This is a genomic window from Sphingobacterium paramultivorum (assembly GCF_014109745.1).
Classification (GTDB): domain Bacteria; phylum Bacteroidota; class Bacteroidia; order Sphingobacteriales; family Sphingobacteriaceae; genus Sphingobacterium; species Sphingobacterium paramultivorum.
In genome coordinates, this window is the sequence record NZ_CP058555.1 from 5,477,649 (window position 1) to 5,535,319 (window position 57,671).

Sequence of the window (57,671 nt, forward strand, 5' to 3'; positions counted from 1 at the left end):
GTGTTTTCGATCAATATAACGAAAAAGATTTGCGAAAAAAAGAATGGTTTTTAAGCGGACCTATGGTTAAGTTTGTGGACGGTAAAATTGTGCAAGGTTCGGAGGAATACAAAGGAGAACAGCTTGTTTTTGTTGATTATATTCGAAGGGCTAAGACTGGAGGTACGTCTTCTACAATGAGCGATGGAGAAGAGAATAGTGGTATCAGATTTAATAAATATAAGCTTGGTAACTCTGTAGAGGGTACTGTCAACGGTGTTAAAATACCTGCGAATGCAAATTACAACAATACGGATTGGAACGTCTATCGTCTAAGCTGGATTTATTTTGCGAAAGCCGAAGCATTGATGCGAAAAAATGGAGGACGCCCTTCACAAGAAGCTGTCGATTTGATTAATAGTTGTAAAAAGAGAGCCTTTTCTGATACAGACTGGAGTGAAGCAAAGTATACCACCAGCACACTGACACTTGACGAGCTCTTGGCAGAGCGAGGACGTGAATTTATTTTTGAAGGATTTAGAAGGGAGGATTTAATCCGCTTCGGCAAATTTCATACAGCAACTTGGTGGGATCATAAACCTTCTTCTGACAGCAAAACAGTGTATCCAATACCTCAGCAACAGATATCGATGAATCCCAATTTAAAACAAAACCCTGGTTATTAATGTTCAGGAATAGTAGATGCCGACAGGGGTGTCTACTATTCTTTTACCTAAAACACATGAAAAGATATTTTACGTTGTTTCTCTTGAACTTTATTGGTGCAACCTTATTTGCACAAAAAAATAATTTTCAAAACTATGCTATCCAAACTTTAGATAGCATCTATAGCAAGTTTGGAAATACCAAGAATCAGCTCTTGGCTGAAAAATATCCATTTGACGAAAACTTTAAAGCCGATTATCTGGATAATAATCAACAGGCAGCGCAGCATAAGAAATATGCTTACCTCTGGCCTTTCTCGGGTAGTTTCTCGGCTGTAAATGCCTTGATGGAATTGCCAAAAACAAAAAAGGCATTTCAGTTCATACTCGACAAAAAAGTCCTGATGGGGTTACAGGAATATAGGGATGAAAGTAGGTCGCCTATTGGCTATGCTTCTTATTTAAATACAGCTCCTCCCTCGGATCGTTTTTATGACGATAATATCTGGTTGGGTATCGATTTTACAGATAGCTATATCCATACAAAAAAAACAAATTACCTGACTTCGGCCAAAGAGATCTGGAATTTTGTAAAGAGTGGGGAGGATGATAAATTAGGCGGTGGCGTTTATTGGTGTGAACAGAAAAAGGAATCTAAAAATACGTGTTCGAATGCACCAGCAAGTGTATTTGCACTTAAGTTATTTATGGCAACCAATGATAGGTACTATCTGCAAGAAGGGGAGCGTCTTTATGAATGGACAAAAAGAAATCTTCAGGATCCCGAAGATAAGTTATATTGGGACAATATGCAGCTCAATGGAAACATTGGAAAAGCTAAGTTTTCGTACAACGCCGGACAAATGTTACAGGCGGCTACATTGCTTTATAAGTTAACGAAAAATAAACGGTACCTCGAGGATGCACAACAGCTGGCTGAGGCATGTTTAGGCTATTTTTTCGAAACGAAGGAGAAATTGGATTTTCCAAAATTGAAAAATAGCAATTTGTGGTTTCATGCTGTTATGATGCGTGGTTACATAGAGCTCGCTGTAGTGAATGGCGACCAAAAGTACCTCACAGTGTTTGTGAAGAATCTTGAATTTGCCTGGCAGCATATGCGCGATAAAGAAGGATTATTTAGTGCAGACTGGACCCTGAAAGATCAACATAAATCGAAATGGCTGCTCGATCAATGTGCTTTTGTCGAAATGTATGCACGGTTGGCAAAAGCTGGGTATTAAAATCGATGTAAAACGGTATAAGGTTAAGACGCTGAAAATAACTTTTCGGCGTCTTTTTTTGTTCTGTAACATATTGGTTAGAGAGATTAAATAATGTTTACTTAACATAATAGACGCTGTAAAATTTCTATTTTTGAGGTAGGTCAACTTATTACCAGCGTGACTTGTAAAATATGATCGATAAACCTTGATCTAGCATGTGAACGATTCATTGGATAGGCGGGAACATCAGGTTATTTATTCTGGATACAAGAAAGCTTGAGGAGGTTGCGTACTGATTGAATACCAAGTTATTTTATTATGAAACCATCATGATTTATTCAATCACATTAGGGAATGAATAAATCTGATAGCTTCATCGCAATTGAAAAAAAAAATTATACAGATGAAAATTAAAAATCTATTATTACCATTGATCGTACTGGGGCTATCCACAAGTGCGGTATCGGCACAGAGCAAAAAGATCAAACACGTTGTTTTAGTTGGTTTTGACGGTTTTGGAGCTTATGCTTTACCAAAAGCGGAAATGCCAAATCTTAAAAAGATGATGCAGGAGGGGACATATAGTACACATGTACGTACCGTATTACCTTCCTCTAGTGCTGTAAACTGGGCTTCCATGATTATGGGCGCTGGTCCTACCGCGCATGGATATACAGAATGGGATAGCAAGACACCCGAAATCCCTTCTACAACCAAAACAGCAAACGGAATGTTTCCTTCCTTATTTAATGCTGTTGCCAGCAAAAATCCCAAGGCACAGTTTGCTGTGGTACATAGCTGGCCGGGTATAGGCTATTTGATCGACAACAAAGTCGTGCAAAAGGTCATTAACACCAAGGATGATGATGAAGCGGCTTTGAATACCACCGTGGATATCATAAAAAAGGAGAAACCGACGATTACTTTTGTGCATTTCGACCAACCTGATGGTGTAGGCCATAATATCGGGCACAATACACCGGAATACTATGCTGAACTAAAACAGGTCGACAGACGTATTGGTACCTTACAGCAAGCTGTAAAAGATGCAGGAATTGCAGACGAAACAATTTTTGTTATTGCTGCGGATCACGGCGGTACCGGAAAAGGACACGGTGGTAAATCGCTGGCCGAGGTGGAGATTCCCTGGGTAATGACCGGACCTGGTGTGCCAAAAGGGAAAGAAATCAAGGAAACTTTGATGATTTATGATATCGCGCCTACGTTAACATGGTTGCTTGGTGCACCGCTTGATGCCGCTTGGCGCGGACAGGCGATCAAAGCATTCCAACAATAGTCGTTGCCCGTCAAACAAAAAGCCCCAAAGAATTTTCTTTGGGGCTTTTTGTTTGACGAACCGTCAATATTATATATCTACGACCACATCCATTTTGAAGTCATCATCTTTTAGATGGACAATTTCCGTTGCTTTTTCGTAGTTAGTTGATTTCTTAGAGAAGAAGTCATGTTGTGTCGTTTCAGTATTCAAACCATTCAATACGATTGGGTTGACTTGTTTTACTTCGAAGATCGGATCAAAGCCCAAATTCATCAATGCTTTGTTGGCATTGTAACGAACATATTCTTTTACCTCTGCAGTTAAGCCAACTTCAGTATAGATCTCTTCTGTATATTTCAGCTCATTTTCATACAAATTGTAAAGCAAGGCCAAGAAACGAGCTTTTACCTGATCTTGATTTTTTAATTTTTTGAATTGATCTTGGGCTATTAATCCAACGAATACACCATGAATTGATTCGTCTGCGATAATTTTCTTAATGATATCGGCAGAAGCAACCATTTCACCTTGGCCACATAACCATAACGGCAAGAAGAATCCAGAATAGAATAAGAATGACTCCAATAATACGGATGCAGCCATCGCCATATAAATCTCTTCGTCCGAAGCATCTTCTTTATCGATCGCACGGTAGTAGCCATCAATCGTTTCTGCTTTGTATTGAAGATATTTATTTTGTTGAACCCATTCGAAAATGTCGTTTATTTCGGCGGTTGTAGAAACTGTCGTGAAAATAGTGGAATACGATTTTGCGTGGATAGCTTCCATCATACACATATACGACAATACAGCTTTATTCTGTAATGTATCGATATGATCGATGATTTTAGGCATACCAGTATGGCTTTGAAGGGTATCCAATAGGGTTAATCCTCCTAAAGCTTTTTTATACGCATCTTTCATTTCTGGACTGATACGTTTCCAGCTATCGATATCTTTTGAAGGAATGTATTCCGTATCGATCCAGAATTGACGGATATTTTGTTCCCAGAACATCAATACATAATCGTTCTCAGGGGTATTCCAGTTGACAGCTTTATATGTTTTACTCATTTTTAGTTTAAAGTATTAGGCATTTATTATCACGTATTTGGATTGTTGATTTTAGATAAGCCAAAAGCCGCCAATGGCGTAGGCAACTTTTGACTTTCTCCCATTATATATCCAAATACTAAAATCTCAAAATTAAGCTGAACAAGAGACACATTCGTCGATGGTCGATTTTCTTGTCCGTGTATAATAAAGGGATTTCAATCCCAATTTATGTGCATAGATATAATATCTAGACAAATCTCTTGTCGAATCCTTTGAGTTTGTATGCAAAATTGTAGACACACCCTGATCAATATGGCGTTGGATAACCGAGATCAATTTTAAGACCTTGAATTGATCCATATCATAAGCCGATTTGAAATAGAAATAATTATCGTTTGTCAAGTATGGCATTGGATAGTAAGTTGTACTATCTCCATACTCACGTACCTCAATGATATCTACGATTGGCATAACTGATGCGGTTGCATTCATGATATACGAAGTCGATTGATTTGGAGCAATAGCCAAACGGTAAGCATGGTAAATACCATGTTCTTTGATTTTTGCTTTTAATTCCAACCAATCTTCTACTGTTGGAATATGTATTCCTTCAAATAACTCCGTTACCTTAGCTGTTTTAGGTATGTAATCGCGGTTTATGTAATTGTTGAAATACGTGCCATCGGCATAGGCTGATTTTTCAAATCCAACAAATGTTTTACCACGTTCTTTGGCAATTTCCATCGATGCTTCCAATGAATAATAGTTCATCATCATAAAGAAGGTATTGGCAAAATCCAGCGCCTCGTTAGATTCATACATGATGAAGCTTTTTGCAAGGTAACCATGGAGGTTCATTGCACCAAGCCCTACAGAATGTAACTCACGGTTTGCTTTTGCAATAGATGGAACCATATCGATATTGGTCACGTCTGTAACGACAGTCAAAGCACGCATAGCCGTTTTTACGGTCTCTTTGATACGTTTGTTGTCCATTACAGTCGCAATATTTAAGGAGCCTAAGTTACAGGAGATACCATAACGGATCGTATCCTGTTTGCCATAGATCTCAATATCGGATACTTGAGATACTTGCATGATTTCAGTACACAAGTTCGAGAATTTCACTTGACCGATTTCATTCAATGCATGGGCACGGTTGGTGTTCTCTTTGAAGAAAATATAAGGATATCCTGATTCTTTTTGTGTCTGTGCAATTTTAACTAAAAGGTGACGGGCATTGATTTTTTTCTTTTTCACGTTTGGATTCGTGATCAATTCGTCGTACATCTTGTCCATATCCATCTCATCCAAGAATTGTCCATACTCTTGCATCACCGTATGTGGGTAGATCAAATAGCAAGGTTCATCTTTTTCTGCCAATTCCATGAATTTATCAGGAACGATGATACCGATCGACAATGATTTGATACGTACTTTTTCGTCAACGTTGATTTTTTTACAATCTAAAAATTCTTCGATGTCAGAGTGGAAAATATTGAGGTATACTGCACCAGCACCCGGACGTTGTCCCAACTGGTTAGCATATGAAAATGTATCTTCCATAATCTTCATGATTGGAAGTACACCGCCGGCACGGCCTTCAACACCTTTGATAGCTTCTCCGCGAGCACGGATTTTAGAGATATTGAACGATACACCACCACCGATAGAAGACAATTTCATTGCGGAATCAACAGCATAACCGATACCATTTAAGTTGTCGCCGATTTCATCCAAGAAACAAGATACCAATTCACCCGAGCGTTTCTTTCCTGCATTTAAGAATGTAGGTGTCGCTGGCTGATATTCTTGATTGATCATGATTTCTGCGTACTCAATTGCTTTTTGAACACCCTCTTCTCTTGCCAAGAATAAGGAAACAGCAACTACACGGTCTTCATAACGCTCTAAAAACTTCTCGCCAGAGTCATCACGTAAAGCGTAGCTCTGGAAGAATTTGAATGCCGCCATAAAAGATTCGAAACGGAATTTCTTCGCATACACATAGTTGAATACCGTTTCCATTTCTTCAAATGTAAACCATTGGTAAAAGTCAATATAATAGTTGTTTTCTACCAAATAGTCTATTTTTTCTTTTAATGTATAAAAGAACACTGTGTTCTTATTTACATATTCCAAGAAATATGCACGAACCGCTTCCTTATCTTTATGTAAGCTGAATTCGTCATCATGCTTAATCATGATTTCATTATTAAGCAATATCCAGTTTTTTGCTACTTCGTTTGCTACCATCGCAAAAGTTCTTTAAGATGTCAATAAATTGATTAATATCTTCCATTGTTCCGGACAGTTCAAATTTGAACGCCAGTGGAATGTCGAAATCCTGTGAAATGCGATCAGCTGCTAGACCAAAATTCGGTCCCCAGTTGCGGTTGCCGCTGGAAGTAACAGAATAGATATTTTTAGCTTCGCGTTTCATGAATTCTTTTGTGTTTTCGGGCACCTGTCCAAAATTTGTGGTGAAAGTGACCAAATGACCAGGGTCTTTTACCGTTAAATCGGCGGTGATCTTATGAATTTGCCAACCCGTTATCTGAGCTACTTTATCCATAAAACGTTGTACGTTCCCCGTTCTAGAATCATAATAAATGTGTATCATGTCACTGTTTCATTTTAATGATACGCTGAATTTATTAAAGTGCAATGGCAGCCAATTCCTCTGGTTTAAAGCCAATGATACGGTGTTGAATCTCTTCATTTTCCAACACAATTACCGTAGGAACTGTGCGGATTTTGAATCTTGCGGCCAAGTCTGGTTCATCAAAAGGATTAACCGTTTCATATTGGATACCTTTTTGATCCAAATAAGCCGATACTTGTGCACAAGGAGCACAATCGTTTTTCTCAAATTTGATAATTCTTGCCATGTTTACTTGTTTATTTTTTTATTCCAATCTTTATAGAAAAACTCGGTACGGAGTTAATGGTATCAATTTTAATTGGGGAGACCAGATTTAAGGTGCATCTGGCCATTTAAAATAGACAATTCATCAAAAAGAAAAGTCTGTGTTTCGATACTTAAAAACTTCGTTGAGTTGCCAATTCTTTCATTAGCTTAACAAATATCTTATATTTTCTTTCGATGCGGTAGTTTGACTTTTCCACATTTTGGGTAAAAGTTTGTCAGAGAATGCGTTTGCTGCAGATTAGTGTTTGTAAGTTGTTGATTATCTTAGTTTTGAAAATGTGGATAACTTTAAATTAGTAAATTTTACCACTATTTTACAAATGATTTAAGTTTAATTTTAGTGTCATAAAAAAGCTACAAAGCTTGCTTTTTTATGAAAATTTTATTACTTTATTTTGCCCTAATTTGAAAAATAAATTTATGAAGAAACTATTCTATGGTCTCTTGCTTCTAGCGTCGCTACAGACGCAAGCGCAGGAAAACATTACCTTTCAAAAACCCTCTACAGAAATTTTGGCCTTAGCCGATTATGTGCGCCCCCCTCAAATAAAGATTTCAAGCGATAGAAATTGGATGTTATTTACGTTCCGGCCTACATATAAAAGCCTGGCAGACTTAGGCCAGGAAGAAATGAAACTGGCTGGATTGCGGATTAATCCTAAAACGAACATGGAAAGCTCGACAATCTTTTTCGATAAGATTGCCTTGAAAAAAATAGGACAAAATATGGAATTTTCCGACTTCACGGGGATGCCCGAAAAAGCGGCGATGGCCAATTTTGTGTTCTCTCCAGACAATAAGCGTTTGGCATTTAGCAATACAAATGAAAGTGGAACGGCCTTATTTGTCATTGATCTTGCAACGCGAAATGTCAAACAGTTGACAGCTTACAATTTGAATGGAACATTGACAGCACCATTTCAGTGGCTGAGAAATTCTTCCGGTTTACTGATTACAAGCCTGCCAAAGGATAGGGCTGCACTGTTGGATCCTTCAAAAGATTTGCCGACGGGACCTATTGTCTCAACAAGTGATGGGAAGGTGTCCCAATTGAGGACATACCAAGACCTGCTTAAAAATCCGCAGGATGAAGTGAATTTTGAAACATTGGTGCAATCCAACCTTGAACTTGTAGATCTGGACGGCAAGATTTCTTCCTTTAAAGATAAAGCCATTTATACGGGGATCAGTTTCTCGCCGGATGGTGAGTATGTGATGATCACGACGATCGCAAAACCTTATTCCTACGTAGTTCCGGTCTCGTCTTTTCCACAGCAGGTTCGTATATATGATCGATCGGGCAAGGAAATAGCGCTGGTGAATGAGACAGCCTTGACAGAGGTAATGCCCAAAGGTTTTTCGTCGACACGATCGGGAAAACGTGCCTGGCATTGGCGGAGTGATCAGCCAGCTACGTTGGCTTATGTAGAAGCCTTGGATGGCGGGGATGCGAACAAACCTGCGGAGTTTCGTGATGCCTTATATACTTTATCTTACCCTTACAATGGTGCGGGAAAGCTTATTTTTAAAATCAAAGACCGTTATGCTGGTGTAACATGGGGGAATGATAAATATGCATTGATCAATTCGCAGTGGTATGATACGAGAAATGCAAAAACTTTTGTGGTGAATCCTTCCTCGGGAGAATCTAAACTATTGCATGACCGGAACAGTCAGGACGTCTATAATGATCCGGGAGATGTGTATATGGAAAAAAATAGTTTAGGCACTTATTCGATGTATATAGATAAGGATAAAGCGTTGTTTGTAGGTAAGGGTTTTACTAAAAATGGTGAGTTTCCTTTTGTGGATGAGCTTGATCTGCATTCATTGAAGAAAAAACGCATCTACACTGCTCCAGCATCTGAACTGCAGGAACGTATCACCCAACTAGTGAACCCTAAAACTGGTGATCTGTTGATTTCGCTTCAGTCGGCATCGATTTATCCGAATTATTTCATGAAAAATATGAAATCGGGAAAACAGGTGACACTCACCACGTTGGAAAACCCGTTTAAGTCTTTGGAAAAAGTTCATAAAGAGATTTTAAAGTACAAGCGCAATGATGGAGTCGAACTTTCCGGAACATTATATTTACCTGCCGGTTATGATTTTACGAAGAAAGAGAAGTTGCCTCTGCTAATGTGGGCTTATCCACGGGAATATAAGGACAAGAATACAGCCGGACAAAGTACGGCGAATCCGAAGGAGTTTACCTTCCCAAGTTATGGATCTTTTATCTACTGGGTATCGAAGGGGTATGCTGTATTGGATAATGCGGCCTTCCCTATTGTTGGAGAGAGAACAAAAGAACCTAATGATACCTTTATTGAACAACTTGTGGCAAATGCCGAAGCTGCAATTGATGCGGTAGATCATTTGGGTTATATCGATCGGAAAAAAGTTGCTGTGGGTGGGCATTCCTATGGTGCGTTTATGACAGCACATCTGTTGTCCAATTCAAAATTGTTTGCCGCAGGAATAGCGCGTTCTGGAGCATACAATCGGACCTTAACACCATTTGGTTTTCAGAGTGAACAACGTAACTTCTGGGATGATCCAGCATTGTATATGACGATGTCTCCATTTGTGAGTGCTGATCGGATGAAAACCCCACTTTTGTTGATTCATGGCGGAGCCGATAATAATCCCGGAACATTCACCCTGCAGACAGAACGCTATTTCCAGGCCCTGAAAAACTTGGGGGCACCTGTGCGAATGGTTATTTTACCACGTGAAGCGCATGGTTATGTTGCCAAGGAAAATATCTTCCACTTACTTTGGGAACAGGATCAATTTTTGGAAAAATACCTTAAAAAATAAGGTGAAAATCAAAACGAATATAAAAGGTTGCCGTAAAAGGCAACCTTTTTTGTTGCTCAAGTTTCGCTTAGATGGATCGATATGCTTCACTTGATCTGCGTTAACCTGATTTGGATACCCCGAAGTTAGGGCTCAACTTTGGCAGGCTCCTGTTGGCCGGCCGGCAAATGTGCTGAAGTACCAATGGATTATACATATTATTTTTTTAAGTTTGGGTAATTTACTGGAGGGGAAAATCCAATTATGAGACCTGATATATTTAGAGAGAAATCGCCATTATCTTCCGATGACTGCTTTGTGGTCTTCGATCGGAGAAAATCTTCTTTTACGTTTCCTGTACATATTCACCCAGAATATGAGCTCAATTATGTTGAGGGGGCAGTGGGGGCACAACGTATCATTGGCAACTCGATAGAGTCTATTGGCGAGCGGGATCTGGTACTCATTGCAAGTCCTGAGCTTGAACACGCTTGGAAAGATGGCGATTGCCAATCGAATGATATTCATGAGATCACGATTCAGTTTCACCCTTCGTTAATTGAACAGTATCTGGATAAAAAGCAGTTTGCAAGTATACAGCAGTTATTATCCAAAGCTTCACGTGGTGTAGTTTTTGGTAAAGAAACAGTAGATCGGGTATTACCGCTGTTACGCATACTGACTTTGGAAAGGGATGGATTCTATTCGGTTATGAAACTTTTGGTGTTGCTGTACGAATTGTCCAAGGGTGAAGATATCCGTGTATTATCTACTGCGACCAATACAGTGCTGAGCAATAGCGAATTGATGATGGGACGATTGCAGGAATATATCGTTACCCATGTAAATAGAGAATTGAGCCTTCCTATGGTTGCCGCGGTGATGAACATGAGCAAATCAACATTTTCCCGTTTTCTGAAATCGACTACAGGGATGAATTTTACCGATTATCTGCTCGATTTTCGGATCAATATGGCTGTGCGACTACTAAAAGAAGAGACCTTGATTGCCGATATTGTCGAACAATGTGGCTTTAACAGCGTTTCGTATTTCTATCGTGTATTTAAAAAGAAAAAGGACCTCACTCCCGTCGAGTATAGAAATAGTCTCCGCAAGCAACAGATGATCATCTAATTTTTTCTTTTTCCATTTCTCTTTTTTAGATAAACGAAAGATCTATATACGTCTATCTAAATAAAGTCAACTATTCTGTGAATATGGGGGCGTTTCAACGCTATTTAATTATTGATTACCCCTGTTCCTCTTGCTAGATAATTCAATACAAGTGAGTCTAAAGTTCAATAAAGCGACCTTTCTTTGTTTTTAATGTACTGTTTTTTAATTATTTACGGTATTGTTCTGTTGCCTCATTTTTTTTCCTATTTTATTGTCATTTCTATTTTGCGCAATCGTTTGTGTTGACATTTTTGTGTTTTTCCCAGGAGAAATATGAATGAAAAGTACAATACAAATGAGTTGATCTTGCTATTTACGGCTTCTCCTTTTCTCTAATTTCGTCAAACAAACCGATATAAGAATACCAATTAAGTATAGACATATTATACAAACCATCTATTTATTGTAAACCTTAAATACACACAATATGAGAAAAACAGCTTTACTACTCTTACTTTCCACTTATGGGAGCTTAGCCTTTGCACAGCAATCCCAAAAGGTGAGGGGCAAAGTCCTCGATGCGGATAATAAGCCAGTGGCAGGAGCTACGGTCAATATCAAGGGCAGCGCCAGCGGAACGAAAACAGATGCCGATGGTTCTTTTACACTTGATGTTGCGAAAGGCAAAACCTTAAAAATTACCTACGTGGGGATGAAGGAGCAAGAGGTGCTTGTCAATGATGAATCAATCTATAGTGTTGTACTTCAGTCGGGTACGGAATTAGATGAAGTTGTGGTGATCGGCTATGGTACGGTGAAAAAAAGTGATTTGACTGGTGCAGTGGCATCCGTGACGGGCAAGGATCTACAATCTAATTTAGCTAAAAGTGCTTCAGGAGCATTGCAAGGTCGTATTGCTGGTGTGAGTGTGTCAAACGCAGGTGGAAGTCCAGGTTCTGGTATGAGTATTAATATTCGTGGGCTAAGTTCGCTAGGTAATAATGCGCCGCTTTATGTAATAGATGGTGTATTCGGGGATATCAATATAGTTGATCCAAATGATATTGCCTCATTGGAAGTATTGAAAGATGCGTCAGCAGCTGCGATCTATGGGTCAAGGGCAGCAAATGGTGTCGTTATCATTACGACTAAAGGTGGTAAAAGGTCCTCTCCGGCAACTCTTGGGATAAATGCTTATACAGGTATTCAGAGTCTTCCAAAAAAAATGGATTTGATGGATGGACCACAATGGAAAAAATTCCAAAAAGATAATGGCTATTTACCTACTCAAGCAGAAAGCTTCAATGCGAATACAGATTGGCAGGATGAGGTATTTGACACTGCTCCAGTGAATAAGGTGAATTTGGATATTGCTGGTGGAGGAGAGCGGTCTACCTATAATGTGTCTGCAGGTTATTTGGATCAGCGAGGGATTTTGAAGACAACCGGGTATAAAGCTTTCAATATACGGACAAAGAATACGTTTAGTTTTTTCAATGACCATGTTCGTGTGGGGAACACATTTTTGATGAAATCAGGCGACCGTAAATTTTCTGATCTAACAATTACAGATATTTTACGTCAAAATGCGCTGCTTCCCGTATATGATTCAAGTGTTAGAGGAGGATATGCTACTTATGCTCCTTGGATGAAGAATCTCGAAAACCCAGTTGGTTATTTAAATCTATACAATAAACATGTCTATCAAACGGATTTCATGTTGAATGGTTACGCCGAGGTAGACTTGTTCCTGAAAGGTTTAAAATATAAATTAAATATGGGGGTGAATAGGACAACCGGAAGAAATTATAATAAAAATGATGCTTATACCTATGGCGCAGATTTACGTAAATCTTCTTTAAGTGAAAGTGCCTTTTTTAATAACCAATGGCTTGTTGAAAATACCTTACATTATGATAATACTTTCGACAAACATACTATTTCAGTTTTGGCAGGATATTCAGCACAAGAGAATACCAATAGAGGATTTGGAGCCAGTCGAAACAGCCTTCCTTTAGGAACGGATGCGATTGATGCAGCTTCTCCGGCAGAACAGACAACTTCAGGAAGTTTAAATGAGTCCGCGTTGATATCTCAATTTGGTCGTTTCATGTACAGCTATGATAGCCGCTATTTGTTGACGGCTTCATTGCGTCGTGATGGTTCTTCTAAATTCGCTGATGGTGCGAGATACGGTGTATTCCCTTCTGTTGCAGTAGGCTGGAATGTCATGAATGAAAAGTTCTTTGAATCGGCAAAAGGTACAATGAATGAACTTAAGCTGCGTGCTAGTTATGGTCGATTAGGTAATCAGGAGATTCCAAATTATACCACTCAGAGCATCACTTCATATGGTATAAACTATATCCAAGGAGGGGTTTGGTGGCAAGGTGCCAGCACTGGTATTAATTGGGTTTCTCCTCGAAATCTAACTTGGGAAGAAACAGCTACCAGCAATATTGGGGTTGATATGGCATTTATGCAAAATAAGTTGAATATCAGTGCTGATTATTATGTTCGTGAAACCAAAGATATTCTATTGGGGATCAATCAACCGCCGTCAGCTGGCTTAAAGGGAGCGCCTACATTGAATGCAGGAACGATTAGAAATAACGGATTTGAACTTTTAGCAACCTATAAAAATTCAATCGGAAATGTAAATTATAACATTGGTGTCAATGCTTCAAAGGTAAAAAATGAAGTGAAAGCCGTAACGGTTGGAAATGTACAGGAATTTGGTGGATATAACCCACAGGGCGAAGGGACAATCACCTGGGCTAAAGTTGGCTATCCAATTGGTGGTTTCTGGGTGATAAAAACCGATGGCCTTTTCCAATCTGATGCTGAAGCTCAGGCTTACAAATCTGCAAATGGAACGACAATCCAGCCAAATGCTAAAGGAGGAGATATAAAATTTGTGGATTATAACAACGATGGAAGAATAGACAACAATGACCGTCAATATGTAGGAAGTCCATTTCCAACATTAGCTTATGGGATCCGTGGTGGGTTAGATTATAAAGGCGTCGATTTTGCGTTTTTCTTTGATGGAATGTATGGCAACAAAATTTACAACTATACCAGAGCCCGTATGGAACAGACTAATGAAGTGAACAATCACTCGAGTAGTCTATTGGATTCGTGGACACCGAGCAATACAGATACGGATATTCCACGCTACAGCAGAGAGGATCAAAATGACAATAAACGCAGAGTGAGTGACCGCTGGATGGAAAGCGGTGCATTTTTCCGTCTTAAGACGATAGAATTGGGCTACACATTGCCATCACAATGGTTGAGCAAAGCGACATTGAAAAATGGAAGGATATTTTTGGCGGCGGACAACTTGTTTACCGTCACAAAATACAAAGGTTATACTCCGGATTTAGGGCAAAATAATGGCGATAATGGAACCCCTTCGGGCGTATTGACAGCGGGTACAGACCATGGTCGTTTTCCATTAGCAAGAACTATTATGTTTGGTATTCAGGCTAATTTTTAACGGCAAAGCCAATTTTTAGATCATAAATTTTATTTCTTAAATACGATATAGATGAAATCTTCAATAAAAAAATATACGACTGCAGCGACATTTCTTCTGTTATTGGGAAGTTGTAAGTCAGACTTTTTAGATCGAGTTAATCCTAATCTTCCTGTAGAGGAAACTTATTGGGCTCTTGAATCTGATGCTCAGGCGGCAATGCCTACAATTTATTCGCCGATACGTTCCCAAATGTCAGGATACTATGGTGCGTATGGCGGTTATCAAACAATGAATCGAGCGGATGATATGTGGTTCCTAACCGGAGAAGAACCTTTTACGTGGGAGTATGTTAATTTTTTAAACTCTCCAGGTACTGCAGAAAGTGATTTTGGTAGTTTATATACGGGGATTAATAGAGCCAATGTGTTTTTAAAGAATGTTCCTCGGGTTTCCATGGACGAAGGCAGAAAGAATGAGCTGATAGGTGAAGCGAGTTTCTTACGCGGTATGTATTATTTTCTATTAGCAGCTAATTATGGTGATGTACCATTGCGTTTGCTCCCTGCAGGAGATGATCCAGATGGTGTCAACAAAGCATCTTCTCCAGAAGCTGATGTATGGAAACAAGTTATTGCAGATTTTAAAGTCGCCAAAAATTATCTTCCTGTAACACGACCAGCTGCTGAGGCAGGGCGCGTGACTAAGGGGGCAGCGGTGGCCTATTTAGGTAAGGCTCTTGTTTATACTAAACAATATTCGGAAGCAGAGACAGAACTGAAAGCACTGTTGAGCGCCCCTTATACATACGATCTAGTTGCGGACTTTGATGATAATTTTAAAGAAACAACTAAATTAAATAAAGAGTCTGTGTGGGAATTGGTTTATGATAGTCGATTTGGTGGTGATGGAAACTGGGGCGTTGATTGTGCATCCTGTGCGATGGGATTTGTACTACCCAATTTCGCAGGGCCAGATGGTACTGGAGCTTGGTTCAAGTTAATGCCTGGGGCAGCTGTTGTTCGCGATTTTACCAGTGAAGAAAGACCGATTGGTGCAGATACAAAATTTGACAAAAGAATGTACACAAGTTTCTTTTGGAAATATTCAGACTATGAAACTGGCCTGACTGACGGAGCTTGGTTTGGTAACTTGTCATTTGACAAACTTTGGGATAATGCAAGTGCAAAAAGGCAACGTGGCGAGCCCGTTTTTCCGGCGGTTAATGGAAAACAAGGCCGTTTCTTAATCAAAAAGTATACTAATTTCTATAAAAATGTCGCTGGCGCCAATAGTATGTATGATGCATCAAATAGAAATAACAATCTTCGGGTATTTCGTTTTGCAGAAGTACTTTTGCTACATGCAGAAGCATGTGCTAAAAACGGAAATTTGGGTGGTGCAACATCTAGTTTAAAACGCATCAGAGATAGAGCAGGATTAGCCAATAAAACTTGGGCAAATGCTGATGCATTAATGAAGGAAATTATCAAGCAAAATGAACTGGAGTTTTTCTTCGAAGGACATCGTTTCTTTGACTTGAAACGTTGGTATACTCCTACAGAAATGAAGCAGGTTTTTGTGGATAATAAAAAACAAGGAGCCAATAATTTCCAACCCAAACATTATTATTTACCTATTCCTGAAGGGGAAATCAATACCAATACCAAGATTCAACAACATCCATTGTGGCGATAGGTCACTATAGTACTTCCGACAAGGTCGGAAGACAAATAAAAATTTATTCTCGATTCCACAGTTGAGTGTTAGTTTTTTCCGGTAGGGGAGTAGATGCCTCTGCCGGAATACTTTTTGAAATTTCTTTTAAACAATAATATGTATGATTGCAGTACAACGGATGGGTAGATTTTTCACTACTTTGATTTTGCCACTTATATGCTTTGTTCTGTTATTTTTTTCCTGTAAGAAAGATCGGGAAACAACGAATGAATTATCTTCCAAGCTGGCATTGACATCCAAAATTGATGCTGGAGAATTGTTGCTTGATGTCAATCAGCATACACTAGAGTATGTTTTCAACTTTGAGAAGGGAGCCGTAAATGTCCCCGTAAAAGATATTCTCAAGATAACTTCTGATCTGGCACATTGGCGTACAAAACTCTCCTTTAGCGACGGGTCGGAGGTGGAGGTACCTACCAAAGGTACTTCGCTCGATTTTATTGTTGAAAATATTAAACTCGATCCTTCGGGTTATAATCCACTGTCGGCCATGGTAAATGTATGGTTACCGACCTATGGTCGAGTACGGGTGACTGTGCATGGTAAGCATGGCAAATTGGGTGCCATTACGCATTTATGTAACGATGATACACCACGTCAAAACGTACCGATATTAGGCTTATATGCCGATTATGATAATGTGGTCGATCTTGCTTTTACTGACCGGGAAGGCAACGAGCGCGGTAGCACAACGATACATATTGTCACACAAGCTATAACAGTACAAGACTTTCCCCAATGGAAGATTGTCAAGGGGCAAACCGAGAAAATGGAGCCTGGGATCAATTTGGTGAGTTATCCTGGTCAGAGTGAATTAGATACTTCTTTACCTTATATGATTGATAACGAGGGGGAATTGCGTTGGTTGTTGCTGTTGAAAAAATCGCCTGATTTACAGAAGTTTTCCGGATCGATAGGCCTTAAGCGGACCAAAAAAGGGACCTTTATTTCCGGTGATCAGTCGCAACAACGTGTTGTTGAAATTGATCTCTTTGGAAACTTGGTCAATCAATGGGATCTAGCAAAACTTGGCTATGGATTTCACCATGAGGTTAGTGAAGCTGCCAATGGTAATTTCTTGATCAATGTAACCAAAGTTGCGGCACGTTTAAATAATGGCGAACCGCGTATTAACGACTTTATCATCGAATTGAATCCACAAACAGGTGTCTTAGTTAATGAATGGGATCTTGCCAAGCAACTGGATACAACGCGTTATATCAAGCCCGATGGTATTACGCCACCGGCCTTCTCGCAGAGTCCAAATAATTGGGCACATAATAATTCAATTACAGAAATTGGCGAAGATTTATTGGCCACGGCACGTTATCAGGGGATTTTCAGTTTTAATCATTCGGGAGTGACGCAATGGATTATATCGCCCCATAAAAATTGGGGAGCCAAATATCAGACCTTGTTGCTTAAGCCAATTGCCGAAGATGGCACTGCAATTACAGACCCAGCAGTGATCAATGGAGATGCTGCGGTTGCAGGTTTTGATTGGCCTTGGGGGCCACATACACCTGTCGCGTTGAGTAAGGATCGTATTTTGGTTTTTGACAATGGGTATAACCGGCAATGGAAATCAAATTTTGCTCCCGGGGTGAAAAGCTTTAGCAGGGTAGTGGAATATAAGGTTGACCTGACCAATAGAACGGTACAGCAAGTATGGTCTTATGGAAAAGATCGTGGCACGCAAGGCTTTTCACAGGCCATATCGGGCGTACAATATTTGGGGCAAACTGGACATGTTTTATTTTGTCCGGGTATGGGGGTAGCAACTTCTATTGGTTTGGGCGGACGTGTTGTGGAGATTGATCCGAAAACAAAAGAAGTGATATTTGATCTTGAGGTCGCTACTGGTAGCGGTACGGCATTCCATCGTGTGACCCGTATGCCGCTTTATCCCGAAAACTTGTAAAGTAACTATTTTTTTGAACTGAACTAAATTTATGGCCGAATCATTTGAACGTCAGCAAGCTTATATTATCGAATCACAACGCTTATTATTGGAGAGAACTAATGTTGAACTGTCTAATCCAGGAAAAATTGTTAAGCGTTATTTATATCCTGTTGTTACCAAAGAACATATCCCGTTGACCTGGCGTTACGATTTTAATCCCTTGACAAACCCGCTTTTTCTAGAGCGAATCACCTTCAATTCAACAATGAATGCGGGGGCACTCTATTGGCAAGGAAAGTATCTGTTGTTTGTTCGGGTTGAAGGGGCTGACCGGAAATCATTTTTTGCGATAGCAGAAAGTGAAAATGGGGTGGATAATTTTCGTTTTTGGGATCAGCCATTGGTACTTCCAGATTTGGATAAAGAGGAAACAAATGTATATGATATCCGGCTGACTGCTCATGAAGACGGTTGGGTGTATGGTATTTTTTGCAGTGAAAAACGCGATGCAGCAGCTGCTCCGGGGGATCTCTCCAGTGCCGTTGCTTCTGCAGGGATCATTCGATCAAAAGATTTGAAGCACTGGGAGCGTTTACCCAATCTGAAAGCGAGCAGTCAACAGCGAAATGTCGTATTGCACCCCGAATTTGTACAGGGGAAATATGCCCTCTATACACGGCCACAAGATGATTTTATCCTAGCAAAACGTGGTGGCGGAATTGGATGGTCATTGATTGATGATATTAAAAATGCCATTGTTGTTGAAGAACAAATTATCAACAAACGTTTTTATCATACGATTAAAGAGCTGAAAAATGGTGAGGGCCCTGCGCCTTTAAAAACGGAGAAAGGCTGGCTACACCTTGCCCATGGCGTAAGGGGGACGGCAGCAGGGTTACGTTATGTGCTCTACCTTTATCTCACCAGTCTGGATGATCCAAGCCAATTGATCGCCGAGCCTGCGGGTTATCTGATGGCTCCGGAGGGAGAAGAACGGATCGGTGATGTTTCCAATGTGTTGTTTTCTAACGGTTGGATCATGAATCCCAATGGCATGGTTTATATCTACTATGCATCGAGTGATACACGAATGCATGTTGCCGTATCCTCGGTTGACCGGCTTTTGGATTATTGTCTAAATACAGCATCCGACGGTTTGCGCTCGGCAACCTCGGTTGACAATGTCCTCCAGCTTATTGGTCGCAATGCGCTATATGTTATGGAATCTGGAATTTGTTCCCGAAACGGTGTGAAACGGGCCTGATAATAGGATGTGAAAATTGAAAGCCGGTCTCCTATTCTAGATCGGATAGCCCGGCTTGTTGTTAGTTATAAAGGCTTATTGTTAGTTATAAAATCGATATTTAGGAGTATATAAATGAAAGATCTGATCAAGTTTTATGGAGTGATTGCTTTACTCTTGCTGTGTTTGACAGTGAAATCTCAGGCCGATCAACCGCTAAAGATAATATCTTATAATATCTGGAATGGATTTGAGCATACGAAAGCAAGATCGGATAAATTTGTCCATTGGATGGAACGACAGCAACCGGATATTGTTGCTTTGGAAGAACTGGTCGATTTCAAACAGGCCGATCTTCAACAGCTGGCCGAATCCTACGGACACCACTACAGCGTCTTACTCAAGGAGAAGGGCTATCCAGTAGGGATTACATCTCGCTACCCGATTACCCTGATCAAAGCCCAGGTGGATGAGTTTTGGCATGGTATGTTGCATGTTAAAATTAAAGATATTGACATTATAGTCACACATCTCAGCCCTTTTTCCTGGAAGTATCGATTAAAAGAAGCACAGCAGATTGTGGATTATATCAAAAGTAATTCCTTGAATAACTGTATGATCATGGGGGACCTCAATGCTTATTCTCCATTGGATGCAATTTGGCTGGAACACAAAGCACAACTGAGAAAGAATTTATCGAATTGGGATCAAGCGCATCCAGAATATGGCAATATGCGTGGCCAGCGTTTTGACTATAGTGTGCTGTCGACTTTTATTGCTGCAGGTTTTGATGATTGTATCGGACGTACTGTATTTCCAGAAAATAAGCGGGTCAGTTTTCCTACAGCAACACTATATGGCTGGAATTGGGGCGACAGCCGATTAGCTGAAGTGTCGGAAAGGCTAGATTATATCTTATTGTCGGAGCGATTGTCGCCTTTGGTTCAGAAGGTCGAAGTGCACAATGGTCCTGATCTCGAAGGAATATCAGATCATTACCCAGTTTCGGTCGTGATTGGCCAATTGGAGAAGTAGAAATATAATTGTAGATTGCGGTTGACCACGAGAAGAATATTCATGGAACTTTCCGTAATAGATATAGTGATCATTGTCTGTTATTTGCTGACGATGATTGTCATTGGCCTGATTCTTAAAAAGCGAGCTTCTAAGGATCTCGACTCTTATTTCTTGGGAGGGAAGTCACTTCCTTACTATATGCTTGGTATTTCTGATGCATCGGGGATGTTCGATATTTCGGGCACAATGTGGATGGTTTATCTTGCCTTTGTCTATGGCCTCAAGAGTATGTGGATTCCTTGGTTATGGCCTGTCTTTAATCAGATTTTCCTGATGGTTTACCTTTCGATATGGCTGCGGCGTTCAAATGTTTTGACGGGAGCTGAATGGATCCGAACCCGTTTTGGGCATGGTAAGGGTGCAGATGGAGCTTACACCATTGTCATTCTATACGCTATTGTAGCAGTATTGGGTTTTCTATGTTACGGCTTTATCGGAATCGGTAAATTTATGGAGGTATTCTTCCCCTGGGAACAGCTTTCGCGGTTCATTCCCTTAACTATTGACCCGATGTATGTTCCCCAATTATACGGCATGTTTTTTACTGCTATCACGACATTTTATGTCATGCTTGGCGGCATGCATAGTATCGTTTGGGCAGATATGGTGAAGTTCGCTATCATGATTGTATCCGGCATTGCAATCGCAGTGATTGCAATGCAGCAGGTAAGTCCTGAATTGTTGGCCGCCAATACACCTGAGGGATGGGACTCTCCCTTCTTTGGCTGGCATTTGGATATGGACTGGAGTAACGTACTCCCTTCTATTATGGATAGAATAGCCGATGATCAATACAACCTGTTTACCATATTTGTGATGATGATGCTTTTCAAAGGTATTTTCATGAGTATGGCTGGGCCCGCGGCAAACTATGATATGCAAAAGATTCTTGCTTGTAGGTCACCAAAAGAGGCCGCATTAATGAGCGGTTCGGTATCTGTTATCTTGCTGATCCCGCGTTATCTGATGATCATGGGTTTTACGGTGTTAGCGCTTGTGTTCTTTCGGGATGAGTTTACAGCAATGGGAAGCCATATGGATTTCGAGATCATCTTACCCAAAGCAATTAGTCGTTTTGGGAAGGTTGGATTGACAGGTTTACTATTGGCGGGACTTCTGGCTGCTTTTATGTCTTCTTTTGCTTCAACGATAAATGCGGCGCAAGCGTATTTGGTCAATGATGTCTTGCTGAAATTTTTTTATCGTTCGGCTTCGCCTAAAAAACAGATTCGTTTGAGTTATATTGTTTCTGTTTCTGTGGTTGTCTGTAGCACGATCATCGGATTATATGTCCAAAACATCAATTCGGTGCTGCAGTGGATCGTTTCGGCACTCTATGGTGGATATATCGCCGCGAATGTGCTTAAGTGGCATTGGTGGCGATTTAATGGGACGGGATTTTTTTGGGGAATGTTGACCGGTATATTCGGCGCAATTATTCTGCCTCAGTTTTTCCCACATACTTTGCCGCTTTATTATTTCCCCTTTTTGTTTGTCCTATCGTTATTAGGTTGCTTACTTGGAACTTGGTTATCTAAGCCAACTGAGGAATCTGTGTTGGTTGATTTTTATGTTCGTGTTCGCCCATGGGGCTTTTGGGGGCCAATTCACCAAAAAGCATTGCAGAAATACCCTGATCTTAAAAGAAACGATCACTTTAAGCGTGATTTATTTAATGTTGGGGTGGGGATTGTATGGCAATGTTGTTTGACATTGATCCCGATGTATATTGTTATTCAACAGGGAAAGGGCTTATTGACCAGTGTACTGATATTGGGTATTACCACACTGATTCTTAAAAAGAACTGGTATGACAAGATGTGCCGCGATGAGGCTGAATACGATGCTTTTATGATAAAATACGGAATGAATAAAGCGGATTGATAAGTAATTAAGTTCTTAAAATGGGGCTGAAAGAAGCGAAGAATCATGTAATCGGACGGCCCGTTGTTTGATTAAAAAATCGTTCACTCGTACCGTACCGATTACATTGATAATGCGTTTTTAATTTAGTTGCTCGCTTTCACCGTAAATGGAACGACATACTGTCCCCACTCCAAAGAAATAGTTCCTTGTGGAGTCGCATTGATCTTAAATTGTTCCTGTGAATTGCTTGCTGTGGCATTGCTAACAGAAACACGTAGGGCATCTTCGTTGGCATCATATTTTGTTCCCCACTGATTCCACACTTTATTAAACATAATTGTTGTTTCGTGTTCTCCAGGGATACTGTAAAGACCATATTTTCCAGCGGTTAATTTCTTGCCTTCAACCAATACATCTTTATTAAATTCGATGGTGGTCGCTTCATTCGCTCCAGTACGCCATACAATGCCGATAGGGGCGATATCAACACCAAGCTGACGGCCTTTCAAAGAAGGGCGGCTATAATTAATGTCGATCGTGACACCATCGGTGGTGGTTACTTTGGTGTTGTCTGGAGGACTCGGGCGTTTACTTTTGTCGGTCTGGGCAAAGGTAAGTTGACCTATTAAGGTCAGGATTGTTAAAATTAGTACTCTCATTTTTCGTATATTATTGATTAAACAATTAAACTTAGATAAATTACTTTTTATATGCAATATGCCTTCGGCCAAATAAGATAATTTATCGATCTCTCCTCAGCTATTGAATATCTTTTAATAAAGGAAATATAAGATTTTTTAAGTTATGGAATTATTAGTTTTTTTTGAAGACTTGGGGTGAGGTATTTTGGTTATATAAACGAGAAAAGCCAGGATATGAATCACTGGCTTTTTCCGTTTATACCTATTATTTAAACAAGATATTCAAATAGTGTCTGGTCTTTGTTGATTTCAATGACATCAAACTTATATTCTTTCATGCGTTCAATCAATGTTTCGTAATCCTCAGGCTTGTTGAGCTCAATGCCGACTAGCGCTGGACCTCTTTCGCGTTCTGTTTTTTTGATAAACTCAAAACGGGTAATATCATCCTTAGGCCCCAATACTTCAGAAACGAAGAGTTTTAATGCACCTGGGCGTTGTGGGAAACGAACGATAAAATAATGTTTGTATCCTTCGTAAAGCAGAGACAATTCTTTGATTTCACTCATGCGGTCTATATCGTTGTTTCCACCGGATATGATGCAGACGACTTTCTTGCCTTTAATTTCATCTTTGTGAAATTCAAGAGCAGCTACCGATAAAGCACCCGCGGGCTCAACGACAATTGCATCCTTATTATACAGCTCTAGGATACATGTACAGATCTTTCCTTCAGGAATAGAGCGTGTATCATCCAACAATTGTTTCGCAATTTCAAATGTCGTTGCACCGATTTTTTTAACGGCGGCTCCATCAACAAATTTGTTGATATGCTCGAGCTCGATCGGTGCGCCATGTGTCAAGGCCGCTTGCATAGAAGGAGCTCCTTCGGGTTCAACACCATAACATTTGATCGCTTTGTTTTTACTCTTCAGGTAATAGCTCGCTCCCGCGGCAAGTCCACCCCCACCAATTGGGATAAATATGGCATCCATATCGGGAAGATCTTGTAAAGCCTCAACGGCTACAGTACCCTGTCCTTCCACAACTTTGAGATCATCAAATGGCGGGATGAAAGTCATACCATGCTCTTCTGTGTAAGCCAGCGCCGCTTTTTGACAGTCATCAAAAGTGTCTCCTGTCAAGATAATCTCTACATTACCGTTACCCCACATTTCCGTTTGTGAGATCTTTTGGCGTGGTGTAGGACCCGGCATAAATATCACGCCTTGGATGTCGAGTTTATTGCAGGAGAAAGCAACGCCCTGGGCATGGTTGCCCGCACTCGCACATACAACGCCGCGTTGTCGCTCTTCCGCTGTTAAGGAAATAATTTTATTGTAGGCACCGCGTAATTTATAGGAACGTACGACTTGTAAATCTTCCCGTTTTAGATAGACTTCGGCACCATATTTTTCGGATAGATGCCGATTATATTGAAGCGGTGTTCTGTTGACCACAGACTTGATGCGGTCAAGTGTAGCTTCTGAATTGATGTTTAAGGTTGATAGATTCATTGTTAGATGATTGCCTAGTTAAGGTAGCAAATAAAACGCAGATATTCGCTGTTATATGAGAGATTCTACCTATACAGTGTTTAAATTTAGTTGATTTTGAATGGAAGATCGTCTGAATACATGCTAAAATAATAATCAGCTATGTGTCATTTGTATCCTTTAAAAAAAATGTATTTATGATAAAAAAAGGCTGCATCTGCAGCCTTCCTTTTTTATATTTTTTCCTGGATGAGGCTTTTTAGGTCATCATCACAAATATTTTTCTTTTCGTCGGCTAAAACCAAGAAGCGTTGATAGCAATCTGCTAAATCATCTTTTTCAAGATGGAAGCCTAAACGCTCCAAATGGTGTTTAAGGGCGTGTCTTCCTGAACGTGCAGTTAAGATAATATCAGCTTCAATCAAACCAACATCTTCTGGTCTGATGATCTCATAGTTTTCGCGGTGTTTTAGGAAACCATCTTGGTGAATACCCGAACTATGCGCGAAGGCATTACGGCCAACGATCGCTTTATTCGGTTGGACAGGCATGTTCATCATTTCACTTACCTTGCGCGATAAGTACGTAAACATGCGGCTATCGATGTTTGATGTTAAGCTTCCAAACGACTGGTTGTGCACCTTAAGGATCATGGCTACTTCTTCAAGCGACGTGTTTCCGGCACGTTCGCCGATACCGTTGATCGTACATTCTACCTGGCGGGCTCCATTTTGTATGGCAGCGATAGAATTTGCTGTTGCAAGTCCTAGGTCATTGTGACAATGTGCCGAAATAATTGCCTGATCGATATTGCGTACATTTTCCTTTAGGTAGTTGATTTTTGAACCATATTGGTCCGGTAAACAATAACCGTTTGTATCAGGGATGTTGACCACCGTAGCACCAGCCGCAATCACCGACTCAACCATTTTAGCTAGAAATTCCAAGTCTGCGCGACCAGCATCTTCTGCATAAAACTCGACATCTTCTACATAGGATTTGGCATGTTTTACAGCCGCAACAGCACGTTCTAAAATTTCTTCTCTTGTGCTGTTGAATTTATATTTGATATGCATGTCCGAAGAACCAATACCGGTATGGATACGTGGGCGTTTGGCATATTTTAATGCTTCGGCAGCTACGTCAATATCGTTTTGATTGGCACGGGTCAATGCACATATAATAACATCGTTCACCGCTTTAGATAATTCTACCACCGATTGAAAATCACCAGGGCTAGACACTGGGAAACCGGCTTCGATAATATCTACCCCTAGTTTTTCCAAGTCTTTAGCAATCTCAATTTTCTCTGGAGTAGTTAATTGGCAGCCTGGTACCTGTTCGCCATCACGTAAGGTGGTGTCGAAAATGTAAAGATGATTAGGATCGTGTAACATAATTTCTTAATTCAAAAGATTTACAAATTAAAAAGGGTATACTATTTAATAAACTCCAATACTTTTTCACCCATTTCCTGAGTACCTAAGATTTTTGAAGCTTCAGTGCTGCTGTTGGCAATATCACCGGTTCTCCAACCAGCTTTTAATGTTTCAGCAACAGCATTGGTAACAGCTTTAGCTTCATCCTGTAGACCAAAGCTAATATCAAGCATCAAGGCTGCAGATAAAATTGAAGCAAGTGGATTTGCTTTATTTTGACCAGCAATATCGTGTGCTGAGCCGTGGATAGGTTCGAAGAAGCCTGTGCCATCACCTACGGAAGCAGAAGCCAACATACCCATTGAGCCTGCGATCTGTGACGCTTCGTCTGTCAAGATATCACCAAAAAGATTAGCTGTCAATACCACATCGAATTTCTTCGGATTTTTAACCAATTGCATGGCTGCATTATCGATAAACATATGCTCGGTTTCAACATCCGGATATTCTTTTGCGATTTCCTGTACAACTTCCCTCCACAGGCGGGATGTTTCTAATACATTGGCTTTATCAACAGAGCATAATCTTTTGTTACGTGTGCGTGCTGCATCATAAGCTTTACGTGCGATACGTTCAACCTCGTAACGATGGTAGTTCATCAGATCTGACGCAAAGGTGTTGTCCTCATTGCGGTTTTTTTCACCAAAATACACATCACCTGTCAATTCACGGAAGAAAAGGATATCTGTACCTTGAAGAATTTCAGGCTTTAAACTCGAAGCATCCAATAACTCGTCGAATAAAAGGATTGGACGAAGATTTGCATAAAGACCTAGTTCTTTACGGATTTTCAACAAGCCTTGTTCAGGTCTTACTTTAGCAGAAGGATCATTATCATACTTGATATGGCCAATGGCGCCGAAAAGGATCGCATCAGAAGCTTTTGCTTTCGCTAATGTTTCATCAGGAAGAGGGTTGCCCGTAGCTTCAATTGCAGTATGGCCCATGATAGCTTCATCAAAGCTGAATTCATGACCATAATTTTCACCGATTTTTTCTAAAACTTTTTTACCCCAAGTTGTTACTTCTTGGCCGATGCCATCTCCAGGTATGATTAAAATATTTTTCTTCATTGTATTTTTAGTATTGAGCTATCAGAGATATGTATATTGAAACTTTGGAAGATAGGCCTAAGACCTATTGAATTGTCTTTATTTTTGACTTTTGATTTCCGGTGTTTTGCCGATATCTTGATTCTCTTTTTATTTTTTTGTTCTTGTTTTCGAATTAATTGAAGTTTTCCACATTTTTTATGTTGATAAAGCTTCTTTTTTGTGGATAACTTCGAATACAGCCTTTACTTCTCCTTTTTCCAACACGATTTTATTGTCAATGCACGTTGGTAGTTGTGTCTGGAAGTGCCCTACATAAATGAGCGTCTGGCCACTTTTACTGAGGTCATCAATGACATCGTTGAAATACTGGGTCTGCTCTTTGTCTAAACCTTGACAAGGTTCGTCCAAAATCAGCAATTCTGGATGCTTCACGATCGTGCGAGCCAATAGGACCAAACGTTGTTGGCCTAATGGTAACGACCCCAAGGTTTTGTGTTTAACCTCTTTAAGGTCAAAAAAATGGAGAATTTGCTCGAGCTTTTGCTGTTGTTCAAATCCTAATCGTTGGTATAGGCTCATGGAATCAAAAAATCCAGAAGCAATAGTCTGCCCAACGTTGGCATTCATATCATAATACCAATGCAATTCTGGCGATATAATACCCAAATGTTCTTTGATATCCCAAATGCTTTCTCCAGATCCTCTTTTTTTGCCAAAAAGATGGATGTCGTTGGCATAGGCCTGTGGATGATCGCCGTTGATTAAACTGAGCAACGTGGATTTTCCTGAACCATTATGCCCTTGTAGCAACCATTTTTCGCCGGCTTTTACTTCCCAGTCAATATTCTTTAAGACCTGTTTTTCGCCGTATGAAATATTGATCTTGTTCATTTTTACCATGATCGGAGAAGTTACTTCAGGGGCTCGTTGCAGAAAATAGGGGAGTGCCTTTCTTGTGCGGGGCAATCCTCTGGATAGCTCATTGCTATTTTGGCGAATAACAATCTTACCATGCTGAATCTCCGCAAAACGATTGATACAGTCTGGTTGTTCGTCATCATTACTTATCAACAAAAAGGTGACACCCTTATCCGCTAGCTGATCGAAAATCTGATTGAGATCTTCCCGAGACTGTGCATCTAGTCCTGTATAAGGCTGGTCGATAATGAGCACCTGCGGTTGAAGCCACAAGGCCTTGATCAATTGCAGTCTTTTGTGTTCGCCACTCGAAAGTTCAATCAACTGCTGATCTTTGAAATTTTCGAATCCAAAAATGTTCAGGTAAGAACGCACGTTTTCAAAAGAAAGCTGTTCTTCTTGCGCAAAATGTTTCAACTCAGCAAAAACCGTTAATGTATCGTTTTTTGCAAATTTGTTGTAGCGCTGTTGGTAATAGAAATTGCGATCGCCTTCAAGATTGGTAAACTGAAACCAATTGGAAACGTAGTGAATTTTTGCCGGCAGTGGGCTCGTTGGATCAAGGTGGAATGTGATCTCGCCTTCATACTTCAATTGCCCGGAAATCGCTTTTGCAAGTGTGGTTTTTCCTGTACCGCTCGGACCGCCTAAGATCCATTGCTCGCCAGGAAAAATTTGCCAATTTAAGTCTTGCAGTACGGTATCTTTACCGTACTGAATGGTTAAATTGGCAATATGGACGACAGGATCTACCATTGTCTGTTCGCTTCAAATGCTTCGATTGAATCTTTCTTGTTAAGGATAAAATCAATGTCATCATATCCATTGATCAAACATGATTTTTTGTATGGATTGATTTCAAACTCAAATTGATCACCTGTCTCTGTCAACATGACTGTTTGTTTTTCAAGATCAACGATAATCGCTGTTGTCGGATTTTGGTGCACCAATTCGAAAATTTTTGCCAAAAATTCTTCGGATACCTGAATCGGTAATACACCATTGTTAAGGGCATTTCCTTTGAATATATCGGCAAAGAATGAGCTGATGACCACATCAAAACCATAGTCTTGAATAGCCCATGCGGCATGTTCGCGGCTTGAACCACAACCAAAGTTCTTACCGGCAACCAATATTTTCCCTGTATAGGTCGGGTTGTTCAATACAAAGTCAGTTTTGGGCTGATTGTCTGTATCAAAACGCCAGTCGCGGAATAAATTATCACCAAAACCTTCGCGCGTAGTTGCTTTTAGAAAGCGTGCGGGAATAATTTGATCGGTATCAATATTTTCGATAGGTAGAGGGACTACCTGTGACGTTAAAGTTTCAAATTTTTTCATTTTTTTCTGCTTAGATCAACTCTCTTACATCTGTTACTTTACCTGTTACTGCCGCAGCTGCTGCTGTCAAAGGAGATACCAGCATGGTGCGGGCATTCGGTCCCTGACGCCCTTCGAAATTTCTATTTGAAGTCGAAACACAATATTTACCAGCAGGGATTTTATCTTCGTTCATACCTAAACATGCCGAACATCCTGGTTCACGTAACTGGAATCCTGCCGCTTCAAATATTTTATCCAAGCCTTCTTCTTTAGCCTGTTTTTCTACTTGTTTTGAGCCCGGTACAATCCATACTTCAACGTCTTGTGCTTTTTGCTTGCCTTTAACGAACGAAGCTACTTCACGTAAATCTTCAATACGGGAATTGGTACAACTTCCGATGAAAACATAATCAACACGGTTGCCTAAGACCGTTGAATCATCTTTAAAACCCATGTAATCCAATGCTTTTTGGTACGATGGTCTTTCTGATTCCGGTTGTGCGATAGTTGCTGGGATATGCTCCGCGATACCCATACCCATGCCAGGGTTGGTGCCATAAGTAATCATTGGCGCAATGTCTGCAGCATCAAAAGTCAACACTTTATCAAAGATGGCATCTTCGTCAGAATATAATGTTTTCCAGTACGCTAAGGCTTGATCCCATTCCTCACCTTTTGGTGCGAATTCACGGCCTTCTACATAGTCGAAAGTGATCTGATCCGGAGCAATTAAGCCTCCGCGTGCACCCATTTCAATACTCATGTTACAAATGGTCATACGTGCTTCCATGCTTAATGAACGGATTGCTGAACCAGCATATTCAATAAAGTAACCTGTACCGCCCGCGGCAGAGATTTTGGAGATGATATATAGGATGATATCTTTTGCCCCAACACCTTTTTGAAGGGTACCGTTAACTTCAATTTTCATTGTTTTTGGCTTCGACTGCAATAAACATTGTGTTGCGAAGACCTGTTCAACCTGAGAGGTCCCAATACCAAAAGCAATAGCTCCAAAAGCACCATGTGTTGAGGTATGACTATCGCCACAGACCATCGTTTTACCTGGTAGGGTGATACCCAGCTCCGGACCAATAACGTGTACAATCCCTTGGTATGGATGCCCCAAGCCATATAATTCAATACCAAATTCAGCACAATTTTTGGTGAGCATATCAACTTGATAACGGGATAGCTCTTCTTTGATCGGTAAATGTTGATTGAGTGTCGGTACGTTGTGGTCGGCAGTAGCTACCGTTTGCTTTGGACGAAAAACTGGGATTCCTCTTTTACGCAAGCCATCGAAAGCTTGAGGTGAAGTAACTTCATGAATCAAGTGGGTGTCGATATAAATAATATCCGGAAACCCTTCTTCACGCTTGACGACGTGAGCATCCCAAATCTTTTCTACTAATGTTTTTGACATTTTTTAATCTCTCTTATGTTATTTTTATATGAACCAAGGTGATATTGTAAATGTCTCAATATCACCTTGATTTCAATATACTAAATTACGAAATATTCATGATTTTTGGAGCATGTATAATTTCGTATGGACTTTTAAACAGTTTTGATCGCTTTCATTGCAGTCATCGCTTTACGCAATTTGCGACCAACGATTTCTACAGGGTGATCGCGTAGAATTTCATTGATGACAACCAATTGTGCGTTATCAACTGCAGCATCTTTGTTGTCGTTAAAGTTTTTACCGACTAAATCCGTATCAACAGTTTTCATGAAGTCTGCCAACAAAGGTTTACAAGCTTGGTCGAATAGGTAACAACCGTATTCTGCTGTATCAGAGATAACACGGTTCATTTCGAACAACTTCTTACGAGCGATTGTGTTAGCGATCAATGGTGTTTCGTGCAATGATTCGTAGTATGCTGATTCTGGTTTGATACCTGCTTCAACCATTGTTTCGAATGCCAACTCAACACCTGCGCGGATGAAAGCAACCATCAGTGTATAGTTGTCGAAGTACTCTTGTTCGTTGATTTTAACATCACCAGCAGGTGTTTTTTCGAATGCAGTTTCACCTGTTTCGGCTCTCCATTTCAATAAATTTGCATCACCATTTGCCCAATCTTCCATCATGGTCTTGCTAAAGTGACCTGACATGATATCATCTTGGTGTTTTTGGAATAAAGGACGCATAATATCCTTCAATTCTTCTGAGATCTCAAATGCTTTTACTTTTGCGGGATTGCTCAAACGGTCCATCATTCCGCTCACACCACCATGTTTCAAGGCTTCCGTAATCACTTCTACACCGTATTGTACCAATTTGGATGCGTAACCAGCTTCGATGCCTTTCTCGATCATTTTGTCGAAAGACAAGATCGATCCTGTTTGCAACAATCCACAAAGAATCGTTTGCTCACCCATCAAATCTGATTTTACCTCAGCTACGAATGAAGATTTCAATACACCAGCCTTGTGTCCACCTGTTCCTACACAGTACGCTTTTGCTTCAGCCCAGCCTTTTCCTTGTGGATCATTTTCCGGGTGAACAGCGATCAAGGTAGGAACACCAAAACCACGAAGGTATTCTGCACGAACCTCAGAACCTGGACATTTTGGAGCAACCATGATGACAGTAATATCTTTACGGATCTGCATACCTTCTTCAACGATGTTGAAACCGTGTGAATACGATAACGTAGCGCCTTCTTTCATCAACGGCATTACAGCGTTGATTACTGAAGTATGTTGTTTATCTGGAGTCAAGTTGATAACTAAATCCGCAGATGGGATCAATTCTTCGTAAGTGCCTACGTTAAAGTTGTTGTCCGTAGCGTTTTTCCAAGAATCTCTTTTTTGTTCAATAGCTTCTTTACGCAAAGCATAAGAAACGTCCAGTCCGCTATCTCTTAAGTTTAAACCTTGGTTCAAGCCTTGCGCACCACATCCTACGATTACGATTTTTTTACCTTTTAAAGCATTTACACCATCCGTGAATTCGGTGTTGTCCATGAATTCAGCGTGACTTAATTGTTCTAACTGCTCTCTAAGCGGTAAGGTGTTGAAATAATTTGCCATTGTTTTACTTTCTTTCTGTTATGGGTTGTTGATTATTTATTTTAATTATTGTACTAATCTGCGTTGAGCCATTGCGTAACCGAAATGAACGTTATCGTGTCCTGATGTCAGGGCTATAACTTCTTCAATGGTATCCATTGGATAGCCATAGGTTGCTGTTGAAAACGAGGTGATTTCTCCGAAAACACCGTTTTCATAGTCAGCAGCAATTTGCTCAATACTGCGGATTGCAATTTCTTTCAATTCATCAACCTCTGCTTGTTCAACAAAGCGGGTTGGCTTGGTATCTTTTTTATAATCTTCGTTATAGTTCACCCAAGTCGTATCGGCCTTGATTCCTGTACGGACATAAACCAAGGTCTGTGTACTGACGACAATGTGGGCAAAATTCCAGATAATATTGTTGTTAAATCCCGCGGGAATTTTGTTAAGCTGTTCAATGGAAAGACCGTCAAGTAATTCAATGAATTTTTGACGTGACTTTAAGATAAATTTAAATGTCTCTTGCATAATACTATTAAAGCTTACATCGTAAATACGTCATCTCTTTTGTCGAGATACTCGTTTTCTACAATTTCTATCGATGGTTCCTTGGCTTCAAACTGAACCAATTTGGAATGGAAACCTGCACTATCTTTAATGATGGCGATACGTGCGCCACGGACAAATTCGATCAAACCATATTTGGTCAATTCTTCTGTCAACTTATCGATCTCCTCGCGGTGACCTGCAGTTTCAAAGACGATATAGTCGTTGCGGATCACAACAACATTGGCGCCATATTGACGTAATAAGCGTTCTACATATACCTTTTCATTGACAACATCCGCAGGCACTTTATACAGCGCCTGTTCTTGCCAGATCACTTCATCATTAGTGTTGTAATAGGCCTTGAGGATATCAATCTGTTTTTCCAGTTGACGACAAAGCTTACGCAGAACATCTTCAGCCTCCGTGATTACGATGGTAAAACGATGTATTCCTTCTACTTCAGAAGGAGAAGTATTCAAGCTTTCAATATTGATTTTTCTTCTTGAAAAAATTGTTGAGATCCGACCGATAAGACCGATAGAATTCTCTGTATATAGGGTGATGGTATATTCTTGTTTTTCCATGTTAAATTCTACTTTAAACGTATCTCAGATACCGATGTTCCTTGTGCAACCATTGGAAATACATTGTTTTCCTTACCTACCATCACTTCCAATAGATATGCTCCGTCGTGATCAATCATGGTTTTCAGGGCATTACGCAGGTCTTTACGTTCCGAAATTTTCTGACCGTCGATGTAATAGCCTTTCGCTACTGCAACAAAGTCAGGACTCGTGATATTCACGAATGAATAACGTCTGTCGTGGAACAATTGCTGCCACTGGCGTACCATGCCCAAGAATTCATTATTGAGGATCATGATTTTGACTTTTGCGCCAAATTGCATAATCGTTCCGAGCTCCTGGATCGTCATTTGTATACCACCATCACCGATGATTGCTACGACAGTTTTCTCTGGAGCGCCGTACCAGGCACCGATTGCTGCCGGAAGACCAAAGCCCATCGTTCCTAAGCCCCCTGAGGTTACATTCGATTTGCTGTTGTTGAATTTAGCATAGCGACAAGTTACCATTTGGTGTTGACCGACGTCCGTTGTAATGATTGCATCACCACCTGTCAATTCATTCAATACGTTGATCACTTCACCCATGGTCATGATATCAGTTTGAGGATGAAGCTCATTTTGGATGACTTCTTTGATTTCTTCTTTTTCAAGTTCACGGAATTGTGCAAGCCAAGCGGAGTGATCCACGGCCGTTACCAATTCTGTAAGCATCGGAAGAGTTTCTTTACAGTCGCCCCATACAGGTACGGTTGTCTGTACGTTTTTGTCAATCTCTGCCGGGTCTATATCCAAATGGATTACTTTTGCCTGTTTGGCATATTTGTCCAAACGACCTGTTACACGGTCATCGAAACGCATACCGATAGCAATTAAAACATCACATTCGTTTGTCATCACGTTTGGCGCATAGTTACCATGCATTCCGAGCATTCCTACATGGAGTTTGTGATCCGTTGGAAGTGCACTTAACCCCATTACGGTCGCTGCCGATGGAATTCCTGTCTTCTCGATAAAAGCTTTGAACTCTTCTTCTGCTTTCCCCAAGATGATGCCTTGTCCAAAAAGGACAAACGGTTTTTTTGCATTGTTGATTAACTCGGCTGCCTGCTCAACATATTCTTTACGAACTTGTGGTGCAGGTCTATAGCTACGAACGTGGTTGCATTTTTCGTAACCGAAGTAATCGAACAATTGTAGCTGTGCATTTTTAGTGATATCGATCAATACCGGTCCTGGACGACCTGTGCTGGCAATATAAAATGCTTTTGCGAGTGCAGCTGGAATTTCAGTTGCGTCGGTGACTTGGTAGTTCCATTTTGTGACTGGTGCCGTGATATTGATGACATCTGTTTCCTGAAAAGCATCTGTTCCCAATAGTGAAGCAAAGACCTGACCTGTGACACAGACGATAGGGTTACTATCGATCATGGCATCAGCCAGTCCAGTAACTAGGTTTGTTGCTCCAGGACCACTTGTCGCAAAGACGACGCCTGTACGACCTGAAGTTCTTGCATAACCTTGCGCCGCGTGGATTCCACCTTGTTCATGGCGCACTAAAATATGCTTCAGACGATCCGTATAATCATAAAGGGCATCATAGATCGGCATAATTGCGCCTCCAGGATAACCAAATACGGTATCAACTCCTTCGCTCAATAAGGCCTCCAATACAGCTTTCGATCCCGAAATTTGTGTCGGAGTTTGCTGCGCTGTAGCGGCCTTATTTTCTGTTATTTCCAGTGTACTCATTACGTTGATTTTTTTTATTGTTGATTATTCAGTCTTTTTAGTATTTAGATATTAGATCTGAGACATTAAGCGTCGATTGTTTAGGTCTCTATTTGCTTAATGTCTCTGTTTTTTATTTTCTACTGATCCGTTACACAGCCTTCTGAGGCATCGGCAACAGTTTTAGCGTATTTGTATAAAACTCCTTTGTTAACTTTTAACGCTGGTTGTACCCAAGCGGCACGGCGTTGCGCGATCTCTTCATCGGAAAGCAGTACATTGATACTGTTATTCACCGCATCGATCTCGATAATGTCATCATCATTGACAAGACCGATCAATCCGCCTTTGTAAGATTCTGGTGTGATATGTCCTACGACAAAACCATGTGTTCCACCTGAGAAACGGCCATCGGTGATTAAAGCAACAGATTTACCTAGACCCGCGCCGATTATCAGTGACGTAGGTTTAAGCATTTCAGGCATGCCGGGTGCTCCAACAGGACCTTCATTTTTGATCACGACAACATCTCCTTTTTTGATTCTGCCAGATGCAATACCGGCCACTAAATCGTGCTCTCCGTCGAATACACGTGCAGGGCCAGTGAATTTTTCACCTTCTTTGCCGGAGATCTTGGCAACAGAACCTTTCTCTGCTAAGTTCCCGTAAAGAATCTGTAAGTGTCCTGTAGCCTTGATTGGATCGCTCAATGGTTTGATGATCGGTTGATCATATTCCATGATTGATTTAACATCAGCCAAGTTCTCAGCGACCGTTTTTCCTGTTACCGTGATACAGTCGCCATGAAGTAAACCCTCATTTAAAAGATATTTCATAACAGCAGGAGTTCCACCAAATTGCTGAAGATCTTGCATTAAGTATTTACCGGACGGTTTAAAGTCCGCTAATACAGGGGTTTCGTCACTCATGCGTTGGAAGTCGTCTTGCGTGATGTCTACGCCTACGGCTTTGCCTATTGCAATAAAGTGAAGTACAGCATTGGTACTGCCACCCAAGATAACAATGGTACGTAGCGCGTTCTCAAATGCTTTACGTGTCATGATATCAGAGGGCTTGATATCTTTCTCAAGTAGCGTGCGGATATGTTGACCTGCCTCTAAACATTCATTTTTCTTTTCTTCCGAGATCGCTGGATTGGAAGATGAGTATGGTAAGCTCATTCCCAAGGCTTCAATTGCCGAAGCCATGGTATTTGCAGTATACATTCCGCCACAAGCACCAGCACCAGGGCAGGTATGTTTGATAATGCCTTCATAGTCTTCATCGGAAAGATTTCCGCAGATGCGTTGTCCCAATGCTTCAAATGCAGACACAATGTTTAATTCTTCACCTTTATAGTGGCCTGGAGCGATAGTACCGCCATATACCATTAAAGAAGGACGGTCCAAGCGAGCCATTGCCATAATTGCACCAGGCATGTTTTTGTCACAGCCAGGAATAGAGATCAAGCCATCATAATATTGTCCACCACAGATCGTTTCGATACTATCAGCGATCACATCACGACTTACCAACGAATAACGCATCCCATCGGTACCGTTGCTCATACCGTCACTGACGCCAATGGTTCCAAAGGTCAAACCCACTAAATCATTGTTCCAAACGCCCTTCTTGACGATTTGTGCCAAATCATTTAAGTGCATATTACACGTATTACCATCATATCCCATGCTGGCAATACCGACCTGTGCTTTGTCCATGTCGGCATCCGTAAGACCGATACCATAAAGCATTGCTTTTGCAGCAGGTTGCGTTTCGTCTTGTGTAAATGTACGGCTGTATTTGTTCATTCCGTTTTCGCCGTTAGATGATGACTTCATAATTTTCGTTCTCTAATACTAAATTTTTATATCTTCTTTGGATTGATGCACCTATGCTGTGTTCCCAGGCTTCTTTGTAGATGACATCATCGACTTGTTTGATTCCGATAATTTCTGCCGCAGTCCCACATAAGAAAGCGCTGTCAGCAGTGTAAATGTCTTCTATCGTCAATTGCTTTTCAATGACTTCGAAGTTTAATTTTTTACAAATGTTTTTTACAGTCTGGCGTGTAATGCCCGGGAAGATATTCTTCGCTGGCGGCGTATAGATTTTGAAATCCTTTTCGATGAAAATATTTTCACTGGATGCTTGGGCAACGTAGCCTTCGTGGTCGAGCATTAACGCTTCGTCGTAACCCTTCCTGATGGCTTCTGTTGTCGCAAGGATGGAGTTTACATATTGCCCAGAGATCTTCGAGTCAATTTTAAACGACTTTGGATTAGGTCTTTTGATATCAGAGATACATACCTTTAATAGGTTTTGACCAAGATATGGCCCCCATTCCCATGCTGCCATCATGATGGTTGCTTCGGTTGATGAGGTTAGGTGCATATTTGAACCGGTCAATACCAATGGACGTATATAAGCTTCTCTTAGGTTGTTGTTGGCCAGGAGCTCATAACAGATGTCTATCAGCTCTCTGTTGCTCCAGCGATGGGGAATATTAACTGCTTCACACGATCTCTTTAAGCGATCGAAATGCATGTCAGCTTTAAAGATACGTGGTCCATTGTGGGTATTATACGCACGTAAACCATCGAACACTGCATACCCATAATGCAGTGACTGTGCAAAGGGATCCAATGCAGCTTCGGAAGCTTTTACAAAAGCTCCATCTAAATAGATCAACGTGTTTTTATCGTAATATTTCATAACCCAAAATTTACCTAAGTATAATAGTTCCCTTTGTTGTAATATTGGTGGTAAATCATGCTATCTCAAGCTTCTATAAAAACTTTCGAATTTCATTTCCTCAAGGTAGCAGGAATTACAATAATTGGCAATAGGTAAAGTGCTAATTTTGTATTTAGAATAAAATTTTATTAAATCTGTTTTTGTAAAATTTTATTTTTCAGTAACTCGTTTTATTCGGTTTTATATTTTGTTAGTCGTATACCATATTTAAAATTGGTCTACAGGGTCAAAAAATTATTTTTTGTTACAATGGCCAATTTTCTTCCTAAAATGAAGAAAATGTCAAAAAAACTTTAAAAAAAAAGCTTCCGATATTTCTATCGGAAGCTTTTTAGATTTTATAAAATCGATTTGATTTAATCTCCGATAATTCCTTCAGCAAGCACGGTAATGACATTGTCTTTTGCTTCCACAACACCACCTTTAATGAACACTTCTTGTCCACCTTTACCTTGTTGAATAATTACTTTTCCATCTTCCAAAGTAGAAACAATGGCAGCGTGGTCTTTCAAAATTTGAAAAGAACCCGCAGTGCCCGGTACAGTAACTGAAGTTACTTCGCCTTCGAATGCTAATTTGTCTGGAGTGATAATTGTTAATTTCATTATTCTTAGATATAATCTAGATTAAACTGCTTCTGCTAATAATTTTTTACCTTTTTCGATAGCATCATCGATGTTACCTACTAAGTTGAAGGCAGCTTCAGGGTACTCATCTACTTCACCGTCAATGATCATATTGAAACCTTTGATGGTATCTTTGATGTCTACCAATACACCTTTCAAACCTGTAAATTGTTCTGCAACGTGGAAAGGTTGGGATAAGAAACGTTGTACACGACGTGCGCGGTGTACAGTTTGTTTATCTTCTTCTGATAATTCGTCCATACCTAAGATGGCGATGATATCTTGTAATTCTTTATAACGTTGAAGAATTTCTTTTACACGTTGTGCAGTATTATAGTGTTCGTTACCTAAAACGGCAGGAGAAAGGATACGTGATGTAGAATCCAAAGGATCCACAGCAGGGTAGATACCTAGCTCAGCGATTTTACGAGACAATACTGTAGTTGCATCCAAGTGAGCGAAAGTTGTCGCTGGAGCAGGGTCAGTTAAGTCATCGGCAGGTACATATACGGCTTGAACCGAAGTGATTGATCCGTTTTTAGTTGAAGTGATACGCTCTTGCATTAAACCCATTTCAGTTGCCAATGTTGGTTGGTAACCTACAGCTGAAGGCATACGACCCAATAGGGCAGATACTTCAGAACCTGCTTGTGTAAAACGGAAGATATTATCGATGAAGAATAATACGTCACGGCCTTGACCTTCGCCATCACCGTCACGGAAGTATTCCGCAACTGTCAAACCTGATAAAGCAACACGTGCACGTGCACCAGGAGGCTCGTTCATTTGACCGAATACGAAAGTACATTTAGAATCTTTCATCAATTCGTGGTCAACAGTATCCAAAGGCCATTCGCCTTTTTCCATGCCTTCCATAAAGTGCTCACCATATTTGATGATACCAGACTCCAACATCTCGCGCAATAAGTCATTACCTTCACGTGTACGTTCACCTACGCCAGCGAATACAGAAAGACCACCGTGACCTTTTGCGATATTATTGATTAATTCTTGGATTAATACAGTTTTACCTACACCGGCACCACCGAATAAACCAATTTTACCACCTTTAGCATATGGCTCTAAAAGGTCAATAACTTTGATACCAGTAAAAAGTACTTCGGATTCAGTTGACAAATCTTCGAATTTAGGAGGTACGTTGTGGATAGGACGACCATTCTCCTTATTCAAATTTTGGATCCCGTCTATGGCATCACCAACTACATTGAATACACGACCTTTGATTTCTTCACCAACAGGCATTTTGATAGGAGCACCAGTATCGACAACTTCCATTCCGCGAACTAAACCTTCAGTTGCGTCCATGGCAATTGTACGTACACGATCCTGACCTAAGTGTTGTTGAACTTCTAATACAACACGTTGTCCATTTTCTTTTTGAATGTACAATGCATCGTAAATTTTAGGTAGATTTTCACTGTCGGCGAAGTTGACGTCAACAACTGGGCCGATAATCTGCGCTATTTTACCAATCTTGGGCATATTATAGGGACTAAATATTTATTAATCAATTTTATATAAGAGACATAAAAGGCCTCTTTTTTGGTCAGCAAAAATAAGGTTATTCGTTTTTAAAAACAAATAGAATTTGCAATTAAATTACAATTTTATTAATGTAGGTCAAAATGTTATCTATTGTAATTCTGTATGTTTCGATTTCTATACCTCCAAATATAGTTTTTCTCTTTTATCGGGCTACGTATTTTTGAAGTTTAGAGCTTTACTTCACTGAATCTTTTATTCGTTTTAGGAATGGAACCTGATTAAATAAAATCGACCTGTAACGGAGTGCCTCTAGGATTCGTTACAGGTCGATCAAAATAAATCTGCTATTTTATGAAAAGCAGGACTAGATTTTTTTGTTTAGTTCGTCCTGCAACTGGCGCTTGAGCAGTTGTTCCTTTTCCATGGACTTTTTGCGGAAAGTAGCGAATTCCTCCTGCGATTGCTCGGCCGTTTTTTGGAATTCCACCGTGTCCACTTTCGCTTTCCGATAAGAAAATAAAAAGATAAATGCTGCTACTGCCAATACGGCAATGATCGTCCAAACAACAGTATTGTAAAAAGTTTTAGATGTATTGATTCCTAAGAAAGAGAAACTTTCTGTTTTTTCCTTCTCCTGTGTCAGCTGATCCTTTAAAACCTGAATAGAATCTTGTAAAGTTTTGGTGTTGGATGTATAGTTGCTTGAAGATGATTTTAAAGAGCTGATTTCCTTGTGGAGTTTTGCTACGGTATCAATTACATTTCGTTTCACAATATCAAGATTGGTTTTTCGCACCATCTTGAAATCATAGTTGTTTTTCGAAATATAATTCAGGTGGTCAAATTGATTTGCCAAACTTCCTTTTTTTAATCCATCCGGACTGTACTTGAAGGCATTATCCTGTTGTGCTGCTGTAGTGGCGGGAGCCGCAGCAGGAGTTTGTGCCTCCAATAGCGTATGTGATGAAATAAATAAAATCGTAAAGAATATAAATGCTAATCTCAATTTGCTCATGTTGTTTATTTTATAAAATGCGTTAATCTAGCTTATCCTAATTGTAAAACTAGGATATACCTGTGATAAATATAAGGAATTATTGAAAAAACGAAAATGTTAAGTGAAATATATTCCAATTCCCATAGGTCATTTCCCGTTACTTTATCATGATTCGATAGACCAACTTGGCAAATACCGTAAAAAGGACATGATCTTTTCCTTATAGATCGCCGTATTTAATTTGAAATAGTATGCTCCTTTTTTTGAATTTTCCTTATCCTTTTCCTCCAGTTTGATTATGAGGTCTGAGGAAAGCAGTTTTCGGCTGAAATTGCGCTTATCCAACTCGATATTGTAAACTCCCTCATAGAGTGCTGCAATCTGGGGAATCGTGAATTTCTCGGGCAGCAGTTCAAATAATATCGGATACAAAGCTGCTTTCATGCGTAGACGGTGCTGTGCCGAAGCGATCATCTGATCATGATCGAAGATCAGCGTTGGGTGCTCCCGTAATGGAAACCATTGAGCTTCGTAATCGTCACTTAGGATATGTTTATATTGCTGCGTATCAATCAGCGCAAAATAACAGATACTAACAACCCGGTCGCTAGGTTCACGCTGAGGTTCACCGAATACACTACATTGCTCCATGTATACATTCTCAAGTCCTGTTAACTGTTTGAGCACTCGGCTCGCCGCCTCTTCCGGACTTTCGTCGGATTGAACGAAACCACCCATCAGACTCCATTTATTTCTTTCTGGTTCGAAATCACGTTTAATTAAAAGTACTTCAAGGGATTCGCCGTTAAATCCAAATATGATACAGTCTACTGCCAAAAGGATCCCTGAATCTTTTTTATAATATTCCATCGTCTATCGTTTTATCTTTTTATCTGACACCACCCCATTTATTCCACGAGCAAAACTATGTAAAAAAGTAAATAGCTAAAAATAAGTATAATAATTGTCTGTTACATCCCTTTAAAAGGCTTTTATACACCTATGTCAGGAATTCGGGTTAACCATAATTTGCTGCTATGAAGTTAGCTCTATTTTTTAAATATGAAAATTTTCTTTCATATTTAAAAAAATAAATGTTTATTTGACACTAATTATTTTTTCAAGACGAACTTCAAAAAGGGGGATATTGAAAAATAAGGCGTTAGAGACAATTATAAGTTATAAACCAAATTCAGCAAAAATGAATAAATCGTATGTCATTGGGGTGGACTATGGAAGTGATTCGGTCCGTTCGGTATTGGTTGATGCTAACAATGGCGAGGAAATAGCTTCTTCTGTATTTTACTACCCGCGTTGGAAAAGAGGGGAGTATTGTGATGCTGCTTTAAATCAGTTTAGGCAACACCCGTTGGATTATATCGAAGGCTTGGAAGCGACAATAAAAGATTGTTTGCTCAAATCGGAAATCGACAATATTGGCGCGGCTGTAAAAGCAATTTCCGTGGATACAACGGGATCTACTCCAGTTGCCGTAAACGCAGCCGGGGTTCCATTGGCGTTGTTGGACGAGTTTAAAGACAATCCCAATGCCATGTTTGTCTTATGGAAAGATCATACAGCTGTTGGTGAGGCCAAAGAAATTAACCTGCACAATCAAAATAGTCCGGTGGATTATTTGAAGTATGTGGGCGGAGTATACTCTTCGGAATGGTTCTGGGCCAAATTACTTCATGTTTTTAGGACTGATGAAAAGGTCCGTACCGCCACATATAGCTGGGTTGAGCATTGTGATTATATTCCTTTTCTATTGACTGGAGGAACACAGGTGTCTGCTATGAAGCGTGGGGTTTGTTCAGCAGGTCATAAATCGCTTTGGGCCAAAGAATTTGATGGCCTACCTCCAAATTCTTTCTTTTCAACACTTGATCCATTGCTGGATGGTTTGGTTGATCGTTTGTTTTCTGAAACATACACTGCTGATCAATCTGCCGGTCAGCTTTCGGAAGAATGGGCGCAACGATTAGGTCTTACAACATCAGTCGTTGTTGGTGTCGGTGCATTTGACTGTCATATGGGGGCAGTTGGAGGACAAATTGAGCCATATTATCTGAGTAAGGTGATGGGGACGTCGACCTGTGATATGCTAGTTGCCCCAAAGGAGGAGGTTCAGCATACGTTGGTCAGGGGAATCTGCGGTCAGGTAGACGGTTCGATTATACCGGGAATGATTGGTATGGAAGCTGGGCAATCGGCATTTGGAGATGCTTACGCTTGGCTGAAACAGGTGTTACTGTGGCCAACGAAAAATTTGATACAAGATATTGAAGAGATCGAAGCGCATACGCGTGAACAGTTGATGGCAACTCTGGAAGAGAAACTCTTGTTCAGTCTAAGTGAGCAGGCGGCATTACTTCCCGTAACGGCAACATCTGAATTAGCTTTGGACTGGCTCAATGGTCGTCGAACTCCGGATGCGGATCAATCCTTGAAAGGAGCGATTACAGGCTTGCACCTTGGAACAGATGCACCTCGGATCTTCAGGGCGATTGTCGAAGCGACTTGTTTTGGCGCGAAGGCTATTGTTGACCGTTTCGTGGAGCAGGGTATTCCGGTAAAAGGCTTGATCGGTTTAGGTGGAGTTGCAAAGAAATCGCCTTTTATTATGCAAATGATGGCTAATGTGATGAATATGCCTATTCGTATTCATAAAAGTGAGCAGACTTGTGCCATTGGCGCAGCAATGTTCGCCGCAACAGTTGCTGGTTTATATGACCGAGTTGAGGATGCCATGAAGGCAATGGGGCAAGGTTTTGAACGAACCTATATACCTGAGGAAAAATGGGTAACCATCTATGCCGAACGCTATGAACATTACAAGGCTCTGGGAGCTTTCATCGAAGGAAAGGAATCGCTAGCCATTACTGTTTAACCATTCAAATTTTAATCATGTATAATTCAATTAAAGAAGAAGCCTACCATTGCAATATGCAATTGCCCCAGCTGGGATTGGTGCTTTTTACATTTGGAAATGTGAGTGTTGTCGATCGTCGTCAGGAAGTTTTTGCGATTAAACCAAGTGGGGTTCCCTATGACGAGCTTTCACCGGAACATATGGTGATTGTAGACTTTGATGGTCATGTGGTTGAGGGTAATCTTCGGCCATCATCAGATACGAAAACTCATGCGCTATTGTATAAACATTGGAAGGAAATCGGTGGGATCACCCACACACACTCCACCTATGCGACAGCATGGGCACAGGCGCAACGGGATATTCCCATTTTCGGAACGACACATGCAGATCATTTGACGGTCGATATTCCCTGTGCTCCACCAATGCACGATGAGATGATCTCCGGAAACTACGAGCATGAAACGGGGTTTCAGATTATCAATCACTTTGCCGAAAATAAGCTGGATTATAAAGAGGTGGAAATGATTCTGGTTGGTAACCACGCGCCGTTTGCCTGGGGTAAAACTGGAACAAAGTCTGTTTATAACAGTGCAGTATTGGAACAGGTTGCTAAAATGGCTTGGTTGACAGAACAGATCAATCCGAGTGCGCCTCGATTAAAGCCTGCACTGATCAAAAAGCATTACGAACGGAAGCATGGAGCCAACGCCTATTATGGTCAATAATTTTCAGTAATAAAAAATCTATAGCAAAAACTACAATTTAACATGAATATCAATTTAAAAGAGCTTGAGGTCTGGTTTGTCGTGGGAAGCCAAGACCTATATGGTGAAGAAACCTTGCGACAAGTTGCCCTACATGCTGAGGAAATAGCCAATTATTTACATACCCAAGCAGCGATTCCAGTAGCGGTAAAATATAAACCGATCGTAAAAAATACGGACGAGATTTATGCAACATTGGCAGCCGCCAACAATGAAAAAAACTGTATTGGGGTTATTACCTGGATGCATACATTTTCACCTGCAAAGATGTGGATCAGAGGATTAAAAGCCTTGCAAAAGCCATTGTTGCATCTGCATACGCAGTATAATCAGGATATCCCATGGAATAGTATCGATATGGATTTTATGAATCTCAACCAAAGTGCGCATGGGGATCGCGAATTTGGACACATCGTTAGCCGCTTAAAAATAGGTCGTAAAGTCGTAACAGGGCATTGGCAAGATGCGGAAGTGCTGGAACGGATTAATGTTTGGGCGCGTGCAGCCGCGGGATGGCACGACTGGCAAGGTGCTAAATTTGCAAGATTTGGCGATAACATGCGTTATGTGGCTGTTACAGATGGCGATAAAGTGGAGGCAGAGTCACAATTTGGTTTCGCTGTAAACACCTATGCCATTGGTGATTTGGTAGAGGTTATCAATGCGAGTACGGAAGCGGAAATCGCGGCATTATTAGCGGAGTACGAAGCGACTTATGAACTTGCCGAAAATGTAAAAGTTGACGGTGAATATCATACTAACCTCATCGAAGCTGCTAAAATAGAAATTGGCCTACGGAAATTTTTGGAACAAGGAAACTTTAAAGGTTTTACGGATACCTTTGAGGATCTGCATGGGATGGTACAACTTCCGGGCTTGGCGGTACAACGTTTAATGGCTGAGGGTTATGGTTTTGCCGGCGAAGGGGATTGGAAGACTCCAGCTTTGGTGCGCGCTTGCAAAGTGATGGGAGCAGGATTAGCGGGAACGACCGCATTTATGGAGGACTACACCTACCATTTTGATCCGTATAATCCCATGGTACTTGGCTCACATATGTTAGAAGTGGACCCCGCTTTAGCAACTGGAAAACCACGTATAGAAGTACATCCGCTAGGAATTGGCGGCAAGGCGGATCCTGCCCGTTTGGTTTTCAATGGCCAGAGCGGAGATGCATTGAATGCCTCTTTGGTCGATATGGGAACGCGTTTTCGTTTGATCGTGAATAAAGTACAAGGTGTTGCTGTGGAAGAAGAGTTGCCTAAGCTTCCTGTTGCGCGGGTACTATGGAAACCGCTTCCTGATATGAAAACGGGCTGTAGTGCCTGGATTGTGGCAGGGGGGGCACATCATACCGCCTACAGCTTGAGCTTAACACCCGAATACCTGGAAGATTTTGCACGTATTGCCGGACTGGAATATGTATTGATCGACGAGGATACTACGGTAGCGAAACTCGAAGATCAATTGAAATGGAATGAACTTTATTATTTACTGAGTAAATAATAAACTAAGCCATTTATACCTGCTCTTCGGGTATAGATGGCTTATTGATAATAACCAATTTGGGAAATATGGAAAAATTTGCAACGGTAGATTACATCATCTTCGTAATTTACTTCTTTATTGTAGCCGGCTATGGCTACTGGATTTATCGTAAAAAGACGAATAGTTTAAGCAGTAGCAAGGACTACTTTCTGGCGGAAGGATCACTGACCTGGTGGGCCATAGGCTCTTCGTTGATCGCATCGAATATTTCTGCTGAGCAGTTTATTGGTATGAGCGGTAATGGATTTGAGGTCGGTATTGCTGTAGCCGCTTATGAGCTCATTGCTGCGGTAGCGCTAATTATTGTTGCGGTTTGGTTTATTCCGGTCTATCTGAAAAACAAGATTTTTACGATGCCTCAGTTTTTGAACAACCGATACAATGAAACGACGAGTCTTATTATGGCAATCTTCTGGTTGTTTTTGTACGTTTTTGTCAATCTGACTTCCATTTTGTATCTCGGGGCAATCGCCATTTCGAGTATGGCCGGAGGTGGCGACAGCTTCCACACCATTACAGTTGCTCTAGCCGTATTTGCCGTTATCATCACTTTGGGCGGAATGCGTGTTATTGGCTTTACAGATGTTATTCAGGTTGTTGTATTAATTATTGGTGGTATAGCGACGACCTATGTGGCATTGACCTTGGTCAGTGAACATTTTGGTTTGGGACAAGACGCCTTAGCTGGATTCAATAAACTGATGGAAGATTCGCCGGAGCATTTCAACCTATTTGTCGATAAACCAGGGCCGGGTGCCAGTCAGGAAGATATCAATAAATATCTGATGCTGCCTGGAATAGGGATGTACCTTGCTGGGATCTGGATTGTCAACCTAAATTACTGGGGCTGTAACCAATACATCACACAACGCGCTTTGGGAGCAGATTTAAAGACGGCACGCACAGGGATTCTTTTTGCAGGATTTCTAAAGTTGTTTATGCCGATTATCGTTATGCTTCCCGGGATAGCTGCTTATGTGCTTTATAAAAATGGTGCGTTACAACACGAAATGGCTCCTGGAGGGGTGTTTCATGCCGATAATGCGTATTCGGCGATATTGGGCTATCTGCCAAATGGAATGAAAGGACTTGCACTGGCGGCGCTTACAGCTGCTATTGTGGCCGGATTGGCCGGAAAAGCAAATAGTATCGCAACGATCTTTACACTGGATATCTTTAAAAAATACATCAATAAAGATGCGAGCGAAGCAAAAATGGTCTGGGTTGGAAAGATAACAATTGTGATCTCTATTCTACTTTCTGTTTTATTTACCTGGAATGATGCACTGGGCATCGGTGGTGCCGGAGGATTTACTTTTATCCAAAAATATACAGGCTTTATCAGTCCGGGTGTTTTTGCGATGTTTTTGCTCGGTATGTTCTGGAAAAGGACTACGGGTGCAGCCGCCATTACTGGCCTGGTTACGGGATTTGCATTGTCGGTATTTTTCAACGAGTTTGCAACAAAAGTTTTCGGACCAGAAACATGGATCTATACGGCATATCTTAACAAAGCGGGCGTTTATGAAATTCCATTTCAGATATGTATGGGACTAGCATTTGTGTTTACGATGATCGCTATGATTGCTGTCAGCTTATTTGGACCAAAAGTTAATCCAAAAGCTTTTGTGTTGGATCGATCTATGTTTAAAGTGGAACCGTCCGTATTGGCATTAATTGTTGTGACTTTATTGTTGGTGACTGCTATCTATGTGCGTTTTTGGTAGAAATGTTGCCATTTGAATAATTAAATGATTATGAACCATTCCTAATTAAAATTAGGAAGCCTCCATCGGACCGATGGGGTAAAACTTAATTGCAGATGAATAAGAAAATTATTATTGGTTTGTTGACTTGTGCTTCATTGGCTTATGGCTGCCAGTCTTCATCAACTCAAAGTAAACAAGCAGCGACCTTGGCTGACTCTACCTCCAACCAAGCTTTTGATAGCCAGATTGATGGTAAAGAAGTTAAACTATTCCAGCTCAAGAATAACAAACTCGCTATTACATTGACAAATTATGGCGCACGTCTGGTAAGTTTAAAAGTGCCAGATAAAGACGGTAAATTGACTGATGTGATTTTGGGCTATGATTCGGCCAAAGAATACAAGGATAACTATAATAATTTTTACGGCGCAATTGTAGGGCGTTATGGGAATCGGATTGGCAAAGCATCATTTAAACTGAATGGTGAGGTTTATTCTTTAGAAAAGAATGATGGCGAGAATTCACTTCATGGCGGTACCAATGGCGTTTACAATAAAGTGTGGGCTGTAGTCAGTAGCACTTCGACATCAATCACATTAGCCTATACCTCACCTGATAAAGAAGCGGGTTATCCGGGAACGGTCAAGATGGAGGTTACCTATACCCTGGAGGACAACGGTGCTTTAGCCATAGCCTATCAAGCGACAACAGATAAAGAGACGGTCTTAAATCTGACCAACCACGCTTATTTTAACCTCAATGGGGCTGGAGATTCTTCTATTTTGGATCATGAACTTCAAATTGATGCAAAGGCAATTACCGAAGTTGACAATACCTTGATTCCAACTGGAAAGAGTTTGCCTGTAGCGGGAACAGCATTCGATTTTACAAAACCGACACGTATTGGTGCTCGTATTGAAGAAGAAAATGCACAACTGAGGATCGGAAAAGGCTATGACCATAATTTTGAACTAAACAAGAAGGATGGTTTCCAGAAGGTCGCACAGGTGTATGCCGCTAAAACAGGTATTGAAATGGACATCTACACAACCGAACCCGGTTTACAGTTTTACAGTGGTAATTTTATGAAGGATTCTGACCCTAAAGGGAAAGAGGGAAAAGTGTATCCATTCCGTTCTGCTTTCTGTTTGGAGACACAACATTTTCCAGACGCACCAAATCACCCCAATTTTGCATCAACGGTATTAAAACCTGGAGAAAAATATAGTTCAAAAACAACCTACCAATTCAGTGTGAAATAATAAAATCTATATAATGAAGCTAAGATTAAAATTAGGCGTTGTTTTTACGCTAGCCACTGGATTGTTGTATGGACAGAGTAGTGTAAGATTGGAAACACCGCAGCAGGAGCAGATTATAAGTCGACATATTTATGGACATTTTGCCGAACATTTGGGACGCTGTATTTATGATGGATTTTATGTCGGGGAGAAAAATGACTCGATTCCCCATTCCGATGGCGTCCGAAAAGATGTCATCGAAGCCCTTAAGAATTTAAACATTCCCAATTTACGTTGGCCAGGAGGATGTTTTGCCGATACGTATCATTGGAAGGATGGAGTTGGGCCCAAAGCGCAGCGTCCTGCTATCGTAAACAACTGGTGGGGTGGCGTGACAGAGGATAATTCTTTTGGCACACACGATTTTCTCAATATGTGTGAATTGCTTGGTGCGGAACCTTATCTGGCGGGTAATGTGGGGAGCGGTGAGGTACAGGAGCTTGCTGACTGGGTCCAATATGTGAATTTTAAAGGAGAAAGCCCCATGTCGGATTGGCGACGAAAAAATGGTCGGCAGGAACCTTGGAAGGTAAAATTTTGGGGCGTAGGAAATGAAGCCTGGGGCTGTGGTGGAAATATGACCGCCGATTACTATACCGACATTTATCGCAAATACGCCACTTTTATGTCGGATTGGACCAATGGAAGTGGTTTGTATCGGATAGCATCAGGAGCTAATAGTGCAGATTACAATTGGACGGAGACACTCATGAAGAAAATTCCGAGTGGTTTGATGAAAGGCATGGGACTTCATCACTATGCAGTGATCAACTGGGATAACAAGGGCTCTGCGACCCAATATTCGGAGGAGGAGTATTTTAAAACCATGAAATCAGCTTGGTTTATGAATGAGCTGGTGGAGAAGAATATCGCCATTATGGACAAATACGATCCGAAAGGACTTGTGGATCTGATCGTAGACGAATGGGGAGGCTGGTATGCGGTAGAGCCTGGTACGAATCCGGGTTTTCTCTACCAACAAAATACCATGCGTGATGCCATGATTGCAGGAATGACACTCAATATCTTTAACAATCATGCTCGTCGGGTGAAGATGGCCAATCTAGCGCAGGCTGTGAATGTATTGCAGGCGGTTATTCTAACAGAAGGAAAGAATATGATTTTGACGCCGACTTATCATGTGATGGAAATGTATAAGGTACATCAGGATGCTAAGTTAATTCCTATTTCCCTTCAATCAACGGATTTTGAATTTAACCAGAAAAAAATTCCCGCCGTGTCGGTTTCAGCGTCACAAGACAAGCAGGGCCGTACACATATCTCCTTGGTAAATATTGATCCGAAAAAGAATAATAAGGTACGTGTGGATCTCGGTTCAGTGAAAGCTGCAAAAATTTCAGGCCGAATTCTTACCGCAGAGAATCTACGCGATTATAATTCCTTCAAGAAGCCGACAACAATTAAACCTGTTGTGTACAATAAGGCAAAGGTAGTGAATGGTGGTGCCATTGAAGTGGACATTCCTGCATTTTCAGTTATTGTATTGGAATTAATATAACAGCCAATTTTGATAGGATTGTCATGTTATCCTATTTATGCTGTTAGGGCTGGTGTAAAAACCTGAAATGATAAATTATTGTTGAACAAATACATATAGGGATGAAAAGAGTAGTGTCAATACTGTTACTGTTAGCGAGCTTGGGCTCTTCAGCAATGGCACAGTCACCGATAACATTAAATATTGCGTTGGATAAACCTACAGGCAAAATATCGCCACATATGTGGGGTGTCTTTTTTGAAGATATCAATCTTGGTTCCGACGGGGGAATCTATGCTGAATTGGTAAAGAATAGATCATTTGAGTTTGATCAGCCTTGGATGGGCTGGAAAAAGCTCGAAAATGGCCCTGAGGGAACCTACCTGCTGCTAAACGATAGCAAACGTAAAGGGAATAAACGTTATTTAAGGATAAACAATGCGGCTAATTTGAAATTAGGGCTACAAAATGAAGGCTTTAGAGGAATGGGGGTGAAAGCGGGGGCAGCATATGAGTTCTCTGTACAATATCAAAGTGCAGCTAAGGGGATGAAAATCCATGTTGAGCTGCTCGATCAACAGAATAAGGTTATTGGTGCAGCTGAACTTCCACTTGAACCCGTCGGATCATGGTCTGAAGCTACAGTCAAATTTCCTGTCAACCAAACGACAGATAAAGCCAAGTTAAATGTTTGGTTTACAGGGGCGGGTACGTTAGACGTAGATATGCTTTCATTATTTCCAATAGACACCTGGAAAGGAAGACCGAAGGGTCTACGTAAAGATATGGTTCAGATGCTTGCCGATATGAAACCTGGCTTTATCCGCTTTCCTGGAGGCTGTATTGTTGAAGGGAAAGATTTGGCCAATCGCTTTCAATGGAAAAAAACTGTTGGACCAATAACGGAAAGGGAATTGATTATCAACCGGTGGAATACCGAATTCAGCCATCGTCTGACACCTGATTATTTTCAGACTTTTGGTTTAGGATTTTATGAATACTTTTTACTGGCAGAAGATATTGGAGCATCTCCAGTTCCCATTCTCAATTGCGGTATGGCCTGCCAATTTAATACGGCGGAACTTGTACCATTGGACGAACTTGATACCTATGTTCAAGACGCTTTGGATCTGATTGAATTTGCTAATGGTACAACAGATACAAAATGGGGGAAATTACGGGCGGATATGGGGCACCCTGAGCCTTTCCACCTCAAAATGCTGGGAGTTGGAAATGAAAATTGGGGCCCGCAATATATCGAACGGTTGGCCGTCTTCAAGAAAGCGTTAAACGAAAAGCATCCAGAGATCAAAATTATCGCCAGTTCGGGCACTGATCCCGAAGGAGATCGCTTTGATTTCTTAAATGATCAACTGCGGGCGATGAATATCAATATCATTGATGAACATTATTACCGTCCACCATCCTGGTTTCTTTCGAGCGCCAATCGCTATGATAATTACACTAGAAATGGGGTGAAAATTTTCGCAGGGGAATACGCTTCGCATACGACACGACCAAACGGTCCAGGGAAAAGTACCTGGGAGGCGGCCCTCTCGGAAGCCGCTTTCATGACGGGCCTGGAACGAAATGGTGACGTAGTGGAGATGGCATCTTATGCGCCATTATTCGGTCATGTCGATGGTTGGCAGTGGTCACCGGATTTAATTTGGGTTGATAACTTGCAGGTATATGGAACACCGAGCTACCAAGTACAAAAATTATATGCTACCAATAAAGGGACAAACATTGTTCCGATCAAACGGGATGGTGAATTCGTAGCTGGCAAAGATAGCCTATATGCTTCGGCAGTATTTGATGCAGCTGCGCAACAGCTTATCGTGAAAGTCGTCAATTACAATAGTAAGCCGATGAAAGTGAACCTTGATGTAGATTCGAAGAAAAAGCCTGCTGCGACAGCAGAGAAAATCACTTTGGCCAACGCCAATCTAAACCTGAGTAACAGTATCGAGGAACCATTGAACATCCGTCCAAAACAAAATACAGTAACTTCTAAGGGAAAGACAATTGTTGAAACATTTGAACCTTATTCCTTGACCTTGATAAAATTGACCGTGAAATAAGATGAACATCCGCACACTCCTTTTTACTATCCTGATCCTATTTGCGCATAACTTGTTTGCACAGGTAAAGGAATCAGATCTGGCTGCTTACCTGATGGTTTATTTCAAGGATGAAAGCCACGGGCTGTATTTTGCAATAAGTCAGGATGGCTATTCTTTCACCGATATCAATAAAGGAAAACCGATCATTGCCGGCGATAGCATTGCACAGCAGAAAGGTATTCGGGATCCCTATATCATGCGGGGGAAAGATGGTTATTTTTATATGGTCATGACGGATTTACATATCTACGCACAAAAGCAGGGTTATAGAAATACGGAATGGGAGCGTGACGGAGTCGCATTTGGATGGGGTAACAACCGGGGTATTGTCTTAATGAAATCGACTGATTTAATTCACTGGAACCATACGGAGCTCTACTTGGAGAAAGCCTTTCAAGGTTGGGAAAATGTAGGGTCCTTCTGGGCTCCCGAACTCATCTATGATGATCGTACTGGGAAGTTGATGATCTATTTTACGATGCGGTTTGGCAATGGACTGAATCAGCTCTATTATGCCTATTTAAATAAGGAGTTTACAGCATTTGAATCAGAACCACAACTTTTGTTTCAATACCCCAAAGCAAATAAAAATTACATCGATGGCGATATTACGAAAGTGGGCAATAAATACCATCTTTTTTATGTCGCCCACGATGGTGTTCCGGGCATTAAGCAAGCTGTTTCAGATTATCCAAATGGCCCTTATCAGTACGATGATCGCTTCTATGATCCTGAGCCAGAAGCCTGCGAAGCTCCGAATGTGTGGAAAAGGATAGGGGAAGATAAATGGGTTTTGATGTATGATATCTATGGGATATCGCCCCATAATTTTGGCTTCAGTGAAACAACAGATTTTAAAAATTTTGTTGATTTGGGACACTTTAATGCAGGTAAAATGAAATCTACTAATTTCACTTCGCCTAAACATGGCGCTGTCATCCCAATAACAAAACAAGAGCTGGAGCGATTGGCAAAGCATTGGCAGTTTGATTTGTCGATGCAAAAAAAATAGTAATGTGCTATTTACAAATGAAATAACTTTTTATGAAGAAAACTAAGTTAATGTCCATTATGGGAGCTGTAGGTTTAATGATGGCTTCGTTTTTTTTCGCATCGGCACAGGAATATAAATCTGGACCATCGGAAAAAGATTTCGTTGGTTATTTGTTTACCTATTTTAAAGGCAATTCGGTTGCCGATGAAGCCGTGTGTTTTGCGATTAGCACTGATGGTTATACTTTCAGGACACTCAACAATAATCAGCCAATATTGGATTCTAAAATCATCAGTAGTACAGGTGGTGTAAGGGATCCTCATATTTTACGAGCTGAAGACGGAAAATCGTTTTACATGGTGCTAACGGATATGACGGCATCCAAAGGATGGGATTCTAACCGGGCCATGGTTTTGTTAAAGTCTACAGATTTAATCCATTGGGATCATCATGTGATTAATATTCAACAGCGTTATCAAGGACAGAAGGACTTAAAAAGAGTTTGGGCACCACAGACTATATTTGATCCAGGAGCAGGTAAATATATGGTTTACTGGTCCATGAAATATGGAGATCAACCCGATGTGATTTATTATGCCTATGCTAATCGCGATTTTACGGATCTAGAGGGTGAACCTAAGGTGTTGTTCTTGCCTAAAAACGGTCAATCTTGTATAGATGGGGATATTATTGTTAAAAACGGCTTATTCCATTTGTTTTATAAAACTGAGGGGAAAGGGAAAGGGATAAAACAGGCGATCACAGATTCATTGACTTCGGGGAAATGGGTTGAACAACCTGGTTATAAACAGGCAACAGCAGACGATGTTGAAGGATCTGGGATTTTTAAACGCAATCAATCAGACACCTATATCTTGATGTATGATGTTTATAAAAAGGGGAAATACCAGTTTTGTGAATCTCAGGATCTAGATCATTTTAAAGCAATAGATCAACAGATTGATATGGATTTTAATCCTAGACATGGCACTATTTTACCGCTTTCAAGAAATGAGTTGAATAAATTGATACAGCACTGGGGAAAACCAGCTGATATCACCTTGAACAGTGTGAAAAATCCTATATTGGAGGGATTTTATGCGGATCCGGATGTATTGTACTCTAATAAGACAAAGAAATATTATATCTATCCAACGAGTGATGGCTTTGACGGTTGGGGCGGCTATTACTTCAAAACCTTTTCTTCTACTGATTTGAAAGAATGGAAAGATGAGGGGGTAATATTAGATTTAAAAAAAGATGTAGTATGGGGCAACCACCACGCCTGGGCACCGACGATCGCAGAAAAGAAAGTCAGGGGTGGGTATAAATATTATTATTATTTTACAGCAGCTCAGAAAATCGGTGTTGCAGTAGCAGACTCGCCAACCGGGCCTTTTAAGGATTCCGGTAAACCGCTGATAGACTTCAAACCAAATGGCGTAAAGGGAGGCCAAGAGATCGATCCTGCTGTTTTCACTGATCCTAAAACCAATAAGAGTTATCTTTATTGGGGAAATGGTCATCTTGCTGTAGCCGAACTCAATAAGGACATGATCACAATCAAGGAGAATACGATCAAATTATTGACCCCCGATAGAACATTCCGTGAAGGAACATATGTCTTTTTTCGGAACGGAATTTATTATTTCCTATGGTCGGAAAATGATACACGTAGCGAGAATTATCGGGTTCGTTATGGCACTTCGACCTCTCCTTTGGGACCTATTCAAATCCCCGAAGATAATCTTATCCTACAGAAAGATATTGCCCATGGAATTTACGGTACTGGACACAATTCTGTATTGCAGTTGCCTGGAAAAGGCGAATGGTACATTGTTTACCATCGATTTAACTATCCCAAGGGAATTACGATGGGCGACGCTGCTGGATATAACCGCGAAGTGTGTATGGACAAATTGCAGTTTGGTCCAGATGGGAAAATTCTTCCAGTCGTACCGAGCCATTAAAATGGGCTTATTACCCAAAGAGGTTACTGGTAAATTTTACTTTAATCCCCAGCTGAAAGTTATTGATCGTTTTAAATATTTCCTTAATGGTTGCCTTTTCAATATTTGTCAAGCTGTCCATCGGTACATAGTTGTTTGGACTTAGTTTGGCTATCCGAATCTGATTCGCTTGATTTTTCAGGCGAATCGACATCAGATAGTAATAAGATTGATGTAATTCTTCATATTGTTCCTGCGTGAAAATCCCCAATTCGAGTAACTGCTTGAGTCTTCCACCTGTATTTTCTTCATAAATTCGGTTTTTCAGGGCATATACACGAACCAAATCGACAATAGGTGTCATAGCTTTTTTGATGTTGAAGACTTCAGAGGATCCGATGGTTTGCGTTTTGATCGCCTTAAAAAATGTCAAGGGAGGTTCATACTGTAGGGCATTTTTTGCGATAAATGTAAAAAAGCGCTCATTAGGTTTTTGTAATTCGACATTGAGGAACTCTTTAAGCTGATGTATAATATCTTGGTCGCCATATAATCGTCGGCAGTCAAAGAATGTGGAGAACTTAATTGCATTTTCGGGGATGCTTTCCTCGATCCATTTTTTGTAGTTGTTTTTCCAATGTGACAGTGAATGTGTCCATTCGGGATTGCTGGCCATATATCCTCCTGTACAATAACTGAAACCTATTGTATTTAAATGATCAGATACACGACTTGCAAAATTCAAAAAATACGCTCGGACGAACTCGCGCTGTTCATTGGCTTTATCTTCATAAATAATCGCATTATCCTGATCTGTCATCAGCGTCTGTTCTTTTCTTCCTTCACTACCGGTCACCATGAAGACAAATTTTGCCGGCGGTTCGCCCATCTCTTCGATTACTTTTTCGATTACTTTCAGTGCAATACTGTCCGCTACAGTTGTAATCACCTGATTGGCAATTTCGGCATTTACTCCTCTGCCGAGCAGTTGATGGATAATTTCTGGGACGTTGTTCCACTTTTCACGTAATTCGTCTAAAGTTTCTGCTAGTTTGACCGATTGAATAAATACGAGTGGCGATTGCCCTTGCTCACTCAATAATCTGTTACGGCTTAGGAATCCAACGTAGTTCCCTTCTTTTTCAACGAGCAGGTATCTTGATTTCGTTCGGAACATTTTTAGTACAGCCTCATACAGGTAAGCTTGATCAGAGATGCTAACAATTGGGTTGTCCATGACTTCGATAATCGCGCGGTCGACAGCGATTTGTTGCGCCACGACATTATCCCGCAAGGTCATATCAGTAGCATAGCCGATGATACCATTTTTGTCTTTGATAAACACACAACTTACCTTTTGTTTGGCCATCATCTTTGCAACCTCAAAAATGGGGGTTTCAGCGGTACAGGCAACAATATCTTTGTAAGTGATATGTTCTATCTTTCGCGAGTACAATTGATCCGCAGCAAAGTAGCTTTCCTCAAAAGAAGCTGGGGATTTGACAAAGTGTGAAAACTCCTCATCTAACATCCTTTTTCCAAAAGAATTGGTAAAAAAATGAAAGAACTCTTCATTGGCATTACAAAGCTCAATAAAATTTTTCCGCGGTAATCGATAGATAATCGTCCCCTTTTTTGCGATGACAGATTTTAACGCTTTTGTTCGATTCAATAACACCGAAATTCCGCCAAAACAATAAGGTTGACGGTGGATCTCTACTAATCTTTTATTGTCTAAGTCATCCAGAAAAAACGTTTCATATTCCCCTTCTAGGATTAAGTCAACCCCTTCCATGTCTGTGATGTTTTGTCGATAGACAAGTGTGTCTTTGGAGAAACGATGTTCGTAGAATATATCTATAATACTGAGCTGTAGGGTTTCTGGTAATACTTGGAAA

The 57,671-nt window shown here is 40.7% G+C and carries 42 protein-coding genes (2 of these 42 cut by a window edge); 20 read left to right on the top strand and 22 right to left on the bottom strand.

Annotated features, from left to right (window positions below):
• From HS960_RS22775 to HS960_RS22785, 3 genes are all read left to right on the top strand, one after another.
• A protein-coding gene (locus HS960_RS22775; protein ID WP_153844287.1) for a RagB/SusD family nutrient uptake outer membrane protein crosses the window boundary here: on the top strand, positions 1 to 665 show its 3' portion. It extends 982 nt beyond the left edge of the window; the window shows 665 of its 1,647 coding nt (coding positions 983-1,647); its start codon lies off the left edge, out of view; its stop codon occupies positions 663 to 665.
• Between the two features lie 56 nt (positions 666 to 721).
• Positions 722 to 1,888, top strand: a complete 1,167-nt coding sequence (locus HS960_RS22780; RefSeq protein ID WP_182330679.1) for a glycoside hydrolase family 76 protein — start codon at positions 722 to 724, stop codon at positions 1,886 to 1,888.
• A 385-nt stretch (positions 1,889 to 2,273) separates the two neighbouring features.
• On the top strand, positions 2,274 to 3,167 hold the full coding sequence (locus tag HS960_RS22785; protein WP_182330680.1) for an alkaline phosphatase: 894 nt from the start codon (positions 2,274 to 2,276) through the stop codon (positions 3,165 to 3,167).
• A gap of 69 nt (positions 3,168 to 3,236) precedes the next feature.
• Here HS960_RS22785 and nrdF read toward each other — a convergent pair whose 3' ends face one another.
• The 4 genes from nrdF to HS960_RS22805 all read right to left on the bottom strand — a co-directional run bounded on the left by nrdF (position 3,237) and on the right by HS960_RS22805 (position 7,096).
• Positions 3,237 to 4,223, bottom strand: coding sequence for a class 1b ribonucleoside-diphosphate reductase subunit beta (gene nrdF, locus HS960_RS22790; RefSeq protein ID WP_070570180.1), 987 nt, complete (start codon positions 4,221 to 4,223; stop codon positions 3,237 to 3,239).
• 132 nt (positions 4,224 to 4,355) lie between these two features.
• Positions 4,356 to 6,461, bottom strand: a complete 2,106-nt coding sequence (gene nrdE, locus HS960_RS22795) for a class 1b ribonucleoside-diphosphate reductase subunit alpha (RefSeq protein ID WP_153844284.1) — start codon at positions 6,459 to 6,461, stop codon at positions 4,356 to 4,358.
• Entirely contained in the window at positions 6,421 to 6,828 is a 408-nt protein-coding gene (nrdI, locus tag HS960_RS22800) for a class Ib ribonucleoside-diphosphate reductase assembly flavoprotein NrdI (protein WP_053003630.1), read from the bottom strand. The genes nrdE and nrdI overlap by 41 nt, the downstream gene beginning before the upstream one ends.
• A 34-nt stretch (positions 6,829 to 6,862) precedes the next feature.
• Positions 6,863 to 7,096 carry a thioredoxin family protein gene (locus HS960_RS22805; RefSeq protein WP_046673718.1) on the bottom strand — a complete coding sequence of 78 codons (234 nt, stop codon included), beginning with the start codon at positions 7,094 to 7,096 and terminating at the stop codon, positions 6,863 to 6,865.
• Positions 7,097 to 7,557: 461 nt separating this feature from the next.
• Between HS960_RS22805 and HS960_RS22810 the strand changes: the two genes are divergently transcribed.
• From HS960_RS22810 to HS960_RS22845, 8 genes are all read left to right on the top strand, one after another.
• On the top strand, positions 7,558 to 9,960 hold the full coding sequence (locus HS960_RS22810) for a S9 family peptidase (RefSeq protein ID WP_182330681.1): 2,403 nt from the start codon (positions 7,558 to 7,560) through the stop codon (positions 9,958 to 9,960).
• 243 nt (positions 9,961 to 10,203) lie between these two features.
• Positions 10,204 to 11,073, top strand: a complete 870-nt coding sequence (locus tag HS960_RS22815) for an AraC family transcriptional regulator (RefSeq protein WP_159727369.1) — start codon at positions 10,204 to 10,206, stop codon at positions 11,071 to 11,073.
• A 469-nt stretch (positions 11,074 to 11,542) separates the two neighbouring features.
• Positions 11,543 to 14,557 (top strand): SusC/RagA family TonB-linked outer membrane protein, encoded by a 3,015-nt coding sequence (locus tag HS960_RS22820; protein WP_182330682.1) that lies wholly within the window; start codon positions 11,543 to 11,545, stop codon positions 14,555 to 14,557.
• Positions 14,558 to 14,608: 51 nt separating this feature from the next.
• Positions 14,609 to 16,234 (top strand): RagB/SusD family nutrient uptake outer membrane protein, encoded by a 1,626-nt coding sequence (locus HS960_RS22825; protein ID WP_159727365.1) that lies wholly within the window; start codon positions 14,609 to 14,611, stop codon positions 16,232 to 16,234.
• A gap of 142 nt (positions 16,235 to 16,376) precedes the next feature.
• A complete protein-coding gene (locus HS960_RS22830) occupies positions 16,377 to 18,197 on the top strand; it encodes an aryl-sulfate sulfotransferase (protein WP_228280112.1) in 1,821 nt (606 codons plus the stop codon).
• A 31-nt stretch (positions 18,198 to 18,228) separates the two neighbouring features.
• Positions 18,229 to 19,443, top strand: coding sequence for a glycoside hydrolase family 130 protein (locus HS960_RS22835; protein WP_153844278.1), 1,215 nt, complete (start codon positions 18,229 to 18,231; stop codon positions 19,441 to 19,443).
• Positions 19,444 to 19,557: 114 nt separating this feature from the next.
• Positions 19,558 to 20,457: an endonuclease/exonuclease/phosphatase family protein gene (locus tag HS960_RS22840; protein ID WP_159727361.1), complete on the top strand. Its 900-nt coding sequence runs from the start codon at positions 19,558 to 19,560 to the stop codon at positions 20,455 to 20,457.
• Positions 20,458 to 20,499: 42 nt separating this feature from the next.
• Positions 20,500 to 22,383, top strand: a complete 1,884-nt coding sequence (locus HS960_RS22845) for a sodium:solute symporter family protein (protein WP_159727359.1) — start codon at positions 20,500 to 20,502, stop codon at positions 22,381 to 22,383.
• Between the two features lie 125 nt (positions 22,384 to 22,508).
• Here HS960_RS22845 and HS960_RS22850 read toward each other — a convergent pair whose 3' ends face one another.
• The 17 genes from HS960_RS22850 to HS960_RS22930 all read right to left on the bottom strand — a co-directional run bounded on the left by HS960_RS22850 (position 22,509) and on the right by HS960_RS22930 (position 41,879).
• Positions 22,509 to 23,024, bottom strand: a complete 516-nt coding sequence (locus HS960_RS22850) for a DUF2911 domain-containing protein (RefSeq protein WP_153844275.1) — start codon at positions 23,022 to 23,024, stop codon at positions 22,509 to 22,511.
• A 251-nt stretch (positions 23,025 to 23,275) separates the two neighbouring features.
• Positions 23,276 to 24,523, bottom strand: a complete 1,248-nt coding sequence (gene ilvA / locus HS960_RS22855) for a threonine ammonia-lyase IlvA (RefSeq protein ID WP_153844274.1) — start codon at positions 24,521 to 24,523, stop codon at positions 23,276 to 23,278.
• 212 nt (positions 24,524 to 24,735) lie between these two features.
• On the bottom strand, positions 24,736 to 25,899 hold the full coding sequence (locus HS960_RS22860; protein WP_120335010.1) for a 2-isopropylmalate synthase: 1,164 nt from the start codon (positions 25,897 to 25,899) through the stop codon (positions 24,736 to 24,738).
• A gap of 41 nt (positions 25,900 to 25,940) precedes the next feature.
• On the bottom strand, positions 25,941 to 27,014 hold the full coding sequence (gene leuB, locus HS960_RS22865) for a 3-isopropylmalate dehydrogenase (protein ID WP_159727357.1): 1,074 nt from the start codon (positions 27,012 to 27,014) through the stop codon (positions 25,941 to 25,943).
• A 177-nt stretch (positions 27,015 to 27,191) separates the two neighbouring features.
• Complete coding sequence (locus HS960_RS22870) at positions 27,192 to 28,670, bottom strand: ATP-binding cassette domain-containing protein (RefSeq protein ID WP_182330683.1); 1,479 nt, start codon at positions 28,668 to 28,670, stop codon at positions 27,192 to 27,194.
• The gene (leuD, locus tag HS960_RS22875) at positions 28,664 to 29,254 is read right to left on the bottom strand and encodes a 3-isopropylmalate dehydratase small subunit (protein ID WP_153844271.1); all 591 of its coding nucleotides are present in this window, start codon (positions 29,252 to 29,254) and stop codon (positions 28,664 to 28,666) included. Before leuD ends, HS960_RS22870 begins: the two co-directional genes overlap by 7 nt.
• 10 nt (positions 29,255 to 29,264) lie before the next feature.
• On the bottom strand, positions 29,265 to 30,662 hold the full coding sequence (gene leuC, locus HS960_RS22880) for a 3-isopropylmalate dehydratase large subunit (RefSeq protein ID WP_153844270.1): 1,398 nt from the start codon (positions 30,660 to 30,662) through the stop codon (positions 29,265 to 29,267).
• A 134-nt stretch (positions 30,663 to 30,796) separates the two neighbouring features.
• Positions 30,797 to 32,278: a ketol-acid reductoisomerase gene (gene ilvC, locus HS960_RS22885; protein WP_088163107.1), complete on the bottom strand. Its 1,482-nt coding sequence runs from the start codon at positions 32,276 to 32,278 to the stop codon at positions 30,797 to 30,799.
• 45 nt (positions 32,279 to 32,323) lie between these two features.
• Positions 32,324 to 32,788, bottom strand: a complete 465-nt coding sequence (locus HS960_RS22890; RefSeq protein WP_220801573.1) for a DinB family protein — start codon at positions 32,786 to 32,788, stop codon at positions 32,324 to 32,326.
• A 14-nt stretch (positions 32,789 to 32,802) separates the two neighbouring features.
• Positions 32,803 to 33,393, bottom strand: coding sequence for an acetolactate synthase small subunit (ilvN, locus tag HS960_RS22895; protein ID WP_070570155.1), 591 nt, complete (start codon positions 33,391 to 33,393; stop codon positions 32,803 to 32,805).
• Positions 33,394 to 33,401: 8 nt separating this feature from the next.
• Entirely contained in the window at positions 33,402 to 35,144 is a 1,743-nt protein-coding gene (gene ilvB / locus HS960_RS22900; protein WP_153844269.1) for a biosynthetic-type acetolactate synthase large subunit, read from the bottom strand.
• A gap of 119 nt (positions 35,145 to 35,263) precedes the next feature.
• Positions 35,264 to 36,964 carry a dihydroxy-acid dehydratase gene (ilvD, locus tag HS960_RS22905; protein ID WP_153844268.1) on the bottom strand — a complete coding sequence of 567 codons (1,701 nt, stop codon included), beginning with the start codon at positions 36,962 to 36,964 and terminating at the stop codon, positions 35,264 to 35,266.
• The gene (locus tag HS960_RS22910) at positions 36,948 to 37,838 is read right to left on the bottom strand and encodes a branched-chain amino acid transaminase (RefSeq protein ID WP_153844267.1); all 891 of its coding nucleotides are present in this window, start codon (positions 37,836 to 37,838) and stop codon (positions 36,948 to 36,950) included. The genes ilvD and HS960_RS22910 overlap by 17 nt, the downstream gene beginning before the upstream one ends.
• Before the next feature lie 398 nt (positions 37,839 to 38,236).
• A complete protein-coding gene (atpC, locus tag HS960_RS22915) occupies positions 38,237 to 38,485 on the bottom strand; it encodes an ATP synthase F1 subunit epsilon (RefSeq protein ID WP_120335003.1) in 249 nt (82 codons plus the stop codon).
• A 21-nt stretch (positions 38,486 to 38,506) separates the two neighbouring features.
• A complete protein-coding gene (gene atpD, locus HS960_RS22920) occupies positions 38,507 to 40,009 on the bottom strand; it encodes a F0F1 ATP synthase subunit beta (RefSeq protein WP_075994361.1) in 1,503 nt (500 codons plus the stop codon).
• A 367-nt stretch (positions 40,010 to 40,376) separates the two neighbouring features.
• Complete coding sequence (locus tag HS960_RS22925; protein WP_153844266.1) at positions 40,377 to 41,027, bottom strand: hypothetical protein; 651 nt, start codon at positions 41,025 to 41,027, stop codon at positions 40,377 to 40,379.
• Between the two features lie 147 nt (positions 41,028 to 41,174).
• Positions 41,175 to 41,879 carry an NUDIX hydrolase gene (locus HS960_RS22930; RefSeq protein WP_153844265.1) on the bottom strand — a complete coding sequence of 235 codons (705 nt, stop codon included), beginning with the start codon at positions 41,877 to 41,879 and terminating at the stop codon, positions 41,175 to 41,177.
• A gap of 331 nt (positions 41,880 to 42,210) precedes the next feature.
• Here HS960_RS22930 and HS960_RS22935 point away from each other — a divergent pair, with 331 nt between their 5' ends.
• The 9 genes from HS960_RS22935 (at position 42,211) to HS960_RS22975 (ending at position 55,794) form a co-directional block, all read left to right on the top strand.
• Positions 42,211 to 43,899 (top strand): ribulokinase, encoded by a 1,689-nt coding sequence (locus tag HS960_RS22935; protein ID WP_153844264.1) that lies wholly within the window; start codon positions 42,211 to 42,213, stop codon positions 43,897 to 43,899.
• A gap of 17 nt (positions 43,900 to 43,916) precedes the next feature.
• Entirely contained in the window at positions 43,917 to 44,609 is a 693-nt protein-coding gene (locus HS960_RS22940) for an L-ribulose-5-phosphate 4-epimerase (RefSeq protein WP_153844263.1), read from the top strand.
• Between the two features lie 42 nt (positions 44,610 to 44,651).
• Positions 44,652 to 46,154, top strand: a complete 1,503-nt coding sequence (gene araA, locus HS960_RS22945) for an L-arabinose isomerase (RefSeq protein ID WP_159727350.1) — start codon at positions 44,652 to 44,654, stop codon at positions 46,152 to 46,154.
• 68 nt (positions 46,155 to 46,222) lie between these two features.
• Positions 46,223 to 47,923, top strand: coding sequence for a sodium:solute symporter family transporter (locus HS960_RS22950; protein WP_075994355.1), 1,701 nt, complete (start codon positions 46,223 to 46,225; stop codon positions 47,921 to 47,923).
• Positions 47,924 to 48,018: 95 nt separating this feature from the next.
• Complete coding sequence (locus HS960_RS22955; RefSeq protein WP_153844261.1) at positions 48,019 to 49,167, top strand: aldose epimerase family protein; 1,149 nt, start codon at positions 48,019 to 48,021, stop codon at positions 49,165 to 49,167.
• 13 nt (positions 49,168 to 49,180) lie between these two features.
• Positions 49,181 to 50,725 carry an alpha-N-arabinofuranosidase gene (locus tag HS960_RS22960; protein WP_182330684.1) on the top strand — a complete coding sequence of 515 codons (1,545 nt, stop codon included), beginning with the start codon at positions 49,181 to 49,183 and terminating at the stop codon, positions 50,723 to 50,725.
• A gap of 101 nt (positions 50,726 to 50,826) precedes the next feature.
• On the top strand, positions 50,827 to 52,788 hold the full coding sequence (locus HS960_RS22965; protein ID WP_182330685.1) for an alpha-L-arabinofuranosidase C-terminal domain-containing protein: 1,962 nt from the start codon (positions 50,827 to 50,829) through the stop codon (positions 52,786 to 52,788).
• Between the two features lies 1 nt (position 52,789).
• Positions 52,790 to 53,842, top strand: coding sequence for a glycoside hydrolase family 43 protein (locus tag HS960_RS22970; protein WP_182330686.1), 1,053 nt, complete (start codon positions 52,790 to 52,792; stop codon positions 53,840 to 53,842).
• Between the two features lie 32 nt (positions 53,843 to 53,874).
• Complete coding sequence (locus HS960_RS22975; protein ID WP_182330687.1) at positions 53,875 to 55,794, top strand: family 43 glycosylhydrolase; 1,920 nt, start codon at positions 53,875 to 53,877, stop codon at positions 55,792 to 55,794.
• A 10-nt stretch (positions 55,795 to 55,804) separates the two neighbouring features.
• On the opposite strand, the gene HS960_RS22980 is transcribed toward HS960_RS22975, so the two are convergent.
• Positions 55,805 to 57,671, bottom strand: the 3' portion of a protein-coding gene (locus HS960_RS22980; protein ID WP_182330688.1) for a DUF294 nucleotidyltransferase-like domain-containing protein. The gene runs 47 nt beyond the window's last position; only the last 1,867 of its 1,914 coding nucleotides appear in the window; its start codon lies off the right edge, out of view; its stop codon occupies positions 55,805 to 55,807.

Excerpts from the sequence above, each read along its gene's own strand:
- HS960_RS22965 (WP_182330685.1), top strand. The coding sequence starts at position 50,827 with ATGAAAAGAGTAGTGTCAATACTGTTACTGTTAGCGAGCTTGGGCTCT.
- ilvB (WP_153844269.1), bottom strand. The coding sequence starts at position 35,144 with ATGAGTACACTGGAAATAACAGAAAATAAGGCCGCTACAGCGCAGCAA.
- HS960_RS22810 (WP_182330681.1), top strand. The coding sequence starts at position 7,558 with ATGAAGAAACTATTCTATGGTCTCTTGCTTCTAGCGTCGCTACAGACG.
- HS960_RS22950 (WP_075994355.1), top strand. The coding sequence starts at position 46,223 with ATGGAAAAATTTGCAACGGTAGATTACATCATCTTCGTAATTTACTTC.
- HS960_RS22940 (WP_153844263.1), top strand. The coding sequence starts at position 43,917 with ATGTATAATTCAATTAAAGAAGAAGCCTACCATTGCAATATGCAATTG.
- leuD (WP_153844271.1), bottom strand. The coding sequence starts at position 29,254 with ATGAAAAAATTTGAAACTTTAACGTCACAGGTAGTCCCTCTACCTATC.
- HS960_RS22890 (WP_220801573.1), bottom strand. The coding sequence starts at position 32,788 with ATGCAAGAGACATTTAAATTTATCTTAAAGTCACGTCAAAAATTCATT.
- nrdI (WP_053003630.1), bottom strand. The coding sequence starts at position 6,828 with ATGATACACATTTATTATGATTCTAGAACGGGGAACGTACAACGTTTT.
- atpC (WP_120335003.1), bottom strand. The coding sequence starts at position 38,485 with ATGAAATTAACAATTATCACTCCAGACAAATTAGCATTCGAAGGCGAA.
- HS960_RS22815 (WP_159727369.1), top strand. The coding sequence starts at position 10,204 with ATGAGACCTGATATATTTAGAGAGAAATCGCCATTATCTTCCGATGAC.
- HS960_RS22840 (WP_159727361.1), top strand. The coding sequence starts at position 19,558 with ATGAAAGATCTGATCAAGTTTTATGGAGTGATTGCTTTACTCTTGCTG.
- nrdF (WP_070570180.1), bottom strand. The coding sequence starts at position 4,223 with ATGAGTAAAACATATAAAGCTGTCAACTGGAATACCCCTGAGAACGAT.
- HS960_RS22930 (WP_153844265.1), bottom strand. The coding sequence starts at position 41,879 with ATGGAATATTATAAAAAAGATTCAGGGATCCTTTTGGCAGTAGACTGT.
- HS960_RS22860 (WP_120335010.1), bottom strand. The coding sequence starts at position 25,899 with ATGTTACACGATCCTAATCATCTTTACATTTTCGACACCACCTTACGT.
- leuB (WP_159727357.1), bottom strand. The coding sequence starts at position 27,014 with ATGAAGAAAAATATTTTAATCATACCTGGAGATGGCATCGGCCAAGAA.
- HS960_RS22850 (WP_153844275.1), bottom strand. The coding sequence starts at position 23,024 with ATGAGAGTACTAATTTTAACAATCCTGACCTTAATAGGTCAACTTACC.
- HS960_RS22830 (WP_228280112.1), top strand. The coding sequence starts at position 16,377 with ATGATTGCAGTACAACGGATGGGTAGATTTTTCACTACTTTGATTTTG.
- araA (WP_159727350.1), top strand. The coding sequence starts at position 44,652 with ATGAATATCAATTTAAAAGAGCTTGAGGTCTGGTTTGTCGTGGGAAGC.
- nrdE (WP_153844284.1), bottom strand. The coding sequence starts at position 6,461 with ATGGTAGCAAACGAAGTAGCAAAAAACTGGATATTGCTTAATAATGAA.
- ilvN (WP_070570155.1), bottom strand. The coding sequence starts at position 33,393 with ATGGAAAAACAAGAATATACCATCACCCTATATACAGAGAATTCTATC.
- HS960_RS22785 (WP_182330680.1), top strand. The coding sequence starts at position 2,274 with ATGAAAATTAAAAATCTATTATTACCATTGATCGTACTGGGGCTATCC.
- HS960_RS22825 (WP_159727365.1), top strand. The coding sequence starts at position 14,609 with ATGAAATCTTCAATAAAAAAATATACGACTGCAGCGACATTTCTTCTG.
- HS960_RS22955 (WP_153844261.1), top strand. The coding sequence starts at position 48,019 with ATGAATAAGAAAATTATTATTGGTTTGTTGACTTGTGCTTCATTGGCT.
- HS960_RS22835 (WP_153844278.1), top strand. The coding sequence starts at position 18,229 with ATGGCCGAATCATTTGAACGTCAGCAAGCTTATATTATCGAATCACAA.
- ilvA (WP_153844274.1), bottom strand. The coding sequence starts at position 24,523 with ATGAATCTATCAACCTTAAACATCAATTCAGAAGCTACACTTGACCGC.
- HS960_RS22970 (WP_182330686.1), top strand. The coding sequence starts at position 52,790 with ATGAACATCCGCACACTCCTTTTTACTATCCTGATCCTATTTGCGCAT.
- HS960_RS22870 (WP_182330683.1), bottom strand. The coding sequence starts at position 28,670 with ATGGTAGATCCTGTCGTCCATATTGCCAATTTAACCATTCAGTACGGT.
- HS960_RS22805 (WP_046673718.1), bottom strand. The coding sequence starts at position 7,096 with ATGGCAAGAATTATCAAATTTGAGAAAAACGATTGTGCTCCTTGTGCA.
- HS960_RS22820 (WP_182330682.1), top strand. The coding sequence starts at position 11,543 with ATGAGAAAAACAGCTTTACTACTCTTACTTTCCACTTATGGGAGCTTA.
- atpD (WP_075994361.1), bottom strand. The coding sequence starts at position 40,009 with ATGCCCAAGATTGGTAAAATAGCGCAGATTATCGGCCCAGTTGTTGAC.
- HS960_RS22845 (WP_159727359.1), top strand. The coding sequence starts at position 20,500 with ATGGAACTTTCCGTAATAGATATAGTGATCATTGTCTGTTATTTGCTG.
- HS960_RS22925 (WP_153844266.1), bottom strand. The coding sequence starts at position 41,027 with ATGAGCAAATTGAGATTAGCATTTATATTCTTTACGATTTTATTTATT.
- ilvD (WP_153844268.1), bottom strand. The coding sequence starts at position 36,964 with ATGAAGTCATCATCTAACGGCGAAAACGGAATGAACAAATACAGCCGT.
- HS960_RS22780 (WP_182330679.1), top strand. The coding sequence starts at position 722 with ATGAAAAGATATTTTACGTTGTTTCTCTTGAACTTTATTGGTGCAACC.
- HS960_RS22975 (WP_182330687.1), top strand. The coding sequence starts at position 53,875 with ATGAAGAAAACTAAGTTAATGTCCATTATGGGAGCTGTAGGTTTAATG.
- leuC (WP_153844270.1), bottom strand. The coding sequence starts at position 30,662 with ATGTCAAAAACATTAGTAGAAAAGATTTGGGATGCTCACGTCGTCAAG.
- HS960_RS22910 (WP_153844267.1), bottom strand. The coding sequence starts at position 37,838 with ATGAAATATTACGATAAAAACACGTTGATCTATTTAGATGGAGCTTTT.
- ilvC (WP_088163107.1), bottom strand. The coding sequence starts at position 32,278 with ATGGCAAATTATTTCAACACCTTACCGCTTAGAGAGCAGTTAGAACAA.
- HS960_RS22935 (WP_153844264.1), top strand. The coding sequence starts at position 42,211 with ATGAATAAATCGTATGTCATTGGGGTGGACTATGGAAGTGATTCGGTC.
- HS960_RS22960 (WP_182330684.1), top strand. The coding sequence starts at position 49,181 with ATGAAGCTAAGATTAAAATTAGGCGTTGTTTTTACGCTAGCCACTGGA.